Raw genomic sequence first — 57,671 nt, forward strand, 5'->3', positions numbered from 1 at the left:
GTGCATCGAGTGCAATCCCTGGGTTCTACCGCGAAGGCGTTGAATTTGATGGCACGTTATACCACGATGGTGGGATTAGTGCGGCAATCCCTGTTGAAGAAGCCTACCGACGCGGGGCTGAAACAATTGTGGTGATCCGTACTGTGCCATCCCAAATGTATTTCACCCCTGAATGGGTGAAAAGAATGACGCGCTGGTTGGAAGGTGAGAATAACGGATTACAGCGCATGGCGGCGATGTTGAAAGTGCATCTGAAAAGCTATCGTAAGACACAAGAATTTATTGAAAATCCGCCTAAAGATGTGCAAGTTTTCGAAATTTACCCACCAGTTCCGCTAAAAAGTAGTGCGTTGGGGAGTAAAGTCTCTTCCTTAAATGAAGACTATCATACAGGGCGACGTTGTGGGCGTTATTTCATTGCTGCTCTTGGTGCAGGGTTTAATCAGAGTCAAAACAGCTTCAGTCGCACTTTGGCGCGGAAGATGGAACTCAATCCCCTTGAGATTGATATCGAACCTTCAGAGCAAAATGCATCAGTGCCTGAAGACATAGTGCCAGAGCTTGTCGAGGCACCTTCAATTATATTGCCAGTGAATGAAAATCGTAATGGATAAACCACAATTTATTGATACACACTGCCATTTTGATTTTCCGCCTTTTAGTGATGCGCTTAGCGAAAGCTTGCACCTTGCACAACAAAGTGGCGTAGAACAGATTGTTATTCCTACGGTGAGTTTAGATAACTTCGCTCGTGTATGGCAATTGGCGCAGCAATACCCACAATTGCATGCAGCGATGGGGTTTCATCCTCTGTATATCAGTCAGTATCAAGATGCACATTTTGATGTATTAGTGGATTACCTTCAGCAGAAAAATAAAAACTGCGTGGCAGTAGGGGAAATTGGACTCGATCTATACATGCCAAACCCGCAGTTTGAGCGTCAACAGCAATTGTTAATCGCGCAACTTAAGCTGGCAAAGCAGTTTGATTTACCTGTCATTTTGCATTCCCGCAAAACGCATGACCCACTAGCAGCGATATTGCGCCGTATTGATGTGCCTGCTCGCGGTGTGGTACATGGTTTTTCGGGGAGCTTATCCCAAGCTCAAGCTTTTGTTAAACTTGGTTATTATATTGGTGTAGGGGGAACGATAACCTATAAGCGCGCTAATAAAACTCGCTATGTGATGTCGCAATTACCACTCACATCATTATTGTTTGAAACTGATGCGCCAGATATGCCTGTTTCAGGTTTCCAGGGAGAGCCCAATCGGCCAGAGCGTCTTGAGTGGGTTTTTCGTTCATTTTGTGAGCTTCGCCACGAATCTCCAGAAGAAATCGCTCAACAACTTTACAATAATAGCCTGTCGTTATTTAATCTGACAAAGTAAAAACAGTTAAAACGATAAGTAATACTTATATAAATCTGTTTCCCATCTGATTTAATCCATTCAGCTTTTACTACGACTTATGGCACCTTTAGGGCCTTTCCAGATAAAACCGACTCAGTTTTGTGATTTTTATCACATTATTTGAATTTTCAGTGTTTCTTGCACCTCGTATTTGTGATGAACATTGCGAGTTATTCATGATGACTAGGTATAATCATCACACAAAGAGACAAGGCGACTTACACGTTTCCTTATATATCAACCTAGAATCAAGTGAACAGGGATCCTTCCATGCAACTCATTATGAGTATTATAGGAATGGCGGTACTCATCGCGATAGCTATCCTATTTTCTAGCAATCGCCGAGCGATAAGACTTCGCACTGTAGGTGGTGCTTTTATTATCCAGTTGGCAATCGGCGCATTAGTGTTATATGTCCCTGCTGGGCGCAGCGTGCTACAAGGGATGTCTGATGGTGTTTCTAAAGTCATCGGATATGGTCAAGATGGTATGAGCTTTATTTTTGGCGGCTTAGTGTCCGACAAAATGTTTGAATTATTTGGCGGTGGCGGCTTTATTTTTGCTTTTCGCGTTCTGCCTATCATTGTGTTTTTCTCATCGTTGATCGCTGTACTTTATTACTTAGGTATCATGCAGTTGGTGATTAAAGTATTGGGTGGCGGTTTACAGAAAGTTCTTGGTACATCACGAACTGAGTCCTTATCTGCGACGGCGAACATTTTCGTGGGTCAAACTGAAGCACCTTTAGTTGTTCGTCCTTATATTGCAACCATGACCACTTCTGAACTGTTCGCGATTATGTGTGGTGGTTTAGCGTCAGTGGCGGGTTCTGTGTTAGCGGGTTACGCACAAATGGGCGTGCCAATGGAATACTTGATTGCCGCATCATTTATGGCAGCACCTGGTGGTCTGTTATTCGCAAAACTGATGGTTCCTGAAACAGAAGATGCGCGCGATAGAGTTAACGCGACTGATTTAGTTGCAGAAGATGAACGTCCTGCAAATATTATTGATGCCGCAGCAGCGGGAGCATCGTCAGGGATGCAATTAGCATTGAATGTTGGCGCAATGTTATTAGCGTTCATTGCATTGATTGCATTAATCAACGGTATTTTAGGTGGTATTGGTGGCTGGTTTGATTATCCTCAGCTGTCCCTTGAGTTGCTATTAGGTTGGTTGTTTGCGCCTATCGCTTACTTAATTGGTGTGCCGTGGAGTGAAGCCACTATTGCGGGCTCATTTATTGGTCAAAAAATTGTTGTGAATGAATTTGTTGCCTTCATGAATTTCGGTGAATACATGAAGGCCGATGCAGAAGTGATTGCTGCAGGTAAGCAAGTACTGTCTGATCATACAAAAGCCATTATTTCATTCGCATTGTGTGGTTTTGCGAACTTATCGTCAGTGGCAATTTTGCTGGGTGGTTTAGGCGGAATGGCACCAAATCGCCGTGGCGACGTTGCGCGTCTTGGCATGAAAGCTGTCATGGCAGGAACATTGTCTAACTTAATGAGTGCGACTATTGCTGGCTTCTTCTTGACCTTGGGGGCAGCCGCGGTAGCATAAAGCATCGTGTAAGATTTTAGGCAGGTTTATTCAGCCTGTTCACTATAGAAGCGGAAGGGCGTAGCTCTTTCGCTTTTATTTTTATCGGTTATATTCTTTTGCTATCTTTTATATTCAAAGGCAGAATTTCAACTATTCTTAACTTAGTCAATTAATGATTGTTTAAGGTTAGAAAAGCCATTTGAGTGAATAAATTAACAGATAGATCGGGTATAATGAGATCTTATTCACATAATTATATTTAATAATGTAACATTCAGTCGATTAATGTGATTTGTAGCACATAAAGTGACGCTGTTCCATGGTCAAATAGACACTAGTAAGCTGCTAATGGAACTGCTAGTTCTCAGAGTCGAATGACTCTAGGGCATCGTGCGGTGAGAAGGAACTCAGCTGCTCAGTTCGGAAGCATCCGGCTGGCATCTTTAAGGAACCAAGCCCGCTCGCCAACAAAGAACGTGTCGTTCTGAAGAATTAATAACGTTGGAGAGTTATATGACTGATTTAAAAGCAGCCGCACAACGCGCGCTGACCCTGATGGATTTAACCACATTGAATGATGACGACACTGATGCAAAAGTGATCGCATTATGTCATCAAGCCAAAAGCCCTGCTGGCAACACAGCGGCAATTTGTATCTACCCTCGTTTTATTCCAATTGCGCGTAAAACTTTGCGTGAGCAAGGTACGCCTGACGTTCGCATCGCGACCGTAACCAACTTCCCACACGGTAATGATGATATTGAAATCGCATTAGCAGAAACTAAAGCCGCTATCGCTTATGGTGCGGATGAAGTTGACGTTGTATTCCCATACCGTGCGCTGATCGCAGGCAATGAACAAATTGGTTTTGATTTAGTCAAAGCGTGTAAAGACGCATGTGCAGCTGCCAATGTGTTACTGAAAGTGATTATTGAAACGGGTGAATTAAAAGATGCTGCGTTAATTCGTAAAGCGTCTGAAATTTCAATTAAAGCTGGTGCTGACTTTATCAAAACCTCAACAGGTAAAGTGCCTGTTAACGCAACATTAGAAAGTGCAGAAATCATGATGCAAGTCATCAGTGATATGGGCGTTGCAAAAACCGTTGGTTTCAAACCTGCTGGTGGTGTACGTACCGCAGAAGAAGCGGCTGATTACTTAGCATTAGCAGGCCGAATTTTAGGTGACAATTGGGCTGATAGCCGCCACTTCCGTTTTGGCGCATCAAGCTTATTAGCAAATTTATTAAACACGCTGGGTTACGACGTTAAAAAATCAAGCAGCAGTTATTAATTTTCGCATTATTGTTAGCCGATAAATTCGACTTTAAAGGAGTATATCGTGTTTCTGGCACAAGAAATTATTCGTAAAAAACGCGATGGTAAACCATTAAGCGAAGAGGAAATTCGCTTTTTTATCAATGGTGTTCGTGATAATTCTGTTTCGGAAGGTCAAATTGCTGCACTGGCAATGACCATCTATTTTAACGATATGACGATGCCTGAGCGTGTTGCACTGACGCTGGCTATGCGTGATTCAGGAACGGTGCTGAATTGGAAATCACTCAACCTTAACGGCCCGTTGGTGGACAAGCACTCTACAGGCGGTGTTGGTGATGTGACTTCGCTGATGCTAGGCCCAATGGTCGCTGCATGTGGCGGTTATGTCCCTATGATTTCAGGCCGTGGTCTGGGTCATACAGGTGGTACGTTGGATAAGCTGGAAGCTATCCCTAATTTCGACATCTTTCCTGATGATGTTCGTTTCCGTGACATTATTAAAGATGTGGGTGTGGCAATTATTGGGCAAACCAATTCATTAGCGCCAGCAGATAAACGTTTTTATGCAACCCGTGATATTACTGCAACAGTTGACTCGATTCCGCTGATTACGGCATCCATTTTAGGTAAAAAACTGGCTGAAGGCCTTGATGCCTTAGTTATGGACGTAAAAGTCGGCTCTGGTGCATTTATGCCAACCTATGAGAAATCAGAAGAACTGGCAGAGTCAATTGTCAAAGTGGCAAATGGCGCAGGATGTAAAACGACGGCATTGTTAACCGACATGAACGAAGTATTGGCGTCCAGTGCGGGTAATGCGGTTGAAGTGCGCGAAGCAGTGCAATTCTTAACTGGCGAATACCGCAACCCGCGTCTGTATGAAGTGACAATGGCACTTTGTGTGGAAATGCTGGTTTCAGGCTCGTTAGCGGCTACTCGTGAAGAGGCTCGCCAAAAACTGCAAGCGGTGCTGGATAACGGTAAAGCGGCAGAAGTGTTTGGTCGTATGGTTGCAGCACAAAAAGGCCCAGCAGATTTTGTTGAAAATCATGACAAATACCTACCAACTGCTGTGCTGAGCAAAGCAGTTTATGCACCGAAAGACGGTATTATCACGCAAATGGATACGCGTGCATTGGGGATGTCCGTTGTGACATTAGGCGGCGGTCGCCGTAAAGCAACTGACCCAATTGACTACAGTGTTGGTTTGAGTGATATCGCGGCACTCGGCGCGAAAGTGGATACACAAACACCATTGGCAATTATCCATGCAAACAGTGAAAAAGCATGGGAAGAAGCGGCAAAAGAAGTGCGCGCAGCAATGGTAATTGGTGAAAATTCCCCAGAGCAAACGCCGATGGTTTATCGCCAAATCAGCGAGTAATACAAATAGATTTTAGTGGTATATCGTTCTAATAAATACCGCAGGAGAAAAATATGAAACGCACATTTATTATGGTTTTGGATTCCTTTGGGATCGGCGCTGCACACGATGCACATAAATTTGGTGATGAAGGCTCAAATACATTGGGTCACATTGCAGATGCTTGTGCACGCGGCGAAGCGGATATTGGTCGTAAAGGGCCTCTGCATTTACCTAATTTAACAAAATTAGGTTTAGGTAAAGCAGGAGAAGAATCAAGCGGTTCATTCCCTGCGGGTCTTGATCCTAATGCTGAAATTATCGGTGCATATGGTTACGCAAGCGAGATTTCTTCTGGTAAAGATACCCCATCAGGCCACTGGGAAATCGCAGGTGTACCTGTGTTATTCGATTGGGGATATTTCTCTGACGAAGAAAACAGCTTTCCACAAGAACTGCTAGATACTTTAGTTAAAAAAGCCAACCTGCCAGGCTACTTAGGTAACTGCCATTCATCTGGTACTGTCATCCTAGACCAACTGGGTGAAGAGCACATGAAAACTGGGAAACCAATTTTCTATACTTCTGCAGACTCTGTATTCCAAATTGCGTGCCACGAAGAAACGTATGGCTTAGACAAACTGTATGAGCTGTGCGAAATCGTACGTGAAGAGTTAACCAAAGGTGGTTATAACATTGGTCGTGTTATCGCGCGTCCATTTGTGGGTGATAAAGCAGGTAACTTCTCGCGTACGGGCAACCGTCACGATTTAGCGGTTGAGCCACCAGCACCAACTGTACTGAAAAAATTAGTGGATGAGAAACAAGGTGAAGTCGTTTCTATCGGCAAAATTGCGGATATTTATGCGCACGTTGGTATCACTAAGAAAATCAAAGCAACAGGTATCGATGCACTGTTTGATGCAACAGTAGAAGAAATGAAACTGGCGGGTGATAACACCATCGTATTCACTAACTTTGTTGACTTTGACTCAGCTTACGGCCACCGCCGTGATGTTGCTGGCTATGCCGCAGCACTCGAATTATTTGACCGTCGCTTACCTGAATTAATGAAACTGGTTAAAGAAGATGACATTCTGATTTTAACTGCTGATCACGGTTGTGACCCAACTTGGCCAGGAACTGACCATACTCGTGAGCACATTCCTGTTCTGGTTTATGGACCAAAAGTGAAACCAGGTTCATTAGGTCACCGCGAAACGTTCGCAGATATTGGTCAGACAGTCGCTAAGTATTTTGATTTGTCTCCAATGGATTACGGCAAACCAATGCTTTAATCCTAATTACCCGTCATACTTTGAGCTGTAGCGGTGTTGGCTGCACAAATCCACCCTAATCACATACTTGTGTATGCTCATAGGGATGGTTTTGCTAGCCGCCTAGCTACAACTCAAATTATCTAGGGTAATAAGTTACTTAGGGTAATAAGTTGCTTAGAGTAATGAGCAAACTTTACCGTCATACTTTGAGCTGTAGCGGTGTTGGCTGCACAAATCCACCCTAATCACATACTTGTGTATGCTCATAGGGATGGTTTTGCTAGCCGCCTAGCTACAACTCAAATTATCTAGGGTAATAAGTTACTTAGGGTAATAAGTTACTTAGGGTAATAAGTTGCTTAGAGTAATGAGCAAACTTTACCGTCATACTTTGAGCTGTACGGTGTTGGCTAAAATTTACATTGCTTAGGGTAATGGCATACTGATTCTAATAATAAGGTGGGGGACCACCTTATTTATTTTAAAAAATTTTATTGTTTAAAGGGAAATAATCATGGCAACTCCACATATTAATGCAGAAATGGGTGATTTCGCTGATGTCGTTCTGATGCCAGGTGATCCATTACGTGCAAAATACATCGCAGAAACTTTCCTGCAAGATGTCCGTCAAGTGAACAATGTTCGTGGCATGTTAGGTTTTACAGGGACTTATAAAGGTCGTAAGATTTCTGTTATGGGTCACGGCATGGGTATCCCTTCTTGCTCAATCTATGCAAAAGAATTGATCACCGATTTCGGTGTGAAAGTGATTATCCGTGTAGGTTCATGTGGTGCAGTGATGGATGATGTGAAACTGCGTGATGTTGTTATCGGTATGGGTGCTTGCACAGACTCTAAAGTTAACCGCCTGCGTTTCAAAGACCAAGATTTCGCGGCAATCGCAGATTATGATTTAGTTCACAACGCGGTTGAAGCGGCAAAAGCCAGAAAAGTTAACGTCCGTGTGGGTAACCTGTTCTCTGCTGACCTGTTCTATACGCCAGATCCAGACATGTTCAAAGTGATGGAAAAATACGGCATCTTAGGTGTAGAGATGGAAGCTGCGGGTATCTATGGTGTTGCGGCAGAATACGGTGCGCGCGCACTGGCTATCTGTACTGTATCTGATCACATCAAAACAGGCGAGCAAACCACTTCTGACGAACGCCAAACAACATTCAACGAAATGATTGAAATTGCGCTGGATTCGGTGCTGTTAGGCGACAAATAGTCGTTAGCGAAATACCGAGATGATTTCTTTAAAATGCCACGTATTGTGTGGCATTTTTTTATCGCTATTTTTTGATCCTACTCATCATCACCGCATCAACGTATTGCCCATCACGGAATGCATAATCACGCATTCTACCTTCTTGCTCGAAGCCAAATTTCTTATATAAGCCAATGCCATTATCGTTGGCGGCAAATACTTCCAATTCAATACGGCGCACATTCAACCAGTTATCGCAATAATCCACCATCACTTGCATCAGTTGTGAGCCAATACCTTTGCCTTGGTGGGCTTCACTAACGGTAATCCCGAAGGTTGCCACATGGCGGCGGCGAACTTGACCTGGCTGGCTGATAGTCAGCAAACCCACAACTTCTTCATTAATGGTGGCGACAAACTGGGTGACGAGTGGGTCATTCGTCCCAAGGCGTGCTTCCCATGTTTTTTCTGTTGGGTATGGCAGTTGTAAGGTGTTGGCATACGCTGAATAATCCGCGTGCATTTTGGTGATTGCAGGCACATCGTCCAGTGTTGCTCTGCGGATGGTGATGTTATTCATTACTTTTCTCATTATTGTCGTTTCTAGAATATATTAATCACATTAAAATTATATGATGTCAATGATATATAATTATTATCACATCAAAAACGATGAAGTAAAGTGTGTGTCTTTAAATCGCTATTTGATATAAAAAACTAATGAGATTCTATACGCTATTTTATGATTTTTTACTTAAAAATAAAATAGAAATTAGAGCGAGGTTTATATGCTAGGTGTAGGTATTTTTGATAAACAGAAATATTTAACTATGTCATTGAGTGAAATGGTAATAGAAATAACCAAAAACCCAAAGGTTTTCGAAGGGAAAAGCGATATCATCATCAATAAAATAAAAACAGCCAAAAACAATGGCGAGAATGGCTGGGCAGAAATAAATAAATCATGGGGTATTGTTGCGAGCGGGAAAGCGAAAGAAAAAATTGATAAGTATTTTAATCAAGGGTTGAAATTTGATAATGATCCTTCAATAAATAAAAATGTAAAGATAAACTTTAGTGATAAAGGGAAAATGCTCCAACCTATAGGTGTTAAAGATAAAGAAATACCTAGTTCTGAAAATGAATGTGAAAATTACGATCGTAGTAAAAAGATAGGAAATAAAATTAAACGGACTGTAAATAAAATTACAGATAATATTGAAAGTAAAATGGAGTCAATAAAAGAAAAAAAGAGAGCTGAAGAGAGTGAGGAAATAAAGAAAGTTGAATATGATAGCTTTGATGATTTAATTAATGATTTAAAAAAAGGAGCCGCTTTATCTGAGAATGGATTGAATCATATAAAATTTTTGATGAATTACATTATAACAAAAAATACAATCGATAGAAATGAAAGTGTAAGGGGGGAACTTGAAGGTTTATTTAAGAAAATTCACGATTCATTGAATAATGATGTAGATAAAATAAAAATTCTTCTTATATATCAAAATGCACGCTTCTTATCTCTATATAACGCATCCTGTCGAGTTGAAACCTACGCGATAGAAAGTTTACTTGAAAAACAAAAGTTCCCTAAGGAAATAATCACTCAAGTTAAAGAATGCCTTATTGGTTATTCGAATGAATATTTATCTAAGTTTAAATTAAACACATCTGAGTATAATGAATATATTAAAAACATAAAAAAACATTCGGATTTTTCAGTTTTTAAGGAGATTGAAAGTATTGATAAAATTAATTTAATTAAAAATGTTCTCTCTGAAAATGAATTTACAAGTGAGAACAGAAAGTTTTTAACGGAACTGAGTCATAATTTAACGGATGAAAGAATTATTGACTTTATAAAAGATAAAATAAATTTAGATATTAAATTGTTACAATCTGAATATAATGAGAAATATTTAGAAGAAAAAAATGCATATAACCAGTATATTAAAAAGAAAAATGAAATTATAGATGCTGCTATTAATAGAATTGAATCAATGTTAATAGCAAAAAAAATACCTAAAAGTATTGTAGACTCTGTGATTCAAGTCATTAATAAAGAAAGAAGTGACACAAAGATAGAGCTGCTTTCCTCTAAAATTGATTTAATTATCAACATTCTCCAGTGTAAAAGAATTAAAGGTAATGAAATTACTAACGATATTGAACACTATCTGAATATTTCAATGGAACAATTAAAACTAGAGGTTGAAATAGCGAAATCTAAAAGAATGTCATTTCAAGAGCGCATATCTTCATTCTTTAATAACTTAAATAATCGAGTGTTAAATTTTATCTATAACGTAAGGCATTCATTTAAATAATAGTACGATTAATGTACCTATGGAAACCAACAGCTTGATAAATAAAGCTGTTGGTTTTTCTGATATTAAGGCGTCATCATAAACACTTTTGAATTTTGCCCTAAATATTGACGAGCCAAACGGTTTATATCTTCAACCGTGAGTTGGCGTACAATAGCTTGCTCTTGGTTTAAACGTTGATATTGCCCATCATCAGCAGCGATTTGTGCCAGTGCTTCAGTCCAATAGCTCGCACTATCAGTGACTTGTGAATTCTCTGTTAACCAAATATTTTTGGCTTCGGTTAACTCTTTTTCACTCACACCCGATTGGCGAATTTGCACAATGGTTTTTTGCGCGATTGCCGTCATTTCCTGCGCACGCTCAGGGGAGGTGGTGAAGTTCAAGCGAGCAAGGTAATAAGGCTGTGGTTTTTTCGCTAACATCTGCGAAAAACCGAGCGCATAAATTCCGCTGGCTTTTTCACGTAGTTCCCCGCGTAAGCGTTGACTAACAAGGGTATCAATCAATTGCAGTGCCAGTTGATCTTGTTGCGACCAAACCGCAGGCGCCGCAAATTGAATGCTGACCATGCTTTTATCACTGCTACTGATGGGATAGGTTTTATTAAAGCTGGCCATTTTGGGCATGATCCCTTGGTCACGAGATACCAGTTTTTGGTCACTAGATGGCAGTGATGCAACCCATTGCTCTAACAGCGGTTTTAGCTCACGACTATTCATTGCACCTGTTATGACTAACGTCATATCTGCAGTTGACGTGAGTAATTGGCGATTGGCTTGTTGCAATTGTTGTGCGGTGAATTGCTGCCAGCCACCTTGTGGATTGATGACTAAAAATTCACCGTGGGTGTAGCTTTCCTGATTAATATTATCGAGGAAGGTTCGCTCTACCGGAGTTTTCGATAAATTTAACGCGAAAGACTGTTTTTGTTGCTCGAGTTTTTCCCCGCTAAATTGCGGCGCAGTGAGCTTTAAATTCAGCAGCTGCAATGCCGTTTCGAGGTTATCTACAGGGGTTTTACCACGAAACCCGTGTGTCAGTAACTCACTGTAAGGGCGTAGCGAAATTTGGTTGTGTTTTGCCAGCAGCGCTAAATCACGCGCGCTGTAGTGACCATAACCACTGCTTTCAGGCAGTTTCAATGCCCAGTCGGTTAAACCTGCAGTTTGTTGGGTTTCTAAGGAACGGCCGCCTGGTAATTGAAGGTTAAACTGAATATCATCTTTAAGATTTTTATCCGTTTTAACAATCACTTTGATGCCATTACTTAATATCCATTGCTCGGTTTTATCAACAGGCAATTTGGCTTGCTCAACAATAGTGCCTTTTACTACTTCAGGCAGTTGCAAGGTAACCGCTTTTGAACGCAACGTAAATGGCCCTGGTGAGCTTTGGCGGGCGTTGAGCCATTGGGTATTAAATGTGGATTTATCCACGGTTGGGGCATCAGTATCTGGGCCAATCAGTGCTAAGCGCGGGGAAGCCACTTGCAGGAATTTTGCCACGTGTTGCTGTAACGCTTGTGGTTTTATTCCATTAATCAATTGATAGCTGCCATCCAATTGCTGGCGTTTATTCCACATTGGCATGTCATACTCAAGGGCGGTCGTCAGTTGCCCTGCCAGATAATCATTGCTGTAACGCTGTTCAGAGGCGGCTTGTAAACTGAGTTTTTTCAACATCGCTTGTTTTGCGCTATCGAGCTCTTGTTGGGTTACAGGCTCTGTGGCTAATCGTTGTAATTCCGTAAACAGAATTTGCGTGGCACCTGCATAGTCATTGCCTTTCGGGTGGATAATCATCAGTTGCTGTAAACGTTGGTTATCCAGCATTGCACCTTGTTCATTGATGCTGATTGACGGTAGAACGCCGTTATCTACCATCACCGTAAAGCGTTGGTTTAAAATGGCGAGCCATAAACTGTCTAATAAGTCTTCTTGCTGCCCTAAGCGGGTATTTAGCGGTGCGCTAACATCCTTTTGCAATGCGAATTGGACATAGCGTGCACCTTGTTCCTTATCAAAAATTCCTTGCACTAACATATTGGTGGAGCTAGCAAATTGCTTCCATTGTGGGTTATCTTCCGCCACTTTTTCAGGTTTAGGTAAGGCAAATAACGTATTGACCTGATTGCGAACTGAAGAACTATTAAAGTCACCAATCACTAACAGGGTCATGCGTTGTGGTTGGTACCATGTTTGATAGTAGTTTTTGGCTTGTTCAATTGGGGCTTGGCGTACGATATCGAGGGAGCCAATCGGGTTACGTTCTGCATAACGACTGCCGTGGTAACGTAGTTTTTCAAGGCTATCATTAATGCGATAACCCATCCCTTGGCGTAAACGCCACTCCTCGACAATCACTGGACGTTCTTTTTCAAATGCGTCTTGGTCGAACGTCATATTTGAGGCCCAGTCTGCCATGACTTGTAAGCCTGTCTCTACCTGTTTTGTGGTTGCATCGGGTAACGACAACTTATACAGGGTGGAATTTAAACTGGTGATGGCATTGACGTGGCTACCCAGCTTCAGTCCTTGCTGTTCCAGCTGTTTAAAGCCCGTTGTGCCGGGAAAATGTTTAGTGCCTTTAAACGCCATGTGCTCGGTAAAGTGAGCAAGGCCAAGCTGCTGTTCATTTTCTTGCAATGAGCCGCTACTCACTAATAAGCGCAGCTCAACACCTGGCTGGCTACGCTGTAAGAGGTAAACTTGCAGGCCGTTATCTAATTTATAATGCTGTAGGTCGCTACGCACAGGCAGTAAAGTTTGTGCATTTTGGCTAGTGGTAGCATGACCTGCACAGCCGCCCAACACTAAGCTGATGCAAGTAACAAAAGTGATTTTACGAAGCATATTCAGGTGTTCCTGTCATTAAAGAGTCAGTACGGACAGACTCTGAAAGGTGAATTTTTTGTTCTGCAAATTGTGTGACAAAGCTTTGGTGGCTGACGAGGACAATCGCGCTATCGTGCAGTTCCGCTTTTAGCAGCGCGAGCAATTCCAATGCGCTGTTTTCATCTAACGCCGATGTGGTTTCATCAAGTAACAACAGTTTCGGGCGGTTAAGCAACAAACGCGCAAACATAATGCGTTGCTGTTCGCCTCCAGATAGGCGGTTGTTCCAGTCCGTTTCTAAGGCTAACTGATGGTGTAGTTTTTCTAACCCCACTAAGGTCAGTGCATACTGGAAATCGTGTTGGTTAAATTGGCAGGCAGCTTGTGGGTAAGCTAATAGGTTATCTAAGCGGCTGATAGGTAAATACAAGCGCTGTGGGATCCACATGACGTGCTCTGTGCGTGAAATCGTACCGCTAAAGAACGGCCAGTGCCCACTAAGTGTGCGCAGTAAGGTGGATTTACCAATGCCAGAGCGCCCTGAAATTAAAGTCAGTTCCCCTTGTTTAGCCGTAAAATTAACATCTTCAACCAGTAGGCGGTTATCTGCCGTTGATACGCTAATTTTGGCGGTTAACGGCGCATGTTGCTCATCAACAGTGACTTGTGCTTTATTGTCGTTTTCCAATAACACCACGAAGTTATATAAACGGGAGACGGTAGCTTGCCATGCCGCGATTTCTTTATAGGCGAAAATAAACCAGCCCAAAGAGGTGGCAACGCTAGTGAACGCTTGGCGCAATTGCATTAACCCACCTAACATAATTTCCCCAGCAAGGAATTTAGGCAAGGCCAATAAAACAGGTGCTAATGCGGTGACTTGTTGGTAACCCACAGTGTAAAAAGATAAATTTCGTTCACAGCGGATCAAACGGTTCCAGTTAGTGATGATTTCACCAAAACGCCCCATTAACTCTTTTCTGTCTTGGTTTTCACCACGTTGCCCTGCGATGGCATCACCGTGTTGGCGGCAGTTAATGAGCGAGGTACGGTAATCTGCCTCACGGCGCTGCTTGTCCATATGCAAACGGCGCAGTGGAAAGCCAATCCACTGGGTGAGGGCGATACCAATTAGGGTATAAATGATGCAAGCCCAGAACATATAACCAGGGATAGTCCAATCGCTATCGGCAAAGTTAAACGACAGGCTACCAGAGAGCGTCCATAAAATTGCCGCGAATGAGACGAGTGTTAACATTGAGTGTAGGAATGTCACTACCAAATTGAGGGTTGATTCAATCAGTAAGCGAATGTCTTCGGCAATACGTTGGTCTGGGTTGTCGGGCTCTTGGGCGGTCAACCTTAACAGGTAATGTTTGCTGTTGGGGGATAACCAACGGCCAAGGACTTGCTCAGTCATGCCTTTGCGCCAACGGATAATCAACATTTGTTTGAGGTAATTCCCCATGACCACTACAAATATTAATCCGCTGACTAAGATAACAAAGTACTGTAATAAGCCATACAGTGCTTGCCCATCAAGCTTTTGTAGCGCGTTATAAAAGTCGCCGTTCCACATGTTCATTTTGACGTTGAACCACACGGATGAGAGCGTTAGCCCCAGCGAGGCGAAAAGTAGTATCCAGCACAAAAGGGCAGCACGCTGCCCCCAAAAAGGTTTTACTAAATAGAAAAATTGTTTCAGTGTCTTCATGACGTTTTATTCATTTGTTGTTTTATTTTAATGATTAATATTGTTTTAATTGCTCACATTGCTGGTGGATTACAGGTCGTAATTCACTTGTAACCAGAACTGACGGCCCGGGTCATAGGATTTAATTACACGATCATCAAACATAAATCGGTCTGCAATATTTTTGTTATTCAGAACATTATTCACTTCAACTGAGAAGCCAAAACCGTGAGCGAATTCAGGCTTCCAGCCTAGGCGGGTATCCCACGTATACTTACTGGCAAACTTTTGTTTGCTGTATTTACGGATTTGTCCCACTTCAGGGTCGGTATAATAGTCATTGTCATAACGAACTGCTTGGTCACGAGCCCCCCACCATTGCAGGCGGTTATACCAAGTGACATCGTAATCATCCCAAACACTGGTTAACTCTAAATTAAGTTTGATTGGTGAGTTGAAACTGGTAGATGGTAGTTTGGATGCATCGATCACTTTGCCGTCATACCAAACTTTGTTTAGGTTGACTTTATTGGCTGGGTCGAATGAGTTATAGCCCGAATCTTTTGGCGTATTACTTTCACTTTGCTGCCAAGTAAAGGAGGCATTCATCACGTGAGAGGCTTGTGCCCATTCCCACGGTTGACTATTTTTTACGGATAATGTCACTGTATCGTGAGAACTACGACCACCATTATCATACATACGAATGCTACGTTTATTGGCATCCGTTGAATTGTATTTAGTACGAGTTCTGACTTCATCGTAACCTTCACGGTGTACATATTGTAGGCGCCATGTGGTTGACATCACTTCTTGTTGTAAGGCAAGTGTTAACTCATCGTTATAGGGAGTTTTAAGTGAATCAACACCCTCATAATCACGCTCATCAGTCCATTCATTGGTGTTAGGATCAATTCCACAGAACATATAACAGTTTTGCATTCCTGCATTTTGAGCACCATACAACGCATAGGTAAGCATTGAGCGGCCGTAGTAACGGTTAGACCCTGCAATTAGTAAGGTTTCATTATTGCCAAAAATATCATAAGTCCCAGTGATACGAGGGGCGATATTGGTACGATTAACGAAATCATCACGGTCAAGGCGAAGTCCTGGGCGCAGGTTTAATTTGCCATACTGTAAATTGTCATCTAAAAAAATTGCATAGCTGGTGTAATCAGCCGAGTGTGTACCAGATTGGAAGCGAGTGATATGATCAGCAGAACCAATCCATTGAATATTGTCTGCTGTGCCGATAAAACGATAGCGATAGTAATCTTTATCACGCTTATAAGTCCCTTTGGTATATGAAACCTCAGAACCTAATGTGGGTTGGTGTGTAATACCGAAACCATCTTCGATTGGGTTGAAGCGCATTACGGCTTTAGCAGTATGAATATTTTGTTTTGTTGTTAAGTCACCTTGCCCGCCACTGCGCAGTGATTGAGGGTTTTTCCAATCGCTGTAGTCTAAAAGTTCAACATAATCTTGTTGGTCATTTTTTCTATCATCTTCTAATGTTTGTGTGCTGGCAGTTAGTTCTAATTTACCGATGTCATAATCATGTTTGAATACACCGGTAAATCCAAGTCCATCATGAGTACTGTCATAACCTGAATTTAAGACAGAGCTAGCAAATAAATAACTGTTATACTTAGCATAATTGATAGATAGGTCTAATGAGCTATGCGGCGATAAATCCGCTGAATATTTTAGGAAAAAATTATCCGAATCTCTTTTTTGTTTGCGAGTTCCTTCAGGCGAATAAATCTCTTCCAATTCCCCTGAACTATTCAATGTCACGCCTGTTCCTCCGGTCACTGTCATTGGAATAGTCGAACTACGACGTGAGGCCGAGAACACAATACCTGAATTTTCACTCACCCCTAATTCAAACCAACCACCAAAGTCATTTTTATCGTAGCGGTTTTGGAAACGGGCTGGGTTGGCGGTATCATTCTTAGTAGTATCAATACCTTGCGTGGAGTCATGAAATAGATTATTCCAACCGGAGCGAGTTAAGCGGTAATAGGCATGGGCGCTATTTTCCCCTTGCCAGCGACGGCTATTCACCTCAACGGTACCCCCCGTAAAACCACCAAATTCGACAGGAATGTTGTTATCGTACACCGTCATACTGTCAATGAGACGGCTATCGATGTAAATCCCTTGGTCGCTGCTGCTTAAGCGGGTTGACGTTTCCCCTAAACCGTTATCAGCAGGGTCAAAGTCATTATTAAAACTCACACCATCAAGGCGATAGGCATTTTGGTAGCTACTTGAACCGTGGATCGACACGCGGGAAGGTTTGATTTCCCCTTGGTTCATGGAGTTGCTGTCGTTGTTGGCAAATTGCACCGCAGGGTTGGTTTTCATCAGGTCAGTAATGTTGCCATCACCTGTATTTTTTTGGCTGATTTCTTCGGCGGTAACATATTGCGGTGCTGACATCACATCGGTTGCAGGGTGATTCTGAACCACACCCGAGACTTGGGTTTCAGGTAAAACCAATGTGCCTTGGTTTAAATTTTGCTGGCGGATCACGAAAACGCCATTTTCACTGACAAGTTCTAACCCGCTACCGATAAGTATTTTTTGTAATGCGGTTTGTGCGGAGTAATTGCCAGACAATGCAGGTGCACGCAAGCCATTTAATTGGCTTTTATCGTACAATAGTTGGATTTGGCCTTGGCGGCTAATTTCTGCAACGGAGGTTGCGAGCGATTGTTCGGGTAGTGAGAATGCCAGCTCTTGTGCAGCTGCGGATTGGCAAACTATTGCGCTACCAACTGCCACAGCAAGGGCAAGCGGCTTTAACCGGCCTTGAGTAAACTGAATAGACATGGATATCCCTTATTCTTAAGCTGCACAAAAAGTGTGCGGAAAATAGTCAGTAAAAAAACGAACTACTTAAGAAGAGGGTGAAATGAGAATTATCCTCACCTGTAAATGAAAATATTTTTCATTTATTTTTTTTATTGTTGATAATCAAAATGTTATTTTTATCTTGATAGACAACTTGGACAGGTAATAGTGAAGGAAGGGCTTGAAAAAACAGATCTGGCTGACGGATATTGATACGCCCTGAGATTTTACTGTTTGCTAAAGTGGCAGGTGAAAGCTCAACATTAACAGCAGAATAGTTTTTGAGTTCAGCGAGTACTTCAGCAAGGGGTTTATCCACAAAAACCAATTCGCCAAAGCGCCAGCGCGCGACATCCTGCGCATCCACGTGTTGTCGGGTAATTTTGCTACTCGGGCTGGCACTGACCGCGCTATCGCCAGCGAGCAAAAAAACAGGGTGGGAGTTTTGCTCACTTTGGAAGCTCACAATGCCTTGGCTAACATTCACCGAAACCTGTTGTGCGGCCTTATTTACTTCAAACTCGGTACCAACAACCTGAATACGCCGTTGGTCAGTTTGAATAACAAAGGGGCGGTAAGGGTTTGATTTTACTTTGAAATACGCGTTGCCTTCATCAAGGTACAGGTTACGCACAGGCGTTTCATAGGCAACACGGACACGGGTATGGCGGTTGAGAAATAATTGAGAACCATCGGGTAATGTGACTTCTTTTGGAGTATCCATCGTCACTAATGTCATGTTATTCAATAACATGGAGGGTAAATGGCTGTAAGGTAAAAATAAAATAGCAGCGATAAAAAATGCGGCTAATGTATTACCCAGCGGCCGCCAGAGGCGAAAAAAAGGGCGTTTTTCACTTGCCTCTTTTTTAGCACTGGCAGGGCGAGGCATTGCATCAAAATCACGCCATACTGACGCCATTGCGTCATAGGCTTTTGCATGTTCAGAGGACGCCGCAAGCCATTGTTTAAATTGCGCGGTTTCCTGTTCACTGATGCGTTGGCTGTGCATTCGGGTAAACCAAAGTGCAGCCTCTTCATCAATGCGGTCTGTATCCTCTGATTCGTGCAAAGGCTCGTGTGTCATGACTATTTATTGCCCTGATTATCAAGGTGTTTTTTACAATGAACTAACGCCGCCGCAATGTGTTTTTCCACCATACTGATTGAAATTTCCATTCGCTCAGCGATTTCACTTTGCGATAACCCATCAAAACGATATAGCAAGAATGCTTCTCGCCGACGAGGAGGCAAAGTTTCAAGGGCTTCACTTAACCGTTGAATGCGTTGCTGATGTTCCAGTATTTCACTGGGATCAGCTTTGCGTTGCTCTAAACTGTGTTCATGCGCGATCTCATCAATGGCGGTTTCTGATTTGGTTTGGCGCAGGTTACGCCGCCAATGATCAATCAGCACATGATTTGCAATTTTAAACAGGTAAGCGCGGCTCTCTTTTACTGGTGTTTGTTCCTTGCGATTAAGCCATAGTGTAAACACATCCTGTGATAAATCATCAGCATCATTGCTGTTGTCTAGCCGATTGCGGAAAAACCGTACAAGTTGGCTATAAGTTGACTGATACGCACCGCTAATTTTGCGGGCAAGGGATTTATCGATGGTCATTTTACTGGTGTCAATGTTATCAAAGTGCGCAAATAACAGGATGGGAGCCCTAAATGCGCTGATGAATAATCCGCTCAGATTACTTTTTATTATGAATCAATATCTTATTTTAATTATTGTGTTTTTACTAATAATAATGAATATCATTTTTGTTTGTATTATGCCTATAATCTGCAAAAAATAAAGTCGTGAGGCAGAATATGAGCAGTATAACGGGCAAGTTAGAACGCCCGATTTTCCGTCCACTGGGCGGTTTGGCGTTGAGTTGTCTTTTCCATGGAACACTAGCAATTATTTTTATTGGATGGTTTACGTCTTCCATCCCCAAAACAGGCGTATTGCCACCCGCAATTTCTTTGCAACTCGGGGTTTATCAGCTAGAGCAACAAGCGGAGCCTGAGGTGAACCATGCGCCTAAACAGCAAGTGGTGACTCGCGAGGAAACCTTGCCAGAAGTGGTGGAAAAAGCGGAGAAATTGCCTGAAACTGCACTGGTGGATAATGGTACGTTAACGAAAGTGACGGAGAGAAAACGCCCACCAAAGAAAAAAATTCCTCAAGAGAAAAAAGTGTTTGAAGATGCCCCTGTGACGACCCAAGAGTCTGCAGTGACATCCGCACCCGCGTCAGGAAGTGAATCCAGCAGCAGTGCAAACTTTTCTAGCAATGCCTCGATGGCAGTGAGTGGTCACCAAGGGTGGCAAAGCGAAGTTCATCAACGTATTGCAAAAACAAAGCGTTACCCACGTGCAGCGCTGCGTTTTCGCTCAACAGGGGTTTCCCAAGTGAAAGTGGTGCTGGATAGCAAAGGGGAAGTTGTCACCGCGAGTTTGTTTAATTCGTCAGGCACAAAAATTTTAGATAAAGAAGCCATTGCAACAATTTCACGCGCGGCACCCTTTCCAGTACCGCCAGAAACTTTATTAGTTGATGGACGTGTGGAATTTATTGCTCCGATTGTATTTGATACAACCTCAATTTAAGCGTTATTTTTCCGATTGTGACGGCTTGCGCTTTGAGGCAGGCCGTTTTGGCCGATAAGGACGAGGCTCTTTTTTGCGCCGCAATCGGATTGGTTTTGCGCGAATAGCCGGCTCATCGCTTTGGTTATCTACTTCATTTTCTTCGTTATTTTCTTCAGTATTTACCACTAACGGTGGTGGCTGTTTGTGGCCTTTCTTTTTCTTCAATTTCAGTAAGGTATTGGCCAAAACAAAACCTATGCACAGCGCGAATAAAATAAAAATGCGTAATACGTTGGTGCTGTTATCTGCTTGCTGAATTTCCGCTGCTAGCAATTCGGTATCAATTGTCAGGCGTAAGTAGCCTTTCGGTTCTTTCGCGCCTTGAATAGGGACAACAAGTTGATATTGAAAGTTTTGCAGCGAAGAATTATTGTCAATGGCAAGGCGTTCTTTGACTGTTGTTGGTTCTCCAACTTGAGTGACCAATGTCCCACTCGCGGTGTAGATACTCGCATCTAAAATATAGCGGTCTTTTGCCACATTATTTAAATTGGCATTAATTCGTTCCAAATTAAAATCTTTGCTGCCAGGAACAATATAATCAGATAAGCTGAAAGCAACCTGTTCAGCAAGAACATAAGTCAATTGTTTAAATTGCTCGATTCGGCTTTGATTTTGGCTATAACCTAAATAGGAAATGCCGTGCATCAGTAAAGTTACCAGCGCAACGCAGATAACGATAATGACAGTTTTATGTAGCCTGAAGGTGCGTTTCATTGCTTTATTGGTGCTCTCGACTTATTTTGAGTATAAAGATAGCCTTATACTCAAGTAATAGGGGTTTATATTTCGTTTTCGCAGTAAAAACGTAAGGTTATAAAGCCTTAAAGTTTAGTATAGTGGCTTCGTTCGGCTACTCGCAACACATCATTATAAAAAAGTTATTTCGATTACAGGAGCGCATTTTCATGTCAACGAGTTTGACCTATTGTTACCTACCCGACGAAATCCAAAAATGGCCTGGTCTGCCCCTTTCTTTAAGTGGGGAAGAAGTGATGCCCCTTGATTATCGTGCTGGTGACAGTGGGTGGTTGCTCTATGGTCGCGGTTTAGATAAAGCGAGGATCAGTAATTTCCAACAACGTCTGGGAATTGCGATTGTGATTGTGTCTTCATGGCGCATTGATGACTACCAAGTTGTTAGGATTGCAGGCAGCATCACGCCAAGAATTAAAAAGCTCGCTGATGAATGTCAACTAGACGTGGTGCCATTAGGGCAAATCCCGCGCTTACGTTCGCCGGGGATTTTGTTGATGGATATGGACTCCACCGCAATTCAAATCGAATGCATTGATGAAATCGCCCGCTTAGCAGGGGTGGGTGAGCAAGTGGCCGAAGTCACTGAGCGAGCAATGCAAGGGGAGCTGGATTTTACCGAAAGCCTACGTGCCCGTGTCGCATTATTGGAAGGCGCAGATGCAGCTATCTTAGATAAAGTCTTAGAAACACTGCCATTAATGCCGGGGTTAACGAACCTTGTTCGTAAGCTACAAGCGATGAACTGGCATATTGCAATTGCCTCAGGCGGTTTTACGTTTTTCGCCGACAACCTAAAACAAAAACTCAAATTAGTGGCGGCTGTAGCGAACCAGCTTGAAGTGAAAAATGGTAAGCTAACAGGGAAAGTTAAAGGGCCGATTGTTGATGCAAAATATAAAGCGCAAACCCTAGTAAAACTGGCGGAAAAACTCGAGATCCCAATAGAGCAAACCGTGGCGATCGGCGATGGTGCCAATGACCTAAAAATGATCCGTAAGGCAGGTCTGGGAATAGCATATCATGCGAAACCAAAGGTGTATGCGAGAGCAAAAGTGGCGATTCGTCATGCGGATCTCATGGGGGTGTTGTGTGTACTCAGTGGGGGCCTGAAGCACGAGGAACGCTAATATTCTTCATGGTTTGCGCTGTAGCGGTGTTGGCTGCGCTCGCTAACCCTAGTCACATACTGGTGTATGCTCCTAGGGCTTAGCTTCACTTGCCGCCTTGCTACAACACAATCCATTTTGAATATTATGAGATTAATTTAACGCTAAATTAATAGATAAAAGAGTTTGCTGTAGCGGTGTTGGCTTCACTCGGCTGCTTGGCTCACATACTTGTGTATGCTCCCCAAGACATCCTCCTTTGCCGCCTAGCCACAACACGAACTATTTTGAATATTAGTTTTAAATTAATTTATAAGAAGAATCTGCTGTGGCGATGTTGGCTTCACTCAGCTGCTTGGGTCACATACTGGTGTATGTTCCTAGGGCTTAGCTTCACTTGCCGCCTTGCTACAACACAATCCATTTTGAATATTAAGCTAATTTAATTTTCGAGATTTCAAGACTCAAGAACATTAGAACATTGTGGTTCATCGGTTGTAAAACAGCATAATTTTAACGAGGAGTTTGGTGTGGCGAAAGGGGTAAAAAGGGCGTTTGTCTGTAATGAATGCGGGGCAGATTATCCGCGTTGGCAGGGGCAATGCAGTGCTTGCCATGCATGGAATACGATTACGGAAGTGCGTCTTGCCTCAACAAACTCGGCTTCACGTAATGACCGGTTAACGGGGTATGCGGGGAATGCGGCTGGGGTGAGTAAAGTTCAGAAACTCTCTGATATCAGCCTTGAAGAATTGCCTCGCTTTACGACAGGTTTTAAAGAGTTTGACCGTGTATTGGGCGGTGGAGTTGTGCCAGGAAGTGCTATTCTGATCGGCGGAAATCCAGGGGCGGGTAAAAGTACCTTGTTGCTGCAAACCATGTGTTTGTTATCTCGTGAAATGAAAACCCTGTATGTTACGGGGGAAGAGTCATTGCAACAGGTGGCGATGCGCGCACACCGATTAGGTTTGCCGACAGACTCGCTCAATATGCTCTCTGAGACCAGCATCGAACAAATTTGTTTAACCGCAGAGCAAGAACAGCCTAAATTAATGGTGATTGACTCCATCCAGGTGATGCATATGGCGGATATCCAATCGTCACCAGGCAGTGTTGCGCAAGTCCGTGAAACTGCTGCCTATTTAACGCGGTTTGCCAAAACCCGCGGTGTCGCCATCATTATGGTAGGTCACGTGACCAAAGACGGCTCACTGGCAGGGCCTAAAGTGCTTGAACACTGTATTGACTGCTCGATTATGTTAGATGGTGATGCCGATAACCGTTTCCGTACCTTGCGTAGCCATAAAAACCGTTTTGGGGCAGTGAACGAATTAGGGGTGTTTGCTATGACAGAGCAAGGCCTCAAAGAAGTGAGCAATCCCTCCGCGATTTTCTTAAGTCGCGGCGATGAAATTACGTCTGGGAGTTCCGTGATGGTGGTGTGGGAAGGGACACGCCCACTGCTGGTGGAAATCCAAGCGCTGGTCGATCACTCAATGATGTCGAACCCACGTCGTGTAGCTGTTGGCTTAGAGCAAAACCGTTTAGCCATTTTATTGGCGGTGCTGCACCGTCACGGTGGCTTGCAAATGTCGGATCAAGACGTGTTTGTGAATGTAGTAGGGGGCGTAAAAGTGACTGAAACCAGTGCTGATCTCGCTTTGCTATTGTCTCTTGTATCCAGTTTCCGTGACAGGCCATTACCGCGCGACCTTGTTGTTTTTGGCGAAGTCGGGTTGGCGGGTGAAATTCGCCCAGTACCAAGTGGGCAAGAGCGTATTTCAGAGGCGGCAAAACACGGTTTTAAACGCGCTATTGTTCCCCATGCCAATATGCCGAAAAAATCACCACCAGATATGAAAGTGTATGGGGTGAAGAAATTAGCGGATGCATTAAGTATTTTGGATGAGCTATAACGCTTAGAGCAAAAAGGAAAAACCATGGCTGAATTTGACTATCTAAAAAACGCGATCAAAAGAGCGGGCTATACGCTTCAACAGGTTGCGGATGCGACAGATATGACCAAAGGCTATCTCAGCCAGTTGATTAACGACAAAATTAAGAGCCCAAGCGCCCAAAAAATCGCTGCGCTTCATCGCTTTCTTGGATTGGAATTCCCCAATCAGCAAAAAACGATTGGTGTGGTTTTTGGTAAATTTTACCCGCTACATACGGGGCATATCTATCTTATTCAGCGGGCGTGTAGCCAAGTGGATGAATTGCACATTATTTTGTGCCATGATGAACCTCGTGATAAAGAGCTGTTCGTCAATAGCTCCATGTCCCAACAACCCACGGTGAGCGACAGATTGCGTTGGTTGCTACAAACCTTTAAATATCAAAAAAATATTCATATTCATTCGTTTGATGAGCAAGGTATTGAGCCTTATCCACACGGTTGGGAAGTGTGGAGCGATGGAATGAAAGGCTTTTTGAAAAAGCACAATATTAATCCGAGATATATTTATTCTGGGGAAGCCAATGATACTCTGCGGTACAAGAAACACTTAGGTGTCGAAACTATTTTAATTGACCCTGAACGTACTTTTATGAATATCAGCGGCAACCAAATTCGCCAAGCACCTTTTCGTTATTGGGAATATATCCCAACGGAAGTTAAACCCTTCTTTGTTCGTAAAGTCGCTATTCTTGGTGGTGAATCCAGTGGAAAATCGACGTTAGTCAATAAGTTAGCTAATATTTTCAATACCTCCAGTGCATGGGAATATGGTCGTGACTATGTGTTTAGCCACTTAGGTGGTGATGAGATGGCATTGCAATATTCGGACTACGACAAAATTGCATTGGGGCATGCACAGTACATTGATTTCGCAGTGAAATATGCCAATAAAGTCGCATTTATTGATACCGACTTCGTCACGACTCAAGCCTTTTGTTTACGCTATGAAGGTAAAGAGCACCCATTTGTTCAGGCATTGATAGACGAATACCGATTCGATTTGGTAATAGTTTTAGAGAATAACACCCCTTGGGTGGCAGATGGTTTAAGAAGCTTGGGCAGTGATAAAGACCGAAAAGCTTTTCAAAACCTACTGATTGAAATGCTTAAGAAAAATAATATTGAATTTGTGCGGGTGGAATCCTCAGATTACGATACACGCTTCTTGGAGTGTGTCACCCTCGTTCAGCAGTTATTGATGCTAGATGACTTATAAAATTATCCAATAAAAACGGCATCATTAGGTGCTAATTTTATTTTACTAACACTCTATTACTCCATCTATCCCTTAAATAATTTGGATTATAGGTAGGCGGCAAGGGAGTGAGTCCCTAGGAGCATACATTAGTATGTGACTAGGGCTCACGAGCGCAGCCAACACCGCTATAATCCGAAATTATGACAGGGATTTATTTGGTCATACGTTTATACTTCATCCTGTGCGGCTGCAATGCTTCTGCACCTAACGTCCGCTTCTTGTAATCTTCATACTCAGAGAAGTTACCTTCGAAGAACGTAATATTACCTTCATCTTGATAATCAATGATATGCGTAGCGATACGGTCAAGGAACCAACGGTCATGGGAAATAACCATTGCACAACCAGGGAACTCTAACAGCGCATTTTCTAATGCACGTAAAGTTTCTACGTCGAGGTCGTTGGTTGGTTCATCGAGTAACAGCACGTTGCCGCCCACTTGCAGCAGTTTTGCTAAGTGTAAACGACCGCGTTCACCACCGGATAATTCGCCAACACGTTTACCTTGGTCAACGCCTTTAAAGTTAAATCGGCCAACGTAAGCACGGCTTGGGATCTCGAAATTGCCGATGCGCATGATGTCTTGTCCGTTGGAAATTTCTTCCCACACGGTTTTGCTGTCATCCATTGAGTCACGGAATTGGTCAACAGACGCGATTTTTACCGTCTCACCCAAGGTGATCGAGCCTGAGTCTGGTTGCTCTTGGCCTGAAATCATACGGAACAGCGTGGATTTACCCGCACCGTTTGGACCGATGATCCCAACAATGGCTCCTTTAGGAATGGAGAAATTCAGGTTATCGATTAATACGCGGTCGCCATAAGATTTGCTTAGGTTTTCAACTTCGATCACTTTGTCACCTAAACGTGGCCCAGGTGGAATAAAGAGCTCGCTTGTTTCATTACGTTTTTGATATTCAACGTTATTAAGTTCTTCAAAGCGAGCAAGGCGTGCCTTACCTTTCGATTGACGGCCTTTTGGATTTTGGCGGATCCACTCAAGTTCTTTCTCGATAGACTTACGGCGAGCGGCTTCAGTTGATGCTTCTTGCGCCAAACGTTCATCTTTTTGCTCAAGCCAAGAGGAGTAGTTACCTTCCCATGGAATACCTTCACCACGGTCAAGTTCGAGGATCCAACCTGCAACGTTATCTAAGAAATAGCGGTCATGCGTGATGGCGACAACGGTGCCTTCGTAGTCATGTAAGAAGCGCTCTAACCACGCAACGGATTCGGCATCCAAGTGGTTGGTTGGCTCATCGAGCAGCAGCATGTCTGGTTTTTCCAGCAGTAGGCGGCAAATTGCCACACGGCGGCGTTCCCCCCCAGAGAGGTTTTCGATTTTTGCATCCCAAGCTGGCAGGCGCAGCGCATCAGCAGCACGCTCCAGTTGGTTATCTAAATTGTGGCCATCTTGTGCTGAAATAATCGCTTCTAACTCGCCTTGTTCTTTGGCCAGTTTATCAAAATCAGCACCTTCTTCAGCGTAGGCGGCATACACTTCGTCTAAACGCGTTAATGCACGTTTAACTTCGCCAACAGCCTCTTCCACCGCTTCACGCACAGTGTGCTCAAGGTTCAGTTTTGGTTCTTGTGGCAGGTAGCCGATTTTTAAACCAGGTTGCGGACGTGCTTCACCTTCGATATCGGTATCAATACCCGCCATGATGCGCAGTAATGTTGATTTACCTGCACCGTTGAGACCTAAAACACCGATCTTAGCCCCCGGGAAGAAGCTCAGAGAGATATTTTTTAAAATATGACGTTTCGGTGGAACAATTTTTCCAACCCGATACATACTATAAACGAATTGAGCCAAGTTATTTACCTTTTGTTTTATAAAGGGAATTTTAATTTTATGCTGTTTTCTGTACGTCAGGGGAAAATGCCCTAAAAGACAGAGAAAAACCGCGATAAATTGTTTGTCCTGAACTATACCTGAACATCAGAGGATCATCCATCCCTCCTGGTTATCTGATGAGAGATAGGCAGATAACAGCGGTGTTTTATTTTTAAACACTTACTTTTTTAACTCTGACTGCATAGTGAGTCGATACGCTATACAGGGAGTGAATTGCGATAAAAAGTTTTATGCACAAAGGAATAGAGCGTTTTTTAGGATGGTAATTACCTCAGGTATTCAAGCGAAACATATTACAAAATTATGGATACCGCTTACTGCGTTAAATACGACCAAAAGGCCACAAGATATGTCTGCACCTAGTTGGAAACTACATCAGTTAAAAGATGCTGATTTGCAAAGTCATTGGTCAATATCCGTCAATGGAAATTGGCGATTAACGTTTAAATTTGAGGGTGAAGATGCCATCCTCGTTGATTATCAAGATTATCATTAAGGTGAAAATCATGAATAAAATGCATAACCCTGTACACCCTGGTATTGTGCTGCGTGAGTATTTAGAGGTAATTTCAGTGACAGACGCTGCGAAAGGGCTGGGTGTCACACGTGCAACATTGTCGCGTATTCTTAATGGTAGCAGTGGCGTTTCAGCAGATATGGCGATCCGCTTGGAAATGACATTAGGAACCAGTGCAAAGATGTGGGTAGAAATGCAGGCTCAATATGAACTTTGGCAAGCTTCTTTGGAAGAACGCCCCGCAATTAAACCGTTATTTCCGAGGAGCAAAGACTTTAAATCATTTATGGGCTGACTGATACGTAAAAGACTGTAAAGTCGATAAATTCAAGAACTCTCCGCTGTTACTAAATAAAAACTTTCGGTAGCATTCACAGTATTGATATATGTTTAATATACCCGTAATCCTTCAAGTTGCAGCGCTTTTCGTTGAGGTATAAGTGACAGCGCTCAGTTAGCAGAGTCACATAGTTTATCTATGCTCCTCGCCTATCTTCGCTTGTCGCCTACCTGCAACTCGAATTATTTGGGGTATATATAGGTTAAGGTTTCTCCTGTATTTTGACTTTAGTTTAGCGATGGAGCGAGAGGATATGAAACGTTGGTTAGCGGCAGTTCCAGTAACAATGATGCTGGTTTCTAGCACCGTATGGGCAGATTCCCTACAGTCACAGCGGGAGCGGTATCAAGCGATTAAAACCGCTTGGGATGCAAATAAAATGGATGAAGTGGAGCGCTTATTGCCGACGTTGCATGATTATCCTCTTTATCCCTATTTGGCTTACCGTGAGTTGACGCAAGATCTTGATATTGTTTCACCTCGTCAAGTTCAAGAGTTTATTAATGCCTATCCAACGCTACCTGTTGCTAAGAATTTAAAAACGCGTTTTGTCAATGAACTTGCCCGTCGCCAAGAGTGGAAATCATTGCTTGAATTTAGTCCTGAGGCACCAAAACCTGCCGAAGCACAATGTAATTTCTATTTTGCTAACTGGGCGGTTGGGAACAAACAAGTGGCTTGGCAAGGCGCTGAAAAAGCGTGGTTAAATGGCCATTCAATGCCCACTGCCTGCGATAAACTATTTAACGAATGGGAAAAAGCAGGCTATTTAAGTGCTGAAATGGTGCTGGAGCGTATTAATCTGGCGATTAAAGAAGGGAACCCGTCGATTGCCAGTTATTTAGCAAAACGTCTACCGCCGAGTTATAAAACCATTGGTGATGCGTTGATTAAATTGCAAAATGAGCCAGCTTCGGTGGTTTCGTTTGCAAACACTGTCACCCCAACGGATTTTACTCGCCAAGCAACCATTGCGGCATTTAACCGTTATGCTCGCCAATCGCCAGATGCTGCTCGCTCCGTATTAAGCAGCGTAAGCTCTGCGCAAAAAATGAATATGGCTGAAAGCCAGCAGCTAAAAGACAGCATTGCATGGCAGTACATGGGGGATGTGACTCCTGAACAAGCGCAGTGGCGTGATGAAACTATTCAGGAAACGAACTCAGCTTCGTTAAAAGAGCGCCGTGTTCGTCTTGCGTTAGGGCAAGGGGATAAAATGGGTGTCGCTTCATGGTTAAGGCAGCTTCCAGCGGAAGTGAAAAACAAAGAAGAATGGCAATATTGGCAGGCGATTACGCTAATTGATGCAGGGAAAAAAGCGGAAGGCGAAACGCTGCTTCGCCAGCTAACTGAAAAACGTGGTTTCTACCCGATGGTTGCCGCACAAGTGTTAGAGATTGATTACCCTGTGTTAGTCAAAAGCGCGGTGAAGCCTGATGCGAGCATCAGTCAGCTCCCTGAAGTCCAACGTGTGCGAGAGCTAATGTATTGGGAAATGGATAATTTAGCGCGCTCAGAATGGGCAAGCTTGGTGGCATCCCGCCCAGCTAATCAACAAGAACAGTTGGCCCGTTATGCGTTCGATAATAAATGGGCGGATCTCAGCGTGCAAGCGACGATCACGGCAAAACTGTGGGATCACCTTGAAGAGCGCTTCCCATTGGCGTGGGATAAAGAATTTAATCTGTATACCAAATCAAAAGACATACAAAAAAGTTATGCGATGGCGATCGCCCGCCAAGAAAGTGCTTGGAACCCGCAAGCACGTTCGCCTGTTGGTGCGACAGGTTTGATGCAGTTAATGCCAGCAACCGCAAAACATACGGCACAGAAGCAAGGCATTGATTATGTGAATACTAGCCAGCTAACTAACCCAACGATGAACATCGAGCTGGGGACGGCTTATCTGGAAGATGTGTATCAGCAATTTGGTAACAACCGTATCTTAGCCAGTGCAGCCTATAACGCAGGCCCATCACGAGTGACACGTTGGCTAGGAAACAGCGGTGGTCGCATCGATGCCGTGGCATTTGTTGAGAGTATTCCATTCTCGGAAACTCGCGGGTACGTGAAAAATGTGCTGTCGTATGATTTATTTTATCGCCATTTTATGGGGCAAAAGAATAGTAAGGTTCTTATGCCTAACGAATGGAATATGAAATACTAAAAATACTCTTCATATTTCGAATTGTAGGGGTGTTGGCTTCATGTGTTAGCCCTAGTCACATACTTTTGTATGCTCCTAGGGCCTAACACATTTTGCCGCCTACCTACAATCCGAACTATTTTGAGTATTAAGACTTGTCATATTTCGAATGATAGGGGGTTGGCTTCATGTGTTAGCCTAGTCACATACTTTTGTATGCTCCTAGGGCCTAACACATTTTGCCGCCTACCTACAATCCGAACTATTTTGAGTATTAAGACTTGTCATATTTCGAATGATAGGGGGTTGGCTTCATGTGTTAGCCTAGTCACATACTTTTGTATGCTCCTAGGGTCTAACGCATTTTGCCGCCTACCTACAATCCGAACTATTTTGAGTATTAAGACTTGTCATATTTCGAATGATAGGGGGTTGGCTTCATGTGTTAGCCTGGTCACATACTTTTGTATGCTCCTAGGGCCTAACACATTTTGCCGCCTACCTACAATCCGAACTATTTTGAGTATTAAGACTTGTTATATTTCGAATGATAGGGGGTTGGCTTCATGTGTTAGCCTAGCCACATACTTTTGTATGCTCCTAGGGCCTAACACATTTTGCCGCCTACCTACAATCCGAACTATTTTGAGTATTAAGACTTGTCATATTTCGAATGATAGGGGGTTGGCTTCATGTGTTAGCCCTAGTCACATACTTTTGTATGCTCCTAGGGTCTAACGCATTTTGCCGCCTACCTACAATCCGAACTATTTTGAGTATTAAGACTTGTCATATTTCGAATGATAGGGGGTTGGCTTCATGTGTTAGCCGAGTCACATACTTTTGTATGCTCCCCGAGCTATCCTCGCTGGTCGCCTAGTCACAACTCAAATTATTTAGCGTATTAATGCAGTAACTAAATGAAATTCGCTTTTTTTTTGTTTGGTTGGTTGATGATTTCTAATCAGAGTGTGTTATCATTTGTACTAGTTAAATAGTATGGATGGATAAACGATGACAGCAAATCAACACAATGATCCGGCGCTAACGGCCGATGAGAACGCTGACTGGCTGCGCTTTGTGAATTTACTTCAATTGGCATTTGAACAAGATATTCAATTGCCAGTTCTGCAATTATTACTCACCCCTGATGAACGAACGGCGTTAGCAACCCGAGTAAAAATCGTGCAAGAATTGATGCGCGGTGAAATGAGCCAACGAGAATTGAAAAATGAGCTCGGTGTTGGGATCGCAACAATTACACGTGGGTCAAATAGCTTAAAATCAGCGCCTATTCCTGTGAAGGAATGGTTAGAGCAGCAACTCCTCTGATATTCGTTATACTTCGCACGATGACGTTGTTGACTGCTCTCGGCTACTTGGGTCACATACTTATGTATGCTCCCCAAGCTATCCTCGCTGGTCGCCTAGTCACCGCACGAATTATTTAGAATATCCATATTCGTTATGCTTCAAATTAGAATATCCTATTTGTCATGCTTCGAATGAATACACATAAAAAAAGTATGGTTTCCCATACTTTAGTGTGTATAAAAGTGGTGCTTTTGCCTACATGCAATTTTAATTATTTTGAGTATAATTAGTCTTCGACTTGGTTTAGCTCTTTATAAATTTCATGCTTAATGGGAACCAAAGCCAGTATCAAGGCTTGTTGGTAAACACTGGTGCGGGTTAATACACCGTCAGTGAAAAAACCGATGGCACCACCTTGTTGTTTGATATTATCGATACCCGTCAAAAAGGCCATTTCATCGCCAAGTTCACGACCTTCGCGAATACCTGCCAGAATTTTTTCTGGGATCATAATACTTGCAGAGCGAGACTCACCGCGAATTTGTTTGTGTTCAATGACAATCCAAGCGAAAGTCATGTCATCATCAATACCCGCTTCAATACCGACCCAAAAGTCGGCTTCAGGGCGAACTTGTCTTGAAGCCATCACGCGTTGTCTAGCACCTGTACGGGTTTCATTATTACCGATAGGTTGCTGTGGAACACTGCTATCGACATTAATATCTTCAATTTGATAACTGCCAGGCCCAAATACAGCATCGAAAGCTAGATTGATCGCTTTAATTTTGGCAGGGTTAGTCGTTGCAGCTATAACTTGGTACATTCATTATTTTCCTTTGAACACATACTTCGAAAAGTAATAACGGAACACATCTATGTTACAGGTTTATCTTGTTCGCCATGGCGAAACTGAATGGAATTTGGCTCGTCGCATCCAGGGACAATCTGATAGCCCTCTGACAGCCACAGGACGATTGCAAGCAAAGCAGGTGGCTGAAAGGATAAAATCAGAAGGCATTACCCATATTATCACTAGTGATATGGGGCGCACACTAGAAACTGCACAAATCATTGCAAGTGTATGCGGATGTGAAATTATCACAGAACCGCGTCTACGTGAACTAAATATGGGCGTGTTAGAGCAAAGAGCGATTGAATCATTGACGGCAGAAGAAGAACAATGGCGCAAAAGTTTGATTGATGGCACTCGTGGTGGACGTATCCCGAATGGTGAATCCATGGAGGAACTCTACACTCGTATGTTTGCCGCGTTGAATAGCTGCTTAGATTTACCCGAAGGTAGTCGTCCATTATTAGTGAGTCACGGTATTGCATTGAGTTCATTAATTAGCCGTATCATGGGGGTTCCTGCATACTCAGAGCGTCGTTTACGTTTACGTAATTGCTCGTTATCTCGCGTGGATTACCAAAACAGCCCTTGGTTAGCGAGTGGTTGGATTGTTGAAACGGCAGGGGAAGTTACTCATCTTACGCAACCCGCGTTGGATGAACAGCAGGGATAGTGATAGAAAAAAGGCGTTTCAACGGTGAAACGCCTTTTGTTTAAGCTGCTGCAGCAACATCCGTTTTGATAGGGACATAATAGTCAAACGTATCGATGTGCGTTTTGGGGTCATCACTGTCAGGTTTTATGTTATGTAGCTCTATGTTTTTTAATCGATAGTGTTCGATATCATAACCTGGTCGACGGGTTAAATTAAGTTTTGGTAAATAAACACCGTAGATTTGATACAGAAACTCTTGTAGTGCATCACGAGTTGGCACACCACTAAATGAAAATTTGACGTAATTTCCACTCGGTAGGGTGATATTCGAGTATTGATCCGTATTGAAACTCGCATCTTCTGGTTTTACAGCCGTGGTATAAAACACCGTCTGCTCATCCTCTTTTTCGGGATTATGGATCGCATGATGCAAGCCAAAAACCTCAGAGGCAATAGTTGTAGTGTTATCCAAATAGTAGTGCCAGAACGATTGGCGCATTTTCGAACACGCAGTTGACCATTCTTCGAGAGCATATGAACAGCTTTGTTCTAAGCCAACCAGTGACAGCTCAGGCATTTGCATAAACTCATGATCAATATTGACGTGGTTATCTAAAATAATTGGCGGGCAAATACCCGCGGCGCACCATTCTTCACTGCGGCGATAAAAAGCGGGCGTTAGGTTAAACTGCTTTTTAAAGGCGCGCGTAAATGTTTGTTGCGAGTCAAAGCGATATTGCAGAGCAATATCTAAAATTGGTCGGCTGGTTAAACGTAGTGCTACAGCCGCACGAGAAAGCCTTCTGGCTCGAATATAAGCGCCAATCGCTTGGTCAGTGACCTCTTTAAACATACGTTGCAAGTGCCACTTAGAGTAGCCTGCTTTTGCGGCGACATTATCCAGCGAAAGCGGTTTATCGAGGTTATCATCTATCCAGCGAAGCAAGTCGCGAATAATATTAGTTTGATCCATGTATATCCCCAGCCAATGCGACTTATCGAACAGATATAATCTATCAATGAATTGCTATTCTATATCAAGTTATCTTTTTCGTTTATAGTAAATGAGTTGTATTTGAGAATTAGTTAGAAAAGTGAATAATTAACTCTGTAACGGTGTTTTATTGGTTTAAATTGAATAGGAAACCCAGTATGCGTTTTTCCACATTAAAAAAGGTTGTATTTGCGTCATTATTAGCGGTGGCGTCTGGTTCAGCGCTCGCTGAAGAAGTTGGTTCAGTGGATACTGTGTTTAAAATTTTTGGGCCAGACCATAAAATTGTTGTTGAAGCCTTTGATGACCCTGATGTTGAAAATGTCACATGCTATTTGAGCCGTTCAAAAACGGGTGGGATCAAGGGCGGGTTGGGGTTAGCGGAAGATACTTCAGATGCAGCAATTTCCTGCCAACAAGTTGGCCCTATTGAGCTGAGCGACCGTGTAAAACGCAAGCCAACAAAAGGTCAGGTTGTTTTCCAGAAAAGAACGTCGTTAGTTTTCAAGAAGCTGCAAGTGGTGCGTTTTTATGATCCAAAACGGAATGCACTAATTTATTTAACTTACTCAGATAAAATGATCGACGGTTCCCCGAAAAATGCCTTAAGTGCTGTGCCGATTATGCCTTGGTGATGCTGAGCGAGTGATAAACACAAAAAAGCACCTTTTCAGGTGCTTTTTTACATCGAAAAATAGAGAGCTAATTATTCGTCTAAATCACCACAGAAACGATAGCCTTCACCGTGAATAGTCGCGATGATTTCTGGCGTGTCTGGTGTCGATTCAAAGTGTTTACGGATACGACGGATAGTTACGTCAACCGTTCTGTCGTGTGGTTTTAATTCACGACCAGTCATTTTCTTCAGTAAATCAGCACGGGTTTGAATTTTGCCCGGATTCTCACAGAAATGCAGCATCGCACGGAACTCACTACGTGGTAATTTGTAGTGTTCACCTGCTGGGCTGACTAATGAACGGCTGTTAATGTCCAATTCCCAACCATTGAATTTATAACTTTCAACAAGACGGCGTTCTTCAGTGCCACCTGCTAAATTCATGGTACGAGATAATAAATTACGCGCACGAATGGTCAGTTCACGTGGGTTAAATGGTTTGGTGATATAATCATCAGCGCCAATTTCGAGGCCAAGGATTTTATCGACTTCGTTATCACGGCCTGTTAGGAACATTAAAGCGATGCTTTCTTGCTCACGCAACTCACGTGCCAATAATAAACCGTTTTTACCTGGTAAGTTAATATCCATGATGACTAAATTGATGTCATGCTCAGAGAGGATATTGTTCATCTCTTCGCCATCAGTTGCCTCATGGACCACATAGCCTTCCGCTTCAAAGATACTTTTCAGCGTATTGCGTGTGACAATCTCATCTTCAACAATCAAAATGTGTGGGGTCTGCATAGTTGCTACCTAAGTATTAAAATAAAAATACTGAACTCACAAGCCGTTTCCAGTTAGGTGGTTATTAATATTGTTCTCTGGGAAAACACGTTTATGAGTATAAATTTGTTTTGAAATTCAACAGTGACTTTATGTTGCCGTTTCTAGCAATTGACTCTAAAAGTGAATCAAAATATAAGCACTCTCCCAATATTGGGCTGTTAACAGCAATATAACAGCTAATACTGCATTTACCACCTAAAAAACTAACTTTTGTTGATACATATCAAAATCAATTGTAGCACGTTAACAAAAATTGTTAGGTAGATAATTATATAAATTAACTTGTGGTTTAGATATCAGATAGGAGCTTAAAATTGCAGGAGCTAATGAGAGGGATTCCTGTTTGGGATTGATATTAAAGCAATAAGTTTTTAGCTGGCTAAATATACCATGACTATTAATGCTCAATTTGTGACCTAGTTCGAATTCTAGAGGGTTATTTGTATTGCCAGAAAACCTCTTTGGAGAATCAGTGATAGCGGGAAGATAAAATAAAAACATCTATCTTGGGGTTTTGTGGTGTTTAGTTTGGAAAGTTCTCTATTTTATTTTAATTAATTGGTTTTTTTTACAATTAAGAAACATATTACTCAGTGTTGTTGTTGGGTAGATACCAATAAAATCATAATGCTAAGTAAAAAAACTTAGTTTTGGATAGGTGATTTTACTTGAGAAGAAAAAATCAAAATAACAATGAATTTTTTGTTTTTAGAGATGTACATCGCTCACAGTAAAGCCAGAATACTTGTTATTTTTGGTTATTTAATGACCTGGTTTGAATTAAAATTTTCAAAAAGATATTAAACTTAAAATTTAATATTTTATGGTGTTAAAAACTGCATTTTTTATATTCACTCTGTTTTTATTCAAGGTTTAGCTCTTTTTGTAGATAGTTTTTAATCAAAAAAAAGCAATTTTAGCCATATGTTTTTACAAATAAATTTGACAATTTATAGCAATTGCTTTAACCGTATAGGGAGAAACCTAATGAATCAAATGAGACAGACAGAATTTATGCGTAATATCAGCCTGACTATTATTATTACCACCACCACCGTAACCACAGGAAACGGGGCGGGCTGACGCATCCAAAAAATAAAAATGAAAAAGCCCGCATCCCTACCAGATGCGGGCTTTTTTTTGGTGTTAATTCAGGAGAGAAATACCATGCGTGTGCTTAAATTTGGCGGTACTTCGGTTGCGAATGATGAACGAGTACTGAATGTTGCTGACATTGCTGAAAGTAAATTAGCAGATGGGCAAGTGGCTCTGGTGTTGTCAGCACCAGCAAAAATCACAAACCATCTCGTTGCAATGATTGATAAAACGGTTGCAGGTCAGGATGTCATCACGCATGTGAATGATGCCGAAATGATTTTTGCTAGCTTGTTAAAAGGATTGAAAGAAAAACAGCCTGGTTTTGAATATGACAGGTTGAAAAAACTCACTGAACAAGAATTCGCGCAAATTAAACAAGTACTGCATGGTATTACTCTTCTAGGCCAATGTCCTGATAGCATTAACGCATCAATTATTTGTCGTGGTGAAAAACTGTCAATTGCCATTATGGAGTCCGTTTTAAAAGCTCGTGGTCATAACGTCACGGTAATCAATCCTGTCGAAAGTTTATTAGCCAAGGGGCACTACCTCGAGTCTACAGTTGATATTAATGAGTCAACAAAGCGTATAGCTGATCTAAATATTCCCAAAGACCACTTTGTGTTAATGGCTGGATTCACCGCAGGTAATGAAAAAGGGGAGTTAGTCGTTTTAGGGCGTAACGGTTCTGACTACTCAGCAGCCGTATTAGCTGCCTGTCTACGCGCAGATTGTTGTGAAATCTGGACTGATGTTGATGGTGTTTATACCTGTGACCCACGTCTTGTACCTGACGCCCGTTTATTGAAAGGGATGTCGTATCAAGAAGCCATGGAGCTTTCTTATTTCGGTGCTAAAGTTCTTCATCCTCGAACAATTGCCCCAATTGCCCAGTTCCAAATCCCTTGCCTAATCAAAAACACCACTAACTTAAGCGCTCCAGGCACCCTAATTGGTGACGGTCAAACAGATGATAGCACACCAGTAAAAGGCATTACTAACCTGAACAATATGGCGATGATCAACGTTTCAGGGCCTGGAATGAAAGGGATGGTAGGGATGGCTGCACGTATTTTCTCAGTGATGTCTCGTAAGGGGATCTCTGTCGTGCTAATCACTCAATCGTCGTCTGAATACAGTATTAGCTTCTGTGTTCCTCAAGGAGAATTGCAGCGTGCACGTACAGCTCTTGAAGAAGAGTTCTATCTAGAACTTAAAGATGGCGTATTAGACCCGCTGGATGTGATGGAGCAACTGGCTATCATCTCCGTTGTTGGTGATGGTATGCGCACATTAAAAGGCATCTCTGCGCGTTTCTTCTCGGCATTGACCCGCGGTAATATCAACATAGTGGCAATCGCCCAAGGTTCGTCTGAGCGCTCTATTTCTGCTGTGATTGCAAATGAGTCAGCGACAACAGCGGTTCGCCTCTGTCACCAAATGCTGTTTAATGCAGAACAAGTGATTGAAGCATTCATCGTTGGTGTCGGCGGTGTGGGTAATGCATTGATTGAACAAATTCATCGCCAACAGCAATGGTTGAAGCAAAAACACATCGACCTGCGTGTGTGCGGTATTGCTAATTCGCGCGCAATGTTGACCAATATGCAGGGCATTGATCTGGATAATTGGAAAGCAGAATTAGCACAAGCAAAAGAACCGTTTAGTTTAAGTCGTTTGATCCGTTTAGAACGTGAATATCATTTCTTAAACCCAGTGATCATCGATTGCACCTCTAACCAAGAAATTGCTGAACAATATGTGAACTTCTTAAAAGATGGTTTTAACGTGGTGACACCGAACAAGAAAGCAAACACGTTATCCATGGATTATTACCATCAATTACGTACCGCAAGTGAAACGTCAAAGCGTAAGTTTTTATATGATACAAATGTGGGAGCGGGTCTGCCTGTTATCGAAAACCTGCAAAATTTATTGAATGCAGGTGATGAACTGGTGCACTTTAGCGGTATCTTATCAGGTTCATTATCCTTTATTTTCGGTAAGTTAGATGAAGGGATGTCATTATCTGAAGCAACAACCTTGGCGAAAGAAAAAGGCTTTACTGAGCCAGATCCTCGTGATGATTTATCAGGGATGGATGTTGCGCGTAAATTATTAATTTTAGCCCGTGAAGCAGGTTATAAATTAGAGTTACAAGATATTGAAATTGAAGCCGTTCTCCCAGCTGATTTTGACAGCTCAGGCCCAGTTCCTGAGTTTATGGCACGTTTACCGCAACTCGATGCTCAATTTGCTGAACGCATAAAAGCCGCTGAAGCAGAACAAAAAGTGTTACGCTATGTTGGATTGATAGAAGAAGGGCGCTGCCAAGTTAAGATTGTTGCAGTGGATGGTAATGACCCGCTCTTTAAAGTCAAAAATGGCGAAAACGCATTGGCTTTCTATACACGCTATTACCAACCAATTCCTTTAGTATTAAGAGGTTATGGTGCGGGTAATGATGTTACAGCAGCGGGTGTATTTGCAGATATGTTACGTACTCTGTCATGGAAATTGGGAGTTTAATAAGTGATTAAAGTTTATGCACCCGCTTCAATTGGTAATGTTAGTGTCGGGTTTGATGTCCTTGGGGCGGCGGTTTCACCCGCTGACGGCTCATTATTAGGCGATTGTGTGACTGTCGAAGCGGCAGAGACGTTTTCGTTAACCAATAAAGGCAAATTTGTTTCTAAGCTACCAAAGAAAAACGAGCACAATATCGTTTACCAATGTTGGCAGCTGTTTTGTGAGCGTTTGGGGAAAACCTTGAATGTGGCAATGACGCTGGAGAAAAACATGCCAATTGGCTCTGGCTTAGGTTCGAGCGCATGTTCTGTTGTTGCTGCACTGATGGCGCTGAATGAATTTGCGCAAAAGCCGTTCGATGACACTCAGCTGCTTGGCATGATGGGAGAATTGGAAGGGCGTATTTCAGGTAGCGTGCATTACGATAACGTCGCACCGTGTTTCCTTGGCGGATTACAGCTGATTATTGAGCAAAATGGTATTATTTCACAACCTGTACCAGCATTTGAAAATTGGTATTGGGTAATGGCGTATCCAGGAATTAAAGTCTCGACAGCTGAAGCGCGTGCTATCTTACCAAACAGCTATCCGCGTCATGATATCGTTAATCATGGGCGTTATCTCTCGGGCTTTATTCACGCTTGTCATACTCACCAGCCATTATTGGCGGCGACGATGATCCAAGATGTTGTCGCAGAGCCATACCGTACACAATTGCTGCCTGGCTTTGCTGAGGCTCGTCAAAATGCTAAAGAAATTGGCGCATTAGCTTGTGGGATCTCTGGCTCAGGGCCAACATTATTTGCTATTTGTGATGACAAACTTATCGCCGAAAAAATGGCCACGTATTTGCAACAACATTATATTCAGAATGATGAAGGCTTTGTGCATATCTGCCGTTTGGATCTCGCCGGGGCAAGGACAATAGGGTAAACAATGAAACTGTATAATTTAAAAGATAACAACGAACAAGTCAGCTTTGCGCAAGCCGTCAAGCAAGGTTTAGGCAAGCAACAAGGCCTATTTTTTCCACAAGATTTGCCAGAATTTAGCACAGCAGAAATCGACGAATTATTAAAATTAGATTTCGTTACGCGCAGTAGTAAAATTCTGAGCGCATTTATTGGTGATGAGATTCCAGAAGCAGAGCTTGCGGCGCGTGTTAAAACGGCATTTACTTTCCCTGCACCTGTTTCTAAAGTGGAAGATGACGTGGCAACTCTAGAGCTATACCACGGGCCAACATTGGCATTTAAGGACTTTGGTGGACGCTTTATGGCACAAGCTCTGGGGCAAGTTGCAGGTGAGCAACCTGTGACTATTTTAACCGCAACGTCTGGTGATACAGGTGCGGCAGTGGCACATGCTTTCTATCGTTTAAATAACGTCCAAGTCGTGATCCTCTACCCAGAAGGCAAAATTAGCCCGCTACAAGAAAAACTGTTCTGTACGCTGGGTGAAAATATTCACACGGTGGCAATTAAAGACGATTTCGATGCATGCCAAGCATTAGTTAAACAATCGTTTGATGATGAAGAGTTGAAAAAAGCGTTATTTTTAAACTCCGCGAACTCGATCAATATCAGCCGCTTATTAGCGCAGATCTGTTATTACTTTGAAGCGGTTGCACAGATCCCAGCAGAAAAACGCGATCAACTGGTGATCTCGGTTCCTAGCGGCAACTTTGGCGATCTCACGGCAGGTTTATTGGCGAAATCCATGGGCTTACCTGTTAAACGCTTTATTGCGGCAACCAATGTGAATGACACTGTTCCACGTTATTTAGTCGAAGGTGAGTGGAAACCGCATCAAACTGTCGCAACATTGTCTAATGCGATGGATGTGAGCCAGCCAAATAACTGGCCACGTATTGAAGAACTCTTCCGCCGCAAAGGTTGGTCTTTGAAAGAACTTGGATTTGGTGCAGTTGATGATGAAGTGACAAAAGATACTGTTCGCGAATTGGATAAAAAAGGCTATTTATCTGAACCTCATGCGGCGGTTGCTTACCGTGTGTTACGTGATCAACTCCAAGCGGGTGAATATGGTCTATTTTTAGGTACGGCACATCCTGCTAAGTTTAAGGAAAGTGTTGAAGAAATCCTTAATAAGGAAATACCTTTACCGAAAGAATTAGCTGAGCGTGCAGATTTGCCATTGTTATCGCATTTCTTACCCTCTGATTTTGCGCAGCTACGTCACTTTTTGATGAAACTTGCACCTAAATCATAATTAGAAATCATTCGTAAAAATAATACAAAGTGGGATAAACAAAGAGAATATCCCACTTTATTTGTAAGTATTGCCAAAACATAACTATCATTTGTTTATATAACTATTGCTCAGGTGAATAAATTAAGCGCAATGTTATATCTTAATAACTTAAGAATGTTTATGGCCTTTATTTTTGTTAACCCAGACATCGCCCTCATCCCCTTTTTTTTCTTCTACCCAAACATCACCATCATCTCCATTTGTTGCTTGAGTCTGATTTGAATGTAGATAAATAATAGGTGGAGTTAGAATCGGTGGAAAAATTGGTAAGGCAGAAGATACTAGAGGGAATAATATTAATGAGAATAGAGTGGATTTTATATACATATAATTTCCTTTTTTAAAAGTTAAAATTGAACTGCATAAAAAAGACTAGTTTATTTATGGTCAGGTTAAAAGCAAATCTAGAATAGATAACGTAATAAAATTTAATTTAGTCAATTAAATAATAAAAATTAATTTTAATAATTTGATATATTAAGAATAAGCCATACTTGTATATTAATATGGCTTTTAATTATACTCTAATTCATTCTATTGGAATGAAACTGTATTTCTTTTTGAATTGATTCAGATGAACTGTTTTTGTTGAAGTTTAGCATGGCAATGGCTTTTTCATGCTCATTCATATCACTAAATAGTTTTGCTACTGAGGTTTCACTTTTGGTCGATTTTTTTGATTTTTCTTGATGTTTTTCAATCATATTCAAGATAGATGCTGAGGTATTATTGTGGGTAAAACTTAAAGCAATAGCGGCTTGTTCATGACTATCCAGTTGCGAAAATGGTTCGGTAGAACGAGTGTTTTTATTTGTGGATATACCAGCTTGGTTTAAATGACGATTAATCGCTTTTAGATTGGAATAAGCCGTATTGTTCTCGGTGAAACTTAGTGCTGTAGCCGCATTTTCATGTATTTCAGCATTAGTTTGGGATAATGCAACCTGAGTTGTTGATACCAGAAGCGTTAAGGCAAAGACAAACTTGTTCATAATAAATCCTTATTAAATTAAATTGCTTTTCTTGTTACTATAATAAGGTTTTATTTCTGTCTTCATGCTGACGCTTAAATGACAAAAATGCCATTTAAGCGTTATTGGGATTAAAAATTTTTTGGCAAAATTAAAGTGAAACGTGTTGAATAATCATCTGAAGAGACTGTTATATATCCTTTGTGCGCTAAAATAATTGATTTAACAATTGCTAGGCCAATTCCGCTTCCTTCATTTTTTCGTTGTCTTGACTTATCAACTCGATAAAAACGGTCAAAAAGTTTTGGTAAGTGTTCTTCTGGTATTTTAACTCCAGGGTTACTTATAATAAGCTCAATACCATTTTTTATATTGGATATATTAATACTAACAGAGTCACCCTTGGGCGTATAACGAATAGCATTTGAAATTAAATTTGTGATAGCTCTTCTAAGCATATCTTTGTCAGCCATAATTGGTTCTGCATCTCCAATAAGCTTCAGTTTTATTTCATTGTCTTCAGCAAGATATTCAAAATAATCAAAAATTAACTCAATCTCAGCTTTAATATGAATAAGTTTTTTTTCAGGGATAAGCATATTATCATCTGCTTGAGCAAGAAAAAGCATATCGGATATCATTCTGGAAAGTCGGTTATATTCTTCTAGGTTTGAATAAAGGACTTCGACAAGCTCCTCTTTTGTCCGATTTTTATTTAGCGAAATTTGAGTTTCTGTCATTAAGTTTGTAATCGGTGTTCGCATCTCGTGAGCGATATCGGCAGAAAAATTAGTCTGCCGAACAAAAACATCCTCAATTTTCACTATCATTTGGTTAAATGATTCAGTGAGCTGCTTTAATTCTTTTGGTACGGATGTGGGGTCTAACCGAATGCTCAAATTTTCCGACGTGACATTTTTAATTTTGTCACTGACTTCTTTAAGGGGCTTAAGCCCTTTAATGACGAGAAAATAGACAATAATAACTGTTAATAAACAGAGTAAAACAGCACTAATGATTAAGTTATTGATTAAGGAGCTCAGGTAATCATGATGAAAGTTAAGAGAAAGTGCGGTTACTAATCGATATTTTTTTGTGTCATTCGGCACGCGAACCTGAATATGACTTTCAGCAATACGGTAATTTTCAAGATATTGGTCGTGGTTATCTTTTTCAACATTATAGTTTTTTAATGCTTCAATAATTTCTTTATTCGTATTGGGGGAAACTAACGTATTACCCTGATTATCTGAAAGGTAAACAGCAATATCTTGGTGCTCATTTAAAATAGTTTGTATACGAGAAAATTGTTCATTTTGTGGATCTGAGTTTTCACTTAATAAGCTACTAATGGTTAAATTTATCTGGTTTAAGGTGTATTCGTCCTGTTGCTTAAAATGTAACACAACGGAGTTGATCATGATCCAACTAAATAATAATAAAGCCAGTGATAGTGTCGCACCGATCAAAATGACGAGTCGAGTTAAGATAGAGACAGGCGTATTAAATAATTTAATCATTTTCTGGGATCTCTAGTAAATATCCCATTCCTCTGATGGTATGGATCAATTTTTGCTCGTAATTGAGATCTATTTTTGATCTTAAACGCTTAATCGCCACATCAATGACATTGGTATCACTGTCAAAATTCATGTCCCACACTTTTGAGGCAATCAAAGAGCGAGATAAAACCTCACCTTGGTGTAAAACAAAAAATTCAAGTAGCGCGAATTCTTTACTGGTTAAATTAATTTTATCGTTGGCACGAGTAACGCGTCGTTTTATTAAATCGACATGAAGGTCTGCAATATGAAATTGAGTTTTTTGGATACTATTATTACCACGGCGCAGTAATGTACGAACGCGTGCTAGTAATTCAGAAAAATCGAAAGGTTTGATTAAATAATCATCGGCTCCCAATTCGAGCCCTTTTACTCGATGCTCAACATTACCTAATGCTGTTAGCATTAATATGGGGGCATTTTTTCCCATTGATCGCAAGTTTTTGGCAATTTCCCAACCATTAATATCGGGTAGCATTACATCAAGAATAATTAAATCATACGCTTCAGTTGTCGCCATATGCAGGCCTGTGATCCCATTCTCTATTGCATCAACCACAAAGCCAGATTCTGTTAATCCTTTGGATAAATATTCTCTGGTTTTATGTTCATCTTCCACAATCAGTAATTTCACAGTCACCTCAACGACAATATTTGTACGACTTCATTCTAAGCATTGAAATCCACAAATGTAAAATGACAAATTTGTCATTTTCATGTCATGAATCTAACAGATGGTTTTTTTTACGATAACGCTAATTTAAATCACTAGAGGCATGGCTATACCATGTATTTTCCCAAAATATTATTGATAGCGAATGCCCTAATTTTAAGTGGCTGTGTTTCATTAGCGCCTGAATACCAACGCCCAAATTTAAATATCCCGAACCAATTAAACAGCGGTGCACCCACCTCAAGTGAAAAATCAACATTTTCAGTACCAAGCTGGCAAGCATTTATTCAAGACTCGCAACTAAAAGCGGTTATTCAGCGTGCGCTTGAAAAAAATAGTGATCTTTATTTAGCGGTATTGGATGTCGAAGAAGCTCGAGCCCGTTTTGGGTTAGCCAGTGCAGAAAAATATCCGCAGATGAATGCTTCAATGGGGAGCGAGTATAGCCAAGGGTTACAGCAAGGCGCTGTATTCGATAAAAAATATAATGCAGGCGTAGATATTCGCTATGAATTGGATTTTTTTGGGCGAATAAGGAACTTAACTGAAGCCGATAGAGCCAAATTTATTGCCTCAGAAGAGATGCTCAGAGCGACTCAAATTTTAACCATTAAAACGGTCGCTGAGGCTTATCTAGATGTGGCGTATAACCAGCAACTCTTATTGATTGCACAAGAGACGAAAGCCAGTTACCTCAATAGCCAGTCGATTGTGGCACAAAAAGTGGCAGCGGGAAAAGCGACATTGGCTGATTTAGAACAAGCGAGAGGGCAAGTTCAGTCAATTGAGATCAATATCGAAAACATTCACCGCGAAATTGCCAGAAATGAAAACTTAGTGAATTTTTTAACGAATGACTATATTCAACAAGTCAAAATGCCAGAAGGTGGTTTTGAGCTTAATTACCCGTTGATTACAGCCCCCTCAGCCTTATCGTCTGACATTCTATTAAGCCGTCCAGATATTATAGCAGCAGAGCAAAATATTATTTCTGAAAATGCCAATATTGGCGTAGCAAGAGCCGCCTTTTTCCCGTCGATTTCCTTCAATACTGGTGTTGCTAACAGTAACGACTCGTTATCTGGCTTATTTGATTCTTCTAATGGTATTTGGAATTTTATTCCTAAAATCACCTTACCTATTTTTACTGGGGGAACAAATAGCCGAAATCTAGAGCTCGCAAATATTCGTAAAAATAAAGCCATAGTGAACTACGAAAAAAGTATTCAAGTAGCATTTCGTGAAGTGAAAGATGCGTTGGTTATTAAGTCGAGTTTGGAGAGGCAATTAAGTGAGCAGGTACTGTACGTCAATACATTGCAGAGTGTCTTAACACAGAAACAATCAAGTTACCGCCATGGGGGTGCTAGCTACCTTGATGTACTTGAAGCACAGAGAAGCTTATTTACTGAGCAGCAAAATTTACTGAAGTTAAAAATCGAACAGCAGAAGAATGAGGTGACTTTATTCTCTGCACTAGGTGGTGGGTTTATTAAATCATAAGGATAAGTATGAAAAAGTTAAACGGCATTATTTTTGCCCTTTCAATCGGCATGTTCACTGCGACAGGTTACGCAAATACAGCGGATCATAATCACTCAGTTTACCCCGAAAAAGTTGCAGAACCTGTTATCAATACGGAAGGGAAATTAATTTCTATTGATAAAGAAAATAAGAAATTAACGATTAACCACAAAGAGATTGAAAGTATTGGTTGGCCACCAATGACGATGCGCTTCACTTATGAAGATGAAAATATGATTAAAGGCTTACAAGACAATGACGAATTAAAATTTTCCTTTGAGCAAAAAGGCAATCTTTCAATATTGAAATCCGTCGAAAAAATAAACTAATTAGATAGAGAGATGTTATGTCATTAATTAACCTCACTAAATTGCTGTTGGTTATTATTGTATCGAGCGTTATTTCAATCTTGTTTTATCGCTATTTTTTTGTTGAAGAAAATAATAGTCAACAGATGGAAAAACAAGAACGAACGGTATTGTATTGGTATGACCCTATGTATCCAAATACCAAGTTTGATCAACCAGGTAAGTCGCCATTTATGGACATGGATCTTGTGCCTAAATATGCCGATGAAAACCAAGGATCAGCAAAGAGTAAAGGAGTCACCATTAACCCAACTCAAACCCAAAATTTAGGGTTAAAAACGGTTGAGGTAAAATGGGGGCAATTAAGCTATGACCTAACATTTCCTGCTGAAATTACGTTTAATGATCACCAATTTGCGATTGTACAAGCAAGGGAAAGCGGTTTTGTGGAAAAAGTTTATCCATTTACCGTTGGTGAACGAATTCAAAAAGGCGTTCCAATTGCAGATTTAACGATCCCAGCGTGGGTTGAGGCGCAAAGTGAATATTTAGCGTTAAAACAAATGGGTGCTAACCAATCTGATCTTAATAGCGTGATCGAGCGCTTACGATTAAATGGAATGCCTGAAGGATCGCTCTCCCAATTTATTAAAACGGGGAAAGTGCAAACACGCTTTACCATTCAAGCACCGATATCCGGTGTTATTACTGCATTAAATCTACGTTTAGGAATGAATATTTCTAAAGAAGTGACTATCGCCCAAATACAGGGAACTAATCCCCTGTGGGTGAATGCATCCGTCTCCCAATCAGCGGCGGAATTATTGACTAAACAAGCCCAGTTTTCTGTTTCTATTCCCGCTTATTCAACTCAGCAATTTATAGTGAAAAACTGGTTAGTATTACCAAGTGCGGATCAAGCAAGCCGTACCATCAATATCCGTGCAGAAATTGAAGATAACGCCAATGTATTAAAACCAGGAATGACCGCCTATTTAAACGTATTGGCGAAAGGCCAAGAAAGTTTATTAGTCCCCTCTCAAGCTATTGTAGATTCAGGGAAAGAACAACACGTTATTGTGGTGGGGGAGCAAGGGGAGTTTATCCCTAAGAACGTGCGTATTATGGCAGAGTCCCAGCAAACAACGGCTATTTCACAAGGGTTACAAGTTGGCGAAAAGGTTGTGACGCAAGGTATTTTCCTGATCGATTCAGAAGCAAATATTGCGGGTGCATTAGCCCGAATGGAGGCGCTTCCTGTGCAATCCACGTCATTAAATCATTCATCGCATAAATCTAAGGAGTAGGCTATGTTGGAATGGATTATAAGACGCTCGGTTGCGAATCGCTTTTTAGTTTTAATGGGGGTGGTATTTTTAGTCATAATAGGAATATGGAGTATCCGTAGTACGCCTGTTGATGCACTGCCTGACTTATCTGATGTGCAGGTGATCATCAAAACCACTTACCCAGGGCAAGCTCCCCAGCTGGTTGAAAATCAAGTTACTTACCCGATTACGACCACAATGTTATCCGTACCAGGGGCGAAAACAGTTCGCGGTTTTTCTGCCTTCGGTGACTCTTATGTGTATGTGATTTTTGAGGATAATACGGATTTATATTGGGCTCGTTCACGGGTTTTGGAATACTTAAACCAAGTTCAGGCAAAACTGCCAAAAGGTGCGGTCGCCTCAATTGGCCCAGATGCAACGGGTGTAGGTTGGGTGTTTGAATATGCCTTGGTTGATAAAAGCGGTAAACATAACTTAGCTGAATTACGATCGCTGCAAGATTGGTTTTTGAAATATGAATTAAAAGCGCTGCCAAATGTTTCTGAAGTTGCAACAGTTGGTGGTGTAGTGAAGTCTTATCAAATTATTGTTGACCCACTTAAATTAACGCAGTTTTCAGTGACGTTACCTGAAATAAAACAAGCAGTTGAAATGGCGAACCAAGAGGCTGGTGGATCTTCCATCGAAATTGCCGAAGCTGAGTTTATGGTTAGAGCCAATGGTTACCTGCAATCCATGGATGACTTTAATAAAATCTACCTAAAAATGGCGGAAAATAACGTCCCAATCTACCTGAAAGATGTGGCTCGCATTCAAGAAGGCCCTGAAATGCGCCGTGGTGTTGCTGAGCTTAACGGGGAAGGTGAAGTTGTCGGTGGGATCATTTTATTACGTTCAGGTGAAAATGCGCGAAATGTTATTCATGATGTAAAACAAAAGCTTGAAGATTTGAGCGCGAGTTTGCCAGACGGTATTGAAATCATCACAACCTATGATAGAAGCATTCTGATTGATAATGCGATTGATAACCTCAGCGATAAATTGTTAGAAGAGTTTATTGTTGTTGCTTTAGTTTGTGCAGTTTTCTTATGGCATTTCCGCTCTGCTTTAGTAGCGATTATTTCTTTACCTCTAGGGCTATTTATTGCGTTTATTGTTATGCGTTACCAAGGAATAAATGCAAACATTATGTCGCTTGGGGGAATTGCGATTGCGATTGGCGCAATGGTTGATGCGGCTATTGTGATGATTGAAAATGCCCATAAAAAATTAGAAAAATGGCAACATCAACATGAAGGGCAAATTCTTGATAATACACAGCGTTGGAAATTAATTACTGACTCAGCGGTTGAAGTCGGGCCTGCATTATTTATCAGCTTACTTATTATCACGTTGTCTTTTATTCCCATCTTTACGTTGGAAGGCCAAGAAGGGCGTTTATTTGGCCCTCTGGCATTTACCAAAACCTATGCGATGGCTGGGGCTGCTGCACTAGCATTAATCGTAATACCGATATTAATGGGGTATTGGATCCGCGGTAATATCCCAAATGAAAATAAAAACCCACTAAACCGTTGGCTAATTGCAATATATAGCCCAATTTTATTAAAAGTGTTGGCATGGCCGAAAACGACATTGCTGATTGGCATTCTGTCATTGTTTACTGTGATATGGCCATTAAAGCATTTAGGGGGTGAATTTCTCCCGTCAATTAATGAAGGTGATTTGCTGTATATGCCCTCGACACTACCGGGGGTATCTCCTGCTCAAGCGGCGTTTTTATTACAAAATACCGATAAGCTAATCAAAACTATTCCTGAAGTTGATACCGTTTTTGGCAAGGTGGGGAAAGCAGAAACTGCTACTGACTCGGCACCGATGGAAATGATCGAAACCACCATTCGTTTAAAGCCACAGTCTGACTGGCGTGAAGGGATGACATTGGAAAAAATTATCGATGAGTTAGATGAAACTGTGCGTTTGCCAGGAGTTGCTAATTTATGGGTTCCACCGATTCGTAATCGAATCGATATGCTTTCCACAGGGGTCAAAAGCCCGATAGGCATTAAAGTTTCAGGGAAAGACCTCGAAGAAATCGATGCATTTGCGCAACAGATTGAAAAAGTGACGAAAACAGTCCCAGGGGTCGTCTCTGTATTAGCCGAACGGCTGGTGGGCGGTCGGTATGTTGATGTCAAAATCGATAGGGAAAAAGCCGCTCGTTTTGGTATGAGTATCAGCGATGTACAGGTTTATATCTCTATGGCGACAGGGGGGGAGATGATAGGAGAAACCGTTGAAGGGATTGAGCGTTATCCCATTAGCCTAAGATACCCACAGGATTATCGAAACAGTGTTTCTGCATTGAAACTATTACCGATTTTAACACCCAATAAGCAACAAATCGTTCTCAGTGATGTGGCTGATGTGGTAGTGCAAATGGGGCCACCGATGCTAAAAACAGAAAATGCACGGCCAACCAGTTGGATTTATATCGATGCGCGGGATAGAGACATGGTCTCTGTTATTAATGATATCGATACAGCGATAAAAAATAATATTCAAATGAAACCGGGAGTCAGTTATTCCTTCACTGGGCAATTTGAATTACTTGAACGAGCCAATCAAAAATTAATGTTAATGGTACCCGCGACCATCATGATTATTTTTGTCTTACTCTATTTAGCCTTTAGACGCTTTAGCGAAGCTTTACTGATTTTATTAAGCCTACCTTTTGCTTTAGTGGGGGCGATTTGGTTTTTGTACTGGATGAACTTTAATTTATCCGTTGCAACAGGTACAGGCTTTATCGCACTTGCGGGGGTCGCTGCCGAATTTGGGGTAGTCATGTTGATTTATTTAAGGCATGCCATTGAGGATAGAGAAAAACAGCAAGGAATAAGCACATTATCCAATCAGGATTTAGATAGCGCATTATATGAAGGTGCTGTATTGCGAGTTCGCCCAAAAGCCATGACCGTTGCTGTTATTTTAGCGGGATTATTGCCAATTTTATTAGGAACAGGAGTTGGGTCAGAGGTGATGAGCCGAATTGCTGCCCCAATGATTGGCGGGATGATAACGGCACCATTATTATCGTTATTTATCATTCCAGCTGCATATAAATTAATTTGCCAAATACGCCATAAGAAATAGAAATTTTACAGGTATTAATCATTATTATTGATAAGGTAAATAGCAATGAAAAAGATAATTTTAGGTGGAATGTTTTTACTGTCATTTTCTGCATTTTCTCAAAACCAGAGCGTGCAACTGTATAAAGATGCCAATTGCGGTTGCTGCCAGTTATGGGGAGAAGGAGTAAAAAAAGCAGGGTATGACGTTGTGGTCAATGAAATCAGTTATGATGAATTGAACAAGCTGAATGATGAGCTGAATGTGCCATATAACTTACGCAGCTGCCATATCGCGAAATATAAAGGTAAAGTGATTGTTGGGCATGTGCCTGTGAGCAGTTTAGATGCGATTGATACGTTGCCTGCGGATGTGGTTGGAATTTCAGTACCAGGTATGCCAATTGGCAGCTTAGGGATGGAGCAGCCAGATGGAAGAACGCAGCCGTATTCAGTGGTTCAATTTAAAGCCAATGGCGAATACCGTTAGTTCAGAAAAATAGATTAAGTTGCAGGGGAACCTGCAACTTTTGTGACGGTGGTTAGCTTTCTAATATCAGCTCAATAGATTTTAGTTCTTCTTGGCTAAAATCGCGGTTTTTTAAGATCCCTATTGCGTCATCAATTTGGCTAATACGGCTTGCCCCAATCAAAACGGAAGTGATCCTATCATGGCGTAATAACCACGCTAATGCCATTTGGCTTAGCTTTTGATCGCGTTTTGCCGCAATTTCATTCAACTGTTTAACTTTTGCTAAGATAGCAGAAGTCAGTCGCTCAGGAGGCAATGACGGATTACCAGCAGCTCGTGAGTCGGCGGGGATACCATTTAAATAGCGATCCGTTAAGATCCCGCCAGCAAGTGGAGAATATGCGATTGAACCTACGCCTTCTTCTTCAAGAACATCAAACAAACCTTCTTCGGGCGTGCGTTCAAGCATGGAATATTTTGGTTGGTGGATAAGGCAGGGTGTTCCTAATTCAGTCAGAATACCAATGGCCTCTTTCGCTAAATCGGCGGGGTAGTTTGAAATCCCAACGTACAGTGCTTTTCCTTGGCGAACAATTAAGTCAAGAGCAGCCATGGTTTCTTCTAATGGCGTATCAGGGTCTGGGCGATGGTGGTAAAAAATATCCACATAATCAAGCCCCATACGCTTTAAACTTTGGTTGAGACTGGCAACCAAATATTTTTTGCTTCCCCAATCGCCATAGGGGCCATCCCACATGGTAAACCCCGCTTTTGATGAAATGATCATTTCATCGCGATAAGGTAGAAAATCTCGCTGTAAGATCTGGCCAAACCTCGTTTCGGCAGATCCTGGAGGAGGGCCATAGTTATTGGCAAGATCAAAATGCGTAATACCAAGGTCAAAAGCATGGCGCACCATGGCTTGGCAGTTATCAAACGATTTGTTATCGCCAAAATTATGCCATAACCCTAATGAAATCAGTGGTAAACGCAGTCCACTGCGGCCACATAAACGGTATTCCATTTCAGTATAGCGCTTTGATGATGCGACATAAGGCATACTTCACCTCCAAAATAGTGAGCAAAAATCATTCTGATATTGTCATAAACCCCAAATGTGAGCTGAGGAATCGATGCTAATTTAATTTAGTATGGTCTTTTTATCGCTAAATTGTGATGGTGTACGAAGAATTTTGGGATGCATTGAAAACAGAGGGTATTCACTGTGAGTGAATACCCTCTGTTAGAAGATTAAATTTGTTCTGGGCGAGTAAAAATGAGCTCATTACCTTTAGATTGGCTTTCATCAAATTGATAACCTTCTAAATTAAAGTCAGACAATTGATCGGTTTTTGTCAGTTTATTTTGAATAATAAATCGGCTCATTAAACCGCGTGCTTTCTTTGCATAAAAGCTGATGACTTTGTATTTGCCGTTTTTCTCATCAAGGAAAACAGGCTTAATAATCTTCCCATCTAATTTTTTGGTATTTACCGATTTAAAATATTCGTCAGATGCAAGGTTGACTAAGACTTGGTCTTTTTGCTGAGCAAGAGCCAGATTCAATTGTTTGGTAATGATATCGCCCCAGAATTCATAGAGGTTTTTACCACGGGTATTTTTTAGTGAAATTCCCATTTCAAGGCGATAAGGCTGCATTAAATCTAATGGGCGCAAGATACCATAAAGACCCGATAAAATACGTAAATGGGATTGGGCAAATTCAAAATCTGCAGGGGAAAATGTCTCTGCTTTCATTCCCGTATAAACATCACCTTTAAACGCTAAAATGGCTTGGCGTGCATTTTCAGGGGTAAAGTCTGCGTGCCATTCTGCAAAACGAGCGGCGTTGAGGCCTGCCAATTTATCACTGATTTTCATTAAACTGGCGATATCCACAGGGGTTAACTTACGGCATTCTTTGATGAGCTTTTGCGATTCTGCTAATAACTCAGGTTGCGTAAATTTTGCTGTCGCAAGCGGGCTTTCGTAGTCTAGTGTTTTTGCAGGTGAAATAGTAATAAGCATGACTTGACCCTTTATAAAAGAATAATAACGCTTACTTTAGCAAAAATTCATCCTAAATAGCTAATTGATGCAATAAGGCAAATCAATATTATTCTTTGCTATTGTTAGCTGACGAGATATTTCGCTAAAAGGATTCAGCTTGATATCAAGTTGCGAAACCGATTGCCAATCAAATAGTTGCTTTTGACTAGATTTCCTTGCTTGCAGCAATATGGATGCATGATATTATCTGTAGACGGTGCGGCGATAGCCACAATTCCTTTATAATACGCAAAGTAATTCAAGTTGCAGTCTGTTAGCCAATACATCTACAACTTGAAGCATGACGGGTTACCCTAAATACTTCAAGTTGTAGGTAGGCGGCAAGTAAACGAGTCTCTAGGAGCATACATTAGTATGTGACTAGAGCGAGAGAGCGTAGCCAACACCGCTACAACTTGAAATATAACGGGTATAACAACGAGATTAAAGAAATGACCGATAAACTGACCTCCTTACGTAGTCTGACAACTGTTGTTGCTGATACAGGCGACATCGAAGCAATGAAGCTTTACAAACCACAAGATGCGACCACCAACCCGTCGCTGATCTTAAATGCTGCACAAATTCCTGAGTACCGTAAATTAATTGATGAAGCGGTTGAATGGGCACGTAAGCAAAGCAGCAATCATGAGCAACAAATTATTGATGCTTGTGACAAACTGGCTGTGAATATCGGTCTGGAAATTCTGAAATTAGTTCCGGGTCGTATTTCTACCGAAGTTGATGCACGTCTTTCTTATGACGAAGAAGCCTGTATTGCTAAAGCACGTCATTTAATCAAAATGTACAACGATGCGGGTATCAGCAATGATCGCATCCTGATTAAATTAGCGTCTACTTGGCAGGGTATCCGTGCAGCGGAAAAACTGGAAAAAGAAGGCATCAACTGTAACCTGACTTTATTATTTTCTTTTGCTCAAGCACGCGCTTGTGCAGAAGCAGGTGTTTACCTGATCTCTCCATTCGTGGGCCGTATCCTTGACTGGTACAAAGCAAATACTGACAAAAAAGAGTTTGCACCACAAGAAGATCCAGGTGTGGTTTCTGTAACTGAAATCTATAACTACTACAAAGCACACGGCTATAAAACAGTTGTTATGGGTGCAAGTTTCCGTAATGTGGGCGAAATCATTGAATTAGCAGGTTGCGATCGCTTAACAATCTCCCCAGGCTTACTGAAAGAGTTGTCTGAGTCTGAAGGCACATTAGTACGTAAACTGACTGACGCGGGTAAAACGCAAGAGCCAGGTGCTAAACTGACTGAAGCTGAATTCTACTGGCAGCATAACCAAGATCCAATGGCGGTTGATAAACTGTCTGACGGTATCCGTAAGTTTGCTGTAGACCAAGAAAAACTGGAAAAAATGATTGCGGATTTACTGTAATTTTTCTAGCGTCGTCAAAACCCAGCCAATTGGTTGGGTTTTTTTATGGCTATTTTTCATTGATTTATATCTCAATTTAAATATAAAAAAGCCACAACGCTGCATGAAAATATGCTTCATGGTATGATATTACACCTGTTTATGGGCAAATAAACAGTTTCTGATAAGTCAATTTTTGAGGTTTGTATGAATGAATTGCGCATAGGTCTGGTTTCTGTTTCTGATCGCGCTTCGAGCGGTATTTATGAAGATAAAGGCATCCCTGCATTAGAAGAGTGGTTAGCAAAAACGCTAACAACGCCTTTTCGCATTGAAACGCGGTTAATTCCAGATGAGCAAGTCATGATTGAACAAACTTTGTGTGAGCTGGTGGATGAGTTTGCATGCCATTTAGTGCTTACCACAGGTGGCACAGGGCCTGCTCGTCGTGATGTGACACCAGATGCAACATTAGCCATCGCCGATCGTGAAATGCCAGGGTTTGGTGAGCAAATGCGCCAAATTAGCTTGAAATTCGTTCCCACTGCTATTTTATCGCGTCAAGTCGGCGTGATCCGCAATCAGGCCTTAATTTTAAACTTACCAGGGCAGCCAAAAGCCATTGCTGAAACATTGGAAGGGTTGAAAGATAAGGAAGGAAATGTACTGGTATCAGGGATTTTTGCCAGTGTTCCTTATTGCATTCAATTGCTCGATGGCCCGTATGTGGAAACTGATCCTACAATCGTTAAGGCGTTTAGGCCAAAATCGGCGATCCGTACTGAATAAGTTTTGAATACAATCAGGTGAGCATTCACTCACCTGATTAAATACCATTAGCAATAATTAGCCGCGCTGGCCAATAGGTAGCACAGTTCTGCCGTATTGCTCATTTAACACTTCTGCGACCGCTAAATAGAACGCACTCGCACCACAGATAATTCCTTCGAAACCTGCAAATTGGAGTAGCGCAGCGTTGCCCGTTAGATTGCCAATAGCAAGTAAGGCAAATAAGACTGTTAAGCTACCAAAAACAAATTGCAGCACAACGTTAGCTTTAAATGTGCCAAGGAACATGAAAAAGGTAAAAATCCCCCAAATAGCAAGGAAAACGCCTAAAAATTCAGGCGAGGTGGCTTCGGCTAACCCCATAGTTGGTAAAAATAATAAACCAACTAATGCAATCCAAAACATCCCATAAGAGGTAAATGCGGTTGCGCCAAATGTATTGCCCTTTTTATATTCAATCAGCCCTGCGATAAATTGGGCAATCCCACCATAAAAAATACCCATGCTTAAAATAACGGATGAAAGCGGAAAAAATGCTGCGTTATGAATATTCAACAGGATGGTTGTCATACCAAAGCCTAGTAAACCAAGTGGGCCTGGATTTGCAAGAGAGCTAGACTGCATATAACCTCTGGTAAAATATATAAAATTCAAATAGATAAAAAGAAATAAACACCGCTAAAATGGCAGTGGCGGCGAATCATACGCAGTTTTAGTTGCCTAAACAATGATCACAAGACAGGTTTTTTTGCAATAAATGCAAATTTTTTTTAATTCCCCCCTTGATGAATGGATTTACGACCCCATCTTTAAAGCATCAACCGATATCTCTGTGAATTATTGCGTATTGAAAAATAATTTAGGCTCAGGGTGAAAAACGCCCTTGAAAAAGAAATATTGAGCCGCATATAGATTGATATCGAAATCATAGTGAAAAGAATTCCTTTGGAGGCGTTTTAGATGGGTAAAATTATTGGTATCGACTTGGGTACAACTAACTCATGCGTTGCAATTATGGATGGTACTACCGCTCGTGTTCTGGAGAACAGCGAGGGTGACAGAACTACTCCTTCCATCATTGCGTACACTCAAGATGGTGAAATTTTAGTTGGTCAGCCAGCAAAACGTCAGGCTGTTACTAACCCAGAAAATACTTTATTTGCAATCAAACGTTTGATTGGTCGTCGTTTCCAAGACGAAGAAGTTCAGCGCGATGTCGCTATCATGCCATACAAAATCATTGCTGCAGATAACGGCGATGCTTGGTTAGATGTGAAAGGCCAAAAAATGGCACCGCCACAAGTTTCAGCTGAAGTTCTGAAAAAAATGAAGAAAACAGCGGAAGATTACTTGGGTGAGCCAGTCACAGAAGCGGTTATCACTGTGCCTGCTTACTTTAACGATGCTCAGCGTCAAGCAACTAAAGATGCGGGTCGTATCGCTGGTTTAGAAGTAAAACGTATTATCAACGAACCAACAGCAGCAGCATTAGCTTATGGTTTAGATAGAGAAGTTGGTAACCGTACAATTGCTGTTTACGACTTAGGTGGTGGTACATTCGACTTATCAATCATCGAAATTGATGAAGTTGATGGCGAAAAAACCTATGAAGTGTTAGCAACCAATGGTGATACTCACTTAGGTGGTGAAGACTTCGATACACGTTTAATCAACTACTTAGTTGAAGAATTCAAAAAAGAACAAGGTGTTGACCTGCGTAACGATCCGTTAGCAATGCAACGTCTGAAAGAATCTGCAGAAAAAGCGAAAATTGAGCTGTCTTCTGCACAACAAACTGATGTGAACCTGCCATATATCACTGCTGATGCAACAGGTCCAAAACACATGAACATCAAAGTGACACGTGCAAAATTAGAGTCACTGGTAGAAGACTTAGTTAAGCGTTCAATGGAGCCAGT

At 41.7% G+C, this 57,671-nt stretch carries 48 protein-coding genes and 1 other annotated feature (2 of these 49 only partly in view); of the genes, 30 read left to right on the forward strand and 18 right to left on the reverse strand.

All coding sequences use genetic code 11. The features are described 5' to 3' along the window. The 7 genes from M1F05_RS02995 to deoD all read left to right on the forward strand — a co-directional run. On the forward strand, positions 1-614 hold the 3' portion of the coding sequence (locus M1F05_RS02995; RefSeq protein ID WP_206084487.1) for a patatin family protein. Its footprint begins 484 nt before the window's first position; the window shows 614 of its 1,098 coding nt (coding positions 485-1,098); the start codon falls outside the window, past its left edge; it ends in the stop codon at positions 612-614. Continuing rightward, a complete protein-coding gene (locus M1F05_RS03000; protein WP_241016852.1) occupies positions 607-1,392 on the forward strand; it encodes a TatD family hydrolase in 786 nt (261 codons plus the stop codon). Before M1F05_RS02995 ends, M1F05_RS03000 begins: the two co-directional genes overlap by 8 nt. A gap of 303 nt (positions 1,393-1,695) precedes the next feature. Further along, positions 1,696-2,979, forward strand: a complete 1,284-nt coding sequence (locus M1F05_RS03005) for a NupC/NupG family nucleoside CNT transporter (protein ID WP_206084786.1) — start codon at positions 1,696-1,698, stop codon at positions 2,977-2,979. 495 nt (positions 2,980-3,474) lie between these two features. Further along, complete coding sequence (gene deoC, locus M1F05_RS03010; RefSeq protein ID WP_047755652.1) at positions 3,475-4,254, forward strand: deoxyribose-phosphate aldolase; 780 nt, start codon at positions 3,475-3,477, stop codon at positions 4,252-4,254. 48 nt (positions 4,255-4,302) lie between these two features. After that, positions 4,303-5,625 (forward strand): thymidine phosphorylase, encoded by a 1,323-nt coding sequence (deoA, locus tag M1F05_RS03015; protein ID WP_206084489.1) that lies wholly within the window; start codon positions 4,303-4,305, stop codon positions 5,623-5,625. Between the two features lie 53 nt (positions 5,626-5,678). Then, on the forward strand, positions 5,679-6,902 hold the full coding sequence (gene deoB, locus M1F05_RS03020; protein ID WP_318825971.1) for a phosphopentomutase: 1,224 nt from the start codon (positions 5,679-5,681) through the stop codon (positions 6,900-6,902). A 496-nt stretch (positions 6,903-7,398) separates the two neighbouring features. Next, complete coding sequence (gene deoD / locus M1F05_RS03025; protein WP_206084491.1) at positions 7,399-8,115, forward strand: purine-nucleoside phosphorylase; 717 nt, start codon at positions 7,399-7,401, stop codon at positions 8,113-8,115. Positions 8,116-8,179: 64 nt separating this feature from the next. Here the strand turns inward: deoD and M1F05_RS03030 are convergent, their stop codons facing one another. After that, entirely contained in the window at positions 8,180-8,674 is a 495-nt protein-coding gene (locus M1F05_RS03030) for a GNAT family N-acetyltransferase (protein ID WP_206084492.1), read from the reverse strand. A 208-nt stretch (positions 8,675-8,882) separates the two neighbouring features. On the opposite strand from M1F05_RS03030, the gene M1F05_RS03035 reads away from it, so the two are divergent. Further along, positions 8,883-10,424 (forward strand): hypothetical protein, encoded by a 1,542-nt coding sequence (locus tag M1F05_RS03035; protein ID WP_206084493.1) that lies wholly within the window; start codon positions 8,883-8,885, stop codon positions 10,422-10,424. A gap of 65 nt (positions 10,425-10,489) precedes the next feature. Here the strand turns inward: M1F05_RS03035 and M1F05_RS03040 are convergent, their stop codons facing one another. From M1F05_RS03040 to M1F05_RS03060, 5 genes are all read right to left on the reverse strand, one after another. Then, a complete protein-coding gene (locus M1F05_RS03040) occupies positions 10,490-13,279 on the reverse strand; it encodes a M16 family metallopeptidase (RefSeq protein ID WP_206084494.1) in 2,790 nt (929 codons plus the stop codon). After that, a complete protein-coding gene (locus M1F05_RS03045; RefSeq protein WP_206084495.1) occupies positions 13,269-14,975 on the reverse strand; it encodes an ABC transporter ATP-binding protein/permease in 1,707 nt (568 codons plus the stop codon). The genes M1F05_RS03040 and M1F05_RS03045 overlap by 11 nt, the downstream gene beginning before the upstream one ends. 69 nt (positions 14,976-15,044) lie before the next feature. Further along, positions 15,045-17,798 (reverse strand): secretin and TonB N-terminal domain-containing protein, encoded by a 2,754-nt coding sequence (locus tag M1F05_RS03050; protein WP_206084496.1) that lies wholly within the window; start codon positions 17,796-17,798, stop codon positions 15,045-15,047. 118 nt (positions 17,799-17,916) lie between these two features. Then, a complete protein-coding gene (locus M1F05_RS03055) occupies positions 17,917-18,906 on the reverse strand; it encodes a FecR family protein (RefSeq protein WP_206084497.1) in 990 nt (329 codons plus the stop codon). Between the two features lie 2 nt (positions 18,907-18,908). Beyond that, positions 18,909-19,442, reverse strand: coding sequence for an RNA polymerase sigma factor (locus M1F05_RS03060; protein WP_206084498.1), 534 nt, complete (start codon positions 19,440-19,442; stop codon positions 18,909-18,911). A gap of 200 nt (positions 19,443-19,642) precedes the next feature. Here M1F05_RS03060 and M1F05_RS03065 point away from each other — a divergent pair, with 200 nt between their 5' ends. Next, entirely contained in the window at positions 19,643-20,425 is a 783-nt protein-coding gene (locus M1F05_RS03065; protein WP_206084499.1) for an energy transducer TonB, read from the forward strand. A 3-nt stretch (positions 20,426-20,428) separates the two neighbouring features. Here M1F05_RS03065 and M1F05_RS03070 read toward each other — a convergent pair whose 3' ends face one another. Continuing rightward, positions 20,429-21,184: an AhpA/YtjB family protein gene (locus M1F05_RS03070; protein WP_206084500.1), complete on the reverse strand. Its 756-nt coding sequence runs from the start codon at positions 21,182-21,184 to the stop codon at positions 20,429-20,431. A 191-nt stretch (positions 21,185-21,375) separates the two neighbouring features. Between M1F05_RS03070 and serB the strand changes: the two genes are divergently transcribed. From serB to nadR, 3 genes are all read left to right on the forward strand, one after another. Next, a complete protein-coding gene (gene serB / locus M1F05_RS03075) occupies positions 21,376-22,353 on the forward strand; it encodes a phosphoserine phosphatase (protein WP_206084501.1) in 978 nt (325 codons plus the stop codon). A gap of 509 nt (positions 22,354-22,862) precedes the next feature. Next, positions 22,863-24,248, forward strand: coding sequence for a DNA repair protein RadA (gene radA / locus M1F05_RS03080; protein ID WP_047756332.1), 1,386 nt, complete (start codon positions 22,863-22,865; stop codon positions 24,246-24,248). A 24-nt stretch (positions 24,249-24,272) separates the two neighbouring features. Next, positions 24,273-25,508, forward strand: a complete 1,236-nt coding sequence (gene nadR / locus M1F05_RS03085; RefSeq protein ID WP_206084502.1) for a multifunctional transcriptional regulator/nicotinamide-nucleotide adenylyltransferase/ribosylnicotinamide kinase NadR — start codon at positions 24,273-24,275, stop codon at positions 25,506-25,508. A gap of 193 nt (positions 25,509-25,701) precedes the next feature. On the opposite strand, the gene ettA is transcribed toward nadR, so the two are convergent. Next, positions 25,702-27,369, reverse strand: a complete 1,668-nt coding sequence (ettA, locus tag M1F05_RS03090) for an energy-dependent translational throttle protein EttA (RefSeq protein ID WP_206084503.1) — start codon at positions 27,367-27,369, stop codon at positions 25,702-25,704. Between the two features lie 301 nt (positions 27,370-27,670). On the opposite strand from ettA, the gene M1F05_RS03095 reads away from it, so the two are divergent. From M1F05_RS03095 to trpR, 4 genes are all read left to right on the forward strand, one after another. After that, complete coding sequence (locus M1F05_RS03095; RefSeq protein WP_241016853.1) at positions 27,671-27,907, forward strand: type II toxin-antitoxin system RelE/ParE family toxin; 237 nt, start codon at positions 27,671-27,673, stop codon at positions 27,905-27,907. Positions 27,908-27,917: 10 nt separating this feature from the next. Continuing rightward, positions 27,918-28,223, forward strand: a complete 306-nt coding sequence (locus M1F05_RS03100) for a HigA family addiction module antitoxin (RefSeq protein ID WP_206084504.1) — start codon at positions 27,918-27,920, stop codon at positions 28,221-28,223. Positions 28,224-28,521: 298 nt separating this feature from the next. Next, complete coding sequence (gene sltY, locus M1F05_RS03105; RefSeq protein ID WP_206084505.1) at positions 28,522-30,435, forward strand: murein transglycosylase; 1,914 nt, start codon at positions 28,522-28,524, stop codon at positions 30,433-30,435. A 993-nt stretch (positions 30,436-31,428) separates the two neighbouring features. Further along, complete coding sequence (trpR, locus tag M1F05_RS03110; RefSeq protein ID WP_206084506.1) at positions 31,429-31,746, forward strand: trp operon repressor; 318 nt, start codon at positions 31,429-31,431, stop codon at positions 31,744-31,746. Positions 31,747-32,014: 268 nt separating this feature from the next. Here trpR and yjjX read toward each other — a convergent pair whose 3' ends face one another. Then, on the reverse strand, positions 32,015-32,551 hold the full coding sequence (yjjX, locus tag M1F05_RS03115; RefSeq protein ID WP_047756997.1) for an inosine/xanthosine triphosphatase: 537 nt from the start codon (positions 32,549-32,551) through the stop codon (positions 32,015-32,017). Positions 32,552-32,603: 52 nt separating this feature from the next. Here yjjX and gpmB point away from each other — a divergent pair, with 52 nt between their 5' ends. Beyond that, entirely contained in the window at positions 32,604-33,251 is a 648-nt protein-coding gene (gene gpmB / locus M1F05_RS03120; RefSeq protein WP_206084507.1) for a 2,3-diphosphoglycerate-dependent phosphoglycerate mutase GpmB, read from the forward strand. A gap of 40 nt (positions 33,252-33,291) precedes the next feature. On the opposite strand, the gene robA is transcribed toward gpmB, so the two are convergent. Further along, positions 33,292-34,206 (reverse strand): MDR efflux pump AcrAB transcriptional activator RobA, encoded by a 915-nt coding sequence (robA, locus tag M1F05_RS03125; protein WP_206084508.1) that lies wholly within the window; start codon positions 34,204-34,206, stop codon positions 33,292-33,294. 179 nt (positions 34,207-34,385) lie between these two features. On the opposite strand from robA, the gene creA reads away from it, so the two are divergent. Next, positions 34,386-34,862: a protein CreA gene (gene creA, locus M1F05_RS03130; RefSeq protein ID WP_206084509.1), complete on the forward strand. Its 477-nt coding sequence runs from the start codon at positions 34,386-34,388 to the stop codon at positions 34,860-34,862. A 71-nt stretch (positions 34,863-34,933) separates the two neighbouring features. Here creA and arcA read toward each other — a convergent pair whose 3' ends face one another. Then, positions 34,934-35,650, reverse strand: a complete 717-nt coding sequence (gene arcA / locus M1F05_RS03135) for a two-component system response regulator ArcA (protein ID WP_206084510.1) — start codon at positions 35,648-35,650, stop codon at positions 34,934-34,936. A gap of 1,056 nt (positions 35,651-36,706) precedes the next feature. On the opposite strand from arcA, the gene thrL reads away from it, so the two are divergent. From thrL to thrC, 4 genes are all read left to right on the forward strand, one after another. Then, the gene (gene thrL / locus M1F05_RS22730; protein WP_071548816.1) at positions 36,707-36,775 is read left to right on the forward strand and encodes a thr operon leader peptide; all 69 of its coding nucleotides are present in this window, start codon (positions 36,707-36,709) and stop codon (positions 36,773-36,775) included. Continuing rightward, positions 36,714-36,835 (forward strand) — a sequence feature (Thr leader region). (Overlaps the previous gene by 62 nt.) Positions 36,836-36,859: 24 nt before the next feature. Next, on the forward strand, positions 36,860-39,319 hold the full coding sequence (gene thrA / locus M1F05_RS03140) for a bifunctional aspartate kinase/homoserine dehydrogenase I (RefSeq protein WP_206084787.1): 2,460 nt from the start codon (positions 36,860-36,862) through the stop codon (positions 39,317-39,319). Between the two features lie 3 nt (positions 39,320-39,322). Further along, positions 39,323-40,252 (forward strand): homoserine kinase, encoded by a 930-nt coding sequence (thrB, locus tag M1F05_RS03145; protein ID WP_206084512.1) that lies wholly within the window; start codon positions 39,323-39,325, stop codon positions 40,250-40,252. Positions 40,253-40,255: 3 nt separating this feature from the next. Continuing rightward, positions 40,256-41,551: a threonine synthase gene (thrC, locus tag M1F05_RS03150; protein ID WP_206084513.1), complete on the forward strand. Its 1,296-nt coding sequence runs from the start codon at positions 40,256-40,258 to the stop codon at positions 41,549-41,551. A gap of 150 nt (positions 41,552-41,701) precedes the next feature. Here thrC and M1F05_RS03155 read toward each other — a convergent pair whose 3' ends face one another. From M1F05_RS03155 to M1F05_RS03170, 4 genes are all read right to left on the reverse strand, one after another. Further along, positions 41,702-41,920, reverse strand: coding sequence for a hypothetical protein (locus M1F05_RS03155; protein ID WP_206084514.1), 219 nt, complete (start codon positions 41,918-41,920; stop codon positions 41,702-41,704). A 197-nt stretch (positions 41,921-42,117) separates the two neighbouring features. Next, a complete protein-coding gene (locus M1F05_RS03160; RefSeq protein WP_206084515.1) occupies positions 42,118-42,585 on the reverse strand; it encodes a hypothetical protein in 468 nt (155 codons plus the stop codon). Between the two features lie 110 nt (positions 42,586-42,695). Continuing rightward, entirely contained in the window at positions 42,696-44,084 is a 1,389-nt protein-coding gene (locus tag M1F05_RS03165) for a Cu(+)/Ag(+) sensor histidine kinase (protein ID WP_206084516.1), read from the reverse strand. Beyond that, positions 44,077-44,760: a heavy metal response regulator transcription factor gene (locus M1F05_RS03170; protein WP_206084517.1), complete on the reverse strand. Its 684-nt coding sequence runs from the start codon at positions 44,758-44,760 to the stop codon at positions 44,077-44,079. The genes M1F05_RS03165 and M1F05_RS03170 overlap by 8 nt, the downstream gene beginning before the upstream one ends. A gap of 153 nt (positions 44,761-44,913) precedes the next feature. Between M1F05_RS03170 and M1F05_RS03175 the strand changes: the two genes are divergently transcribed. From M1F05_RS03175 to M1F05_RS03195, 5 genes are read left to right on the forward strand one after another with little or no spacing between them, the layout of a single operon-like run. Next, on the forward strand, positions 44,914-46,302 hold the full coding sequence (locus M1F05_RS03175; protein WP_206084518.1) for an efflux transporter outer membrane subunit: 1,389 nt from the start codon (positions 44,914-44,916) through the stop codon (positions 46,300-46,302). 8 nt (positions 46,303-46,310) lie between these two features. Next, a complete protein-coding gene (locus M1F05_RS03180; protein ID WP_241016854.1) occupies positions 46,311-46,652 on the forward strand; it encodes a copper-binding protein in 342 nt (113 codons plus the stop codon). Between the two features lie 17 nt (positions 46,653-46,669). Then, complete coding sequence (locus M1F05_RS03185) at positions 46,670-47,938, forward strand: efflux RND transporter periplasmic adaptor subunit (protein ID WP_206084519.1); 1,269 nt, start codon at positions 46,670-46,672, stop codon at positions 47,936-47,938. A 3-nt stretch (positions 47,939-47,941) separates the two neighbouring features. After that, the gene (locus M1F05_RS03190; protein WP_206084520.1) at positions 47,942-51,079 is read left to right on the forward strand and encodes an efflux RND transporter permease subunit; all 3,138 of its coding nucleotides are present in this window, start codon (positions 47,942-47,944) and stop codon (positions 51,077-51,079) included. A gap of 45 nt (positions 51,080-51,124) precedes the next feature. Continuing rightward, entirely contained in the window at positions 51,125-51,547 is a 423-nt protein-coding gene (locus M1F05_RS03195) for a DUF411 domain-containing protein (protein WP_206084521.1), read from the forward strand. 52 nt (positions 51,548-51,599) lie between these two features. Here the strand turns inward: M1F05_RS03195 and M1F05_RS03200 are convergent, their stop codons facing one another. Continuing rightward, on the reverse strand, positions 51,600-52,589 hold the full coding sequence (locus M1F05_RS03200) for an aldo/keto reductase (protein WP_206084522.1): 990 nt from the start codon (positions 52,587-52,589) through the stop codon (positions 51,600-51,602). A 191-nt stretch (positions 52,590-52,780) separates the two neighbouring features. Then, complete coding sequence (yaaA, locus tag M1F05_RS03205; protein ID WP_206084523.1) at positions 52,781-53,557, reverse strand: peroxide stress protein YaaA; 777 nt, start codon at positions 53,555-53,557, stop codon at positions 52,781-52,783. Between the two features lie 473 nt (positions 53,558-54,030). Between yaaA and tal the strand changes: the two genes are divergently transcribed. Both tal and mog read left to right on the forward strand, forming a co-directional pair. After that, a complete protein-coding gene (gene tal / locus M1F05_RS03210) occupies positions 54,031-54,984 on the forward strand; it encodes a transaldolase (protein ID WP_206084789.1) in 954 nt (317 codons plus the stop codon). 186 nt (positions 54,985-55,170) lie between these two features. Next, positions 55,171-55,752 (forward strand): molybdopterin adenylyltransferase, encoded by a 582-nt coding sequence (mog, locus tag M1F05_RS03215; protein ID WP_206084524.1) that lies wholly within the window; start codon positions 55,171-55,173, stop codon positions 55,750-55,752. 57 nt (positions 55,753-55,809) lie between these two features. On the opposite strand, the gene satP is transcribed toward mog, so the two are convergent. Then, on the reverse strand, positions 55,810-56,376 hold the full coding sequence (gene satP, locus M1F05_RS03220; RefSeq protein WP_206084525.1) for an acetate uptake transporter: 567 nt from the start codon (positions 56,374-56,376) through the stop codon (positions 55,810-55,812). 336 nt (positions 56,377-56,712) lie between these two features. Between satP and dnaK the strand changes: the two genes are divergently transcribed. Beyond that, positions 56,713-57,671, forward strand: partial view of a molecular chaperone DnaK gene (gene dnaK, locus M1F05_RS03225; protein ID WP_206084526.1) — the 5' portion only. 958 nt of this gene lie beyond the right edge of the window; the window shows 959 of its 1,917 coding nt (coding positions 1-959); the start codon lies at positions 56,713-56,715; its stop codon lies beyond the right edge, outside the window.

It is taken from the genome of Providencia sp. PROV252 (genome assembly GCF_033676005.1).
GTDB classification, from domain to species: domain Bacteria; phylum Pseudomonadota; class Gammaproteobacteria; order Enterobacterales; family Enterobacteriaceae; genus Providencia; species Providencia vermicola.

Bases quoted from the DNA above. Each gene is read 5' to 3' on its own strand.
- M1F05_RS03000 (WP_241016852.1), top strand. From the start codon at position 607: ATGGATAAACCACAATTTATTGATACACACTGCCATTTTGATTTTCCG.
- M1F05_RS03005 (WP_206084786.1), top strand. From the start codon at position 1,696: ATGAGTATTATAGGAATGGCGGTACTCATCGCGATAGCTATCCTATTT.
- deoC (WP_047755652.1), top strand. From the start codon at position 3,475: ATGACTGATTTAAAAGCAGCCGCACAACGCGCGCTGACCCTGATGGAT.
- deoB (WP_318825971.1), top strand. From the start codon at position 5,679: ATGAAACGCACATTTATTATGGTTTTGGATTCCTTTGGGATCGGCGCT.
- deoD (WP_206084491.1), top strand. From the start codon at position 7,399: ATGGCAACTCCACATATTAATGCAGAAATGGGTGATTTCGCTGATGTC.
- M1F05_RS03030 (WP_206084492.1), bottom strand. From the start codon at position 8,674: ATGAATAACATCACCATCCGCAGAGCAACACTGGACGATGTGCCTGCA.
- M1F05_RS03035 (WP_206084493.1), top strand. From the start codon at position 8,883: ATGCTAGGTGTAGGTATTTTTGATAAACAGAAATATTTAACTATGTCA.
- M1F05_RS03040 (WP_206084494.1), bottom strand. From the start codon at position 13,279: ATGCTTCGTAAAATCACTTTTGTTACTTGCATCAGCTTAGTGTTGGGC.
- M1F05_RS03045 (WP_206084495.1), bottom strand. From the start codon at position 14,975: ATGAAGACACTGAAACAATTTTTCTATTTAGTAAAACCTTTTTGGGGG.
- M1F05_RS03050 (WP_206084496.1), bottom strand. From the start codon at position 17,798: ATGTCTATTCAGTTTACTCAAGGCCGGTTAAAGCCGCTTGCCCTTGCT.
- M1F05_RS03055 (WP_206084497.1), bottom strand. From the start codon at position 18,906: ATGACACACGAGCCTTTGCACGAATCAGAGGATACAGACCGCATTGAT.
- M1F05_RS03060 (WP_206084498.1), bottom strand. From the start codon at position 19,442: ATGACCATCGATAAATCCCTTGCCCGCAAAATTAGCGGTGCGTATCAG.
- M1F05_RS03065 (WP_206084499.1), top strand. From the start codon at position 19,643: ATGAGCAGTATAACGGGCAAGTTAGAACGCCCGATTTTCCGTCCACTG.
- M1F05_RS03070 (WP_206084500.1), bottom strand. From the start codon at position 21,184: ATGAAACGCACCTTCAGGCTACATAAAACTGTCATTATCGTTATCTGC.
- serB (WP_206084501.1), top strand. From the start codon at position 21,376: ATGTCAACGAGTTTGACCTATTGTTACCTACCCGACGAAATCCAAAAA.
- nadR (WP_206084502.1), top strand. From the start codon at position 24,273: ATGGCTGAATTTGACTATCTAAAAAACGCGATCAAAAGAGCGGGCTAT.
- M1F05_RS03095 (WP_241016853.1), top strand. From the start codon at position 27,671: ATGGTAATTACCTCAGGTATTCAAGCGAAACATATTACAAAATTATGG.
- M1F05_RS03100 (WP_206084504.1), top strand. From the start codon at position 27,918: ATGAATAAAATGCATAACCCTGTACACCCTGGTATTGTGCTGCGTGAG.
- sltY (WP_206084505.1), top strand. From the start codon at position 28,522: ATGAAACGTTGGTTAGCGGCAGTTCCAGTAACAATGATGCTGGTTTCT.
- trpR (WP_206084506.1), top strand. From the start codon at position 31,429: ATGACAGCAAATCAACACAATGATCCGGCGCTAACGGCCGATGAGAAC.
- yjjX (WP_047756997.1), bottom strand. From the start codon at position 32,551: ATGTACCAAGTTATAGCTGCAACGACTAACCCTGCCAAAATTAAAGCG.
- gpmB (WP_206084507.1), top strand. From the start codon at position 32,604: ATGTTACAGGTTTATCTTGTTCGCCATGGCGAAACTGAATGGAATTTG.
- robA (WP_206084508.1), bottom strand. From the start codon at position 34,206: ATGGATCAAACTAATATTATTCGCGACTTGCTTCGCTGGATAGATGAT.
- creA (WP_206084509.1), top strand. From the start codon at position 34,386: ATGCGTTTTTCCACATTAAAAAAGGTTGTATTTGCGTCATTATTAGCG.
- arcA (WP_206084510.1), bottom strand. From the start codon at position 35,650: ATGCAGACCCCACACATTTTGATTGTTGAAGATGAGATTGTCACACGC.
- thrA (WP_206084787.1), top strand. From the start codon at position 36,860: ATGCGTGTGCTTAAATTTGGCGGTACTTCGGTTGCGAATGATGAACGA.
- thrC (WP_206084513.1), top strand. From the start codon at position 40,256: ATGAAACTGTATAATTTAAAAGATAACAACGAACAAGTCAGCTTTGCG.
- M1F05_RS03155 (WP_206084514.1), bottom strand. From the start codon at position 41,920: ATGTATATAAAATCCACTCTATTCTCATTAATATTATTCCCTCTAGTA.
- M1F05_RS03160 (WP_206084515.1), bottom strand. From the start codon at position 42,585: ATGAACAAGTTTGTCTTTGCCTTAACGCTTCTGGTATCAACAACTCAG.
- M1F05_RS03165 (WP_206084516.1), bottom strand. From the start codon at position 44,084: ATGATTAAATTATTTAATACGCCTGTCTCTATCTTAACTCGACTCGTC.
- M1F05_RS03175 (WP_206084518.1), top strand. From the start codon at position 44,914: ATGTATTTTCCCAAAATATTATTGATAGCGAATGCCCTAATTTTAAGT.
- M1F05_RS03180 (WP_241016854.1), top strand. From the start codon at position 46,311: ATGAAAAAGTTAAACGGCATTATTTTTGCCCTTTCAATCGGCATGTTC.
- M1F05_RS03185 (WP_206084519.1), top strand. From the start codon at position 46,670: ATGTCATTAATTAACCTCACTAAATTGCTGTTGGTTATTATTGTATCG.
- M1F05_RS03190 (WP_206084520.1), top strand. From the start codon at position 47,942: ATGTTGGAATGGATTATAAGACGCTCGGTTGCGAATCGCTTTTTAGTT.
- M1F05_RS03195 (WP_206084521.1), top strand. From the start codon at position 51,125: ATGAAAAAGATAATTTTAGGTGGAATGTTTTTACTGTCATTTTCTGCA.
- M1F05_RS03200 (WP_206084522.1), bottom strand. From the start codon at position 52,589: ATGCCTTATGTCGCATCATCAAAGCGCTATACTGAAATGGAATACCGT.
- yaaA (WP_206084523.1), bottom strand. From the start codon at position 53,557: ATGCTTATTACTATTTCACCTGCAAAAACACTAGACTACGAAAGCCCG.
- tal (WP_206084789.1), top strand. From the start codon at position 54,031: ATGACCGATAAACTGACCTCCTTACGTAGTCTGACAACTGTTGTTGCT.
- mog (WP_206084524.1), top strand. From the start codon at position 55,171: ATGAATGAATTGCGCATAGGTCTGGTTTCTGTTTCTGATCGCGCTTCG.
- satP (WP_206084525.1), bottom strand. From the start codon at position 56,376: ATGCAGTCTAGCTCTCTTGCAAATCCAGGCCCACTTGGTTTACTAGGC.